At 60.1% G+C, this 43,640-nt stretch carries 32 protein-coding genes; 12 read left to right on the top strand and 20 right to left on the bottom strand.

Annotated elements, in window-relative coordinates; translation table 11 throughout:
• Window positions 1-619 precede the first annotated feature (619 nt).
• Window positions 620-1,375 carry a type I methionyl aminopeptidase gene (gene map / locus A7D21_RS27985; RefSeq protein ID WP_069553212.1) on the bottom strand — a complete coding sequence of 252 codons (756 nt, stop codon included), beginning with the start codon at window positions 1,373-1,375 and terminating at the stop codon, window positions 620-622.
• Window positions 1,375-1,575: a ParD-like family protein gene (locus tag A7D21_RS27980; RefSeq protein ID WP_053256343.1), complete on the bottom strand. Its 201-nt coding sequence runs from the start codon at window positions 1,573-1,575 to the stop codon at window positions 1,375-1,377. The genes map and A7D21_RS27980 overlap by 1 nt, the downstream gene beginning before the upstream one ends.
• A 273-nt stretch (window positions 1,576-1,848) precedes the next feature.
• Between A7D21_RS27980 and ilvA the strand changes: the two genes are divergently transcribed.
• Window positions 1,849-2,871 (top strand): threonine ammonia-lyase, biosynthetic, encoded by a 1,023-nt coding sequence (ilvA, locus tag A7D21_RS27975; protein WP_083272254.1) that lies wholly within the window; start codon window positions 1,849-1,851, stop codon window positions 2,869-2,871.
• 222 nt (window positions 2,872-3,093) lie between these two features.
• Window positions 3,094-3,363, top strand: coding sequence for a DUF1652 domain-containing protein (locus tag A7D21_RS27970; RefSeq protein WP_053256342.1), 270 nt, complete (start codon window positions 3,094-3,096; stop codon window positions 3,361-3,363).
• An 11-nt stretch (window positions 3,364-3,374) separates the two neighbouring features.
• On the opposite strand, the gene A7D21_RS27965 is transcribed toward A7D21_RS27970, so the two are convergent.
• The 12 genes from A7D21_RS27965 to A7D21_RS27910 all read right to left on the bottom strand — a co-directional run bounded on the left by A7D21_RS27965 (window position 3,375) and on the right by A7D21_RS27910 (window position 20,459).
• Entirely contained in the window at window positions 3,375-3,773 is a 399-nt protein-coding gene (locus A7D21_RS27965; RefSeq protein WP_069553211.1) for a hypothetical protein, read from the bottom strand.
• Window positions 3,774-3,851: 78 nt separating this feature from the next.
• Window positions 3,852-4,121 (bottom strand): DUF2790 domain-containing protein, encoded by a 270-nt coding sequence (locus A7D21_RS27960; protein ID WP_053256340.1) that lies wholly within the window; start codon window positions 4,119-4,121, stop codon window positions 3,852-3,854.
• A gap of 159 nt (window positions 4,122-4,280) precedes the next feature.
• Window positions 4,281-5,219, bottom strand: coding sequence for a carbohydrate kinase (locus A7D21_RS27955; protein ID WP_069553210.1), 939 nt, complete (start codon window positions 5,217-5,219; stop codon window positions 4,281-4,283).
• 12 nt (window positions 5,220-5,231) lie between these two features.
• On the bottom strand, window positions 5,232-6,713 hold the full coding sequence (gene xylB / locus A7D21_RS27950) for a xylulokinase (protein WP_069553209.1): 1,482 nt from the start codon (window positions 6,711-6,713) through the stop codon (window positions 5,232-5,234).
• A gap of 148 nt (window positions 6,714-6,861) precedes the next feature.
• Window positions 6,862-8,343: a mannitol dehydrogenase family protein gene (locus A7D21_RS27945; RefSeq protein WP_069553208.1), complete on the bottom strand. Its 1,482-nt coding sequence runs from the start codon at window positions 8,341-8,343 to the stop codon at window positions 6,862-6,864.
• 16 nt (window positions 8,344-8,359) lie between these two features.
• Complete coding sequence (locus A7D21_RS27940; protein WP_053256336.1) at window positions 8,360-9,463, bottom strand: ABC transporter ATP-binding protein; 1,104 nt, start codon at window positions 9,461-9,463, stop codon at window positions 8,360-8,362.
• A gap of 46 nt (window positions 9,464-9,509) precedes the next feature.
• The gene (locus tag A7D21_RS27935) at window positions 9,510-10,340 is read right to left on the bottom strand and encodes a carbohydrate ABC transporter permease (protein ID WP_005788583.1); all 831 of its coding nucleotides are present in this window, start codon (window positions 10,338-10,340) and stop codon (window positions 9,510-9,512) included.
• 10 nt (window positions 10,341-10,350) lie between these two features.
• Window positions 10,351-11,277 carry a carbohydrate ABC transporter permease gene (locus A7D21_RS27930; RefSeq protein WP_053256335.1) on the bottom strand — a complete coding sequence of 309 codons (927 nt, stop codon included), beginning with the start codon at window positions 11,275-11,277 and terminating at the stop codon, window positions 10,351-10,353.
• Window positions 11,278-11,484: 207 nt separating this feature from the next.
• Complete coding sequence (locus A7D21_RS27925) at window positions 11,485-12,795, bottom strand: sugar ABC transporter substrate-binding protein (protein WP_069553207.1); 1,311 nt, start codon at window positions 12,793-12,795, stop codon at window positions 11,485-11,487.
• Between the two features lie 456 nt (window positions 12,796-13,251).
• The gene (locus tag A7D21_RS27920) at window positions 13,252-17,958 is read right to left on the bottom strand and encodes a dermonecrotic toxin domain-containing protein (RefSeq protein WP_069553206.1); all 4,707 of its coding nucleotides are present in this window, start codon (window positions 17,956-17,958) and stop codon (window positions 13,252-13,254) included.
• A gap of 233 nt (window positions 17,959-18,191) precedes the next feature.
• Window positions 18,192-19,097: an AraC family transcriptional regulator gene (locus A7D21_RS27915; protein ID WP_053256332.1), complete on the bottom strand. Its 906-nt coding sequence runs from the start codon at window positions 19,095-19,097 to the stop codon at window positions 18,192-18,194.
• Between the two features lie 72 nt (window positions 19,098-19,169).
• Window positions 19,170-20,459 carry a glycosyltransferase gene (locus A7D21_RS27910; RefSeq protein WP_053256331.1) on the bottom strand — a complete coding sequence of 430 codons (1,290 nt, stop codon included), beginning with the start codon at window positions 20,457-20,459 and terminating at the stop codon, window positions 19,170-19,172.
• Window positions 20,460-20,628: 169 nt separating this feature from the next.
• Between A7D21_RS27910 and tpx the strand changes: the two genes are divergently transcribed.
• The 7 genes from tpx to A7D21_RS27875 all read left to right on the top strand — a co-directional run bounded on the left by tpx (window position 20,629) and on the right by A7D21_RS27875 (window position 33,402).
• On the top strand, window positions 20,629-21,129 hold the full coding sequence (gene tpx / locus A7D21_RS27905; protein WP_069553205.1) for a thiol peroxidase: 501 nt from the start codon (window positions 20,629-20,631) through the stop codon (window positions 21,127-21,129).
• Window positions 21,130-21,360: 231 nt separating this feature from the next.
• The gene (locus A7D21_RS27900) at window positions 21,361-22,665 is read left to right on the top strand and encodes an MdtA/MuxA family multidrug efflux RND transporter periplasmic adaptor subunit (RefSeq protein WP_053256329.1); all 1,305 of its coding nucleotides are present in this window, start codon (window positions 21,361-21,363) and stop codon (window positions 22,663-22,665) included.
• The gene (locus A7D21_RS27895; RefSeq protein ID WP_069553204.1) at window positions 22,662-25,763 is read left to right on the top strand and encodes an MdtB/MuxB family multidrug efflux RND transporter permease subunit; all 3,102 of its coding nucleotides are present in this window, start codon (window positions 22,662-22,664) and stop codon (window positions 25,761-25,763) included. Before A7D21_RS27900 ends, A7D21_RS27895 begins: the two co-directional genes overlap by 4 nt.
• A complete protein-coding gene (locus A7D21_RS27890; protein WP_069553203.1) occupies window positions 25,760-28,867 on the top strand; it encodes an efflux RND transporter permease subunit in 3,108 nt (1,035 codons plus the stop codon). The genes A7D21_RS27895 and A7D21_RS27890 overlap by 4 nt, the downstream gene beginning before the upstream one ends.
• Window positions 28,864-30,339 (top strand): efflux transporter outer membrane subunit, encoded by a 1,476-nt coding sequence (locus A7D21_RS27885; RefSeq protein ID WP_069553202.1) that lies wholly within the window; start codon window positions 28,864-28,866, stop codon window positions 30,337-30,339. The genes A7D21_RS27890 and A7D21_RS27885 overlap by 4 nt, the downstream gene beginning before the upstream one ends.
• A gap of 165 nt (window positions 30,340-30,504) precedes the next feature.
• On the top strand, window positions 30,505-32,601 hold the full coding sequence (locus A7D21_RS27880) for a bifunctional diguanylate cyclase/phosphodiesterase (protein WP_053256325.1): 2,097 nt from the start codon (window positions 30,505-30,507) through the stop codon (window positions 32,599-32,601).
• Window positions 32,602-32,655: 54 nt separating this feature from the next.
• Window positions 32,656-33,402 (top strand): SDR family oxidoreductase, encoded by a 747-nt coding sequence (locus A7D21_RS27875; RefSeq protein ID WP_053256324.1) that lies wholly within the window; start codon window positions 32,656-32,658, stop codon window positions 33,400-33,402.
• A 12-nt stretch (window positions 33,403-33,414) separates the two neighbouring features.
• Here A7D21_RS27875 and A7D21_RS27870 read toward each other — a convergent pair whose 3' ends face one another.
• The 4 genes from A7D21_RS27870 to A7D21_RS27855 form a co-directional block, all read right to left on the bottom strand.
• The gene (locus A7D21_RS27870; protein WP_256556573.1) at window positions 33,415-33,882 is read right to left on the bottom strand and encodes a hypothetical protein; all 468 of its coding nucleotides are present in this window, start codon (window positions 33,880-33,882) and stop codon (window positions 33,415-33,417) included.
• Between the two features lie 93 nt (window positions 33,883-33,975).
• The gene (gene mapR / locus A7D21_RS27865; RefSeq protein ID WP_053256323.1) at window positions 33,976-35,385 is read right to left on the bottom strand and encodes a GntR family transcriptional regulator MpaR; all 1,410 of its coding nucleotides are present in this window, start codon (window positions 35,383-35,385) and stop codon (window positions 33,976-33,978) included.
• Window positions 35,386-35,466: 81 nt separating this feature from the next.
• Window positions 35,467-36,876 carry a cytochrome c oxidase accessory protein CcoG gene (gene ccoG / locus A7D21_RS27860; RefSeq protein WP_069553200.1) on the bottom strand — a complete coding sequence of 470 codons (1,410 nt, stop codon included), beginning with the start codon at window positions 36,874-36,876 and terminating at the stop codon, window positions 35,467-35,469.
• Window positions 36,877-37,060: 184 nt separating this feature from the next.
• A complete protein-coding gene (locus tag A7D21_RS27855) occupies window positions 37,061-37,300 on the bottom strand; it encodes a DUF3203 family protein (RefSeq protein ID WP_053256321.1) in 240 nt (79 codons plus the stop codon).
• A 134-nt stretch (window positions 37,301-37,434) separates the two neighbouring features.
• Here A7D21_RS27855 and A7D21_RS27850 point away from each other — a divergent pair, with 134 nt between their 5' ends.
• Window positions 37,435-37,932 carry an MgtC/SapB family protein gene (locus A7D21_RS27850; RefSeq protein ID WP_053256320.1) on the top strand — a complete coding sequence of 166 codons (498 nt, stop codon included), beginning with the start codon at window positions 37,435-37,437 and terminating at the stop codon, window positions 37,930-37,932.
• A 7-nt stretch (window positions 37,933-37,939) separates the two neighbouring features.
• Here A7D21_RS27850 and A7D21_RS27845 read toward each other — a convergent pair whose 3' ends face one another.
• Together A7D21_RS27845 and A7D21_RS35930 are read right to left on the bottom strand one after the other, a co-directional pair.
• Window positions 37,940-39,718 (bottom strand): M10 family metallopeptidase C-terminal domain-containing protein, encoded by a 1,779-nt coding sequence (locus tag A7D21_RS27845; RefSeq protein WP_083272253.1) that lies wholly within the window; start codon window positions 39,716-39,718, stop codon window positions 37,940-37,942.
• 192 nt (window positions 39,719-39,910) lie between these two features.
• Window positions 39,911-40,069: a hypothetical protein gene (locus tag A7D21_RS35930; protein WP_167422759.1), complete on the bottom strand. Its 159-nt coding sequence runs from the start codon at window positions 40,067-40,069 to the stop codon at window positions 39,911-39,913.
• Between the two features lie 204 nt (window positions 40,070-40,273).
• On the opposite strand from A7D21_RS35930, the gene A7D21_RS27840 reads away from it, so the two are divergent.
• The gene (locus A7D21_RS27840; protein WP_069553198.1) at window positions 40,274-42,262 is read left to right on the top strand and encodes an alpha-1,4-glucan--maltose-1-phosphate maltosyltransferase; all 1,989 of its coding nucleotides are present in this window, start codon (window positions 40,274-40,276) and stop codon (window positions 42,260-42,262) included.
• Between the two features lie 172 nt (window positions 42,263-42,434).
• A partial coding sequence (gene treS / locus A7D21_RS27835; RefSeq protein WP_069553197.1) for a maltose alpha-D-glucosyltransferase occupies window positions 42,435-43,640 on the top strand: 1,206 nt, incomplete at its 3' end.

Genomic DNA, 43,640 nt, shown 5'->3' with positions numbered 1-43,640 from the left:
CGGGCTTGCTCGCGAATGCGGTGGTTCAGTTACAAATGTGCTGACTGACACACCGCTTTCGCGAGCAAGCCCGCTCCCACAGTTGATTGAGTTCAGTTTCCAAGATCAGGTCGGCTGTCAGGCCGCCTCGGTTTTGCTTTTGATCTAACCACTCAGGTCGGCTACTAGGCCGCCGTGCTTTGCTTTTGATTTTGATCTGCTGTTGATTTTGATCTTAGGCGCCCCGTTAACCACGCTGGCCGAACGCAGGCTTTGGAGCGTGGGTAACCCGGCAGGACGCCGGGTTAGCCGCGATGGGCCAAGGATGGCCCATGGAGGCGGCCCACGGTCCAAAGCCGGAGTGAGGGCACACCGAGCCTAGGCGAGGTGCCGAGTGGTGGGGCAAGAGCCCTTTGGTTACTTTGGGGCTTTTCCAAAGTGACCCGCCGTAAGGGCGGTACCCATTGCGGCCGTGACCCAAACAACGGATATGTACGCAGCGTGCCCCCCGACAACCACAGCACTCAACCCGTAAAAAAAGATGTGTAGACACCTATGCTGCGATGGCATCACCGCAGAGCGCCTGAAACACCGCGCCGCGTGTATCGCAGGCAAGCCAGCTCTCACACGTGTGTGTCATTCAGGCGGCTGGTTGCAGGGTCAGTATCTCGAATCCCGCTGCTGTCACCGCGACCGTGTGTTCCCATTGCGCCGACAGACTGTTGTCCTTGGTCACCACCGTCCAGCCGTCTTTGAGGCTGCGCACTTTGGCGCTGCCCTGGTTGAGCATGGGCTCAATGGTAAAGACCATGCCTTCGCGCAGTTCGAGCCCGGTGCCAGGGCGGCCGAAGTGCAGGATCTGCGGTTCTTCGTGCATTTCACGGCCGATACCATGGCCGCAATATTCGCGCACCACGCTGTAGCCGTTGGCCTGCGCATGGCTCTGGATCGCATGGCCGATATCACCCAGGCGCGCGCCGGGGCGAACCTGACGGATGCCGGCCCACATCGCCTCGAAGGTCTTTTCCACCAACCGCTGCGCTTTGGGCGCCACGTTGCCGATCATGTACATCTTGCTGGAGTCAGCGATAAAGCCGCCTTTTTCCAGGGTGATGTCGATGTTGATGATATCGCCGTCCTTGAGGATTTCCTTGGCGCTGGGCATGCCATGGCACACCACTTCATTGATCGAGGTGTTGATGCAAAAGGGGTAGTCGTATTGCCCAAGGCTCGCCGGGCGGGCTTGCAAGTCGTTACGGATGAAGGCTTCGACGGCGCTGTCCAGCTCCAACGTGGAGCGTCCGGCGGCGACAAAACCGTCGAGCATCGTGAACACCTGGGCCAGCAGGCGCCCGGATTCGCGCATGACGGCCAGTTGAGCGGGAGTCTTGATCATCAGCCGCGCCCCCGGATCAGGTCGGGTTTGTCCAGCAACAGCTTATTGATCAGCTCGTTGTAGGGCAGCTGCGGGTTGAGTTCGGCGAGCAGGCCAATCTTGATCCAGAACTCGGCCTGGGCGTTGATCGAGCGGTCCATGGCGGCGCTGGCCAGGCGGAGCTGTTCGTGTAGTTGGTCGGTGATCTTGACGATGCCCATGCGGTTCACTGTGCTGTGTGGATATACAAAGCGTATACGTTTCGTATATCGCTCGTAAACCCCGGCGCGCTGAAAGGCGGTAGAGCATTGACTTGCCGGGTGATCGCCGGTTAATTTCGTTGCATGACTTTTCAAGCCTTCCGCAGCCAGCCAAGCATTATTACCGCCATTCCTCATTTGGCGGGATAGCGCACGGCTGCACCCAAACCCGCCCTAGAGGCGGGTTTTGTTTTTCCGTCTCCAGCGCCCTTTACAAAACGCCAGGAGACACCCATGAGCACCTGCACAGCGACCCACACCGCCGACCCCGGACTGCTTGAGCACTACGTGAAAAAGATCCTTGCCGCCCCGGTCTACGACCTGGCGGTGCGTACCCCGTTGCAAGTCGCCCCCGCACTGTCCGCGTTGCTCGGTAACCAGGTACTGCTCAAGCGCGAAGACCTGCAACCGACTTTTTCCTTCAAGATTCGTGGCGCCTACAACAAGCTCGTGCAACTGACGCCTGAGCAAAAAGCCCGCGGTGTAGTGACGGCATCGGCCGGTAACCATGCGCAAGGCGTGGCGCTGGCGGCGCGGGAGCTGGGGATCAAGGCCCGTATCGTCATGCCGTGCAGCACGCCGGAGTTGAAGGTGCTGGGCGTGCGTTCGCGGGGGGGCGAGGCGGTACTGCACGGGGAGAGCTTTCCGTTTGCCCTGGCGCATGCGCTGCAATTGGCCGAAACCTCGGGGTGCACGTTTGTCTCACCTTTTGACGACCCGGACGTGATCGCTGGCCAAGGCACTGTGGCCATGGAACTATTGCGCCAGCAACAGGGCCCGTTGGATGCGATTTTTGTGCCGGTGGGCGGCGGTGGCCTGATCGCCGGGATTGCCGTTTACGTCAAATACCTGCGACCCGAGGTGCGCATCGTCGGCGTCGAGCCCGAAGGCTCCAGCTGCCTGTTGGCGGCCCTGCGTGCGGGTGAGCGCGTGGTGCTGCCGAGTGTCGACGGGTTTGCCGATGGCACCGCTGTGGCGCAGATCGGCGCCTTCGGCTTTGAGATCTGTCGCGACTGGGTGGATGAGGTCATCACCGTCAGTAACGACGAATTGTGCAGTGCCATCAAATTGATCTACGACGACACGCGCTCCATCACCGAGCCTTCTGGCGCGCTGGCGGTAGCGGGCATTTGCTGCTATGTGGGGCAACACGGCATGCGCGGGCAGACCCTGGTGGCGGTGAATTCCGGGGCCAATATCAACTTTGATAGTTTGCGACATGTTGCTGAAAGAGTGGCGGCACAAGGTGCAAGTTAGTGCATAAACGTTTAATCGACGCTGTTCGACGATAATTTGCCCTGAGGCAACCGACTTATATAAACCGGCCCGCCACTTATGAGGAAAAGTTACAACAAGACTCCGGTTTGCCGAGTAGGCTGGTGAATGTAAGCGCCTTCCAGGGTCGGTAAGGCGTGGCAGGCAAGCGTCTGCCGGATACACAATAATTTGTTGGCAGTCTCATAAAAGGAGAGGTTGGCCATGCTTTCGGAATTAGAACTTCGCAGCATTATTGAAGGAAGTTTCCTGCCCAAACGGTGTGAATGCACCAAAGCCGAAGATGCTTCGCTGACGATCAAGGTCTATGACGACCGCGACCGCGACCGCGTGGATTTGGAAGTCAAAGGCATCAACGCCGATAAACTCGACAGCAGTCGGGCCATTTGCAATCTCATCAGCGGGTTGCGCGAAGACCTCAAGCATACCCATACACCCGCACTGCAAAGAGTCGGCGCGCGCGGCTATTACTAGCGCGGCTATTACTAGCCTGTAGCCTGAGGTTGAATCACCGAAGACTTGTGGGCCTGGATAAACGCCAGGCCCAGTACGGCTTCTGTGGCCACCGCCAGCAGGATGCCAGGGCCTGCATTGCCACTGATCCATTCACTTAGCCCCAACCCTGCCAGTACCAGACAGCCGGTGGCAAACCCGCTCGTCAGGGCACGGCGTGTCGCGTCAGAGGGGGCATGGCGTGCGCGATAAAACATGATACTGATGGCCAGGAACAACGCAGCGTTGCGGCGTGCAACCAGGCCGGTAGCGCTGGAGTACTCAACGCTCCACAGCCACAGCAGCAGGCCCGGGCGTAACCCCCAGAGCAGGGCAAGGGTGAAGCACAACAGGGCGGTAAAGGTGGCGAGGGTGCGGAAACTCAACGGCATGGCGAATCCTTTCAGCCTGGTGACAAGCCCGCAAGATTACGCGTTTGTGCGCGGGCTTGTCGCGTGCCTTTCAACGGCTCAATTCTGAAAGTCGCAGGCTTCGGACATCTTCCGATAGCCCACATCTTCGACTTTTCCGGCTTTATCGACGAACTTGATATCGGCATTGATGACCTTGCACTCATTGGTGTCGGTTTCGTGCATGGCGATCACCTTGTCGATGTTCAAGGGCATGCCGTATTGATAGGGCACCGGCTTGCCGGCGGCTTGCTGGGTGTCAGCCTGGGCCAGGCCCGAGACCGCTGCCAGGGCCAGTGTGCTGGTAAAAACCAAGGTACGCAGTTTCATGAGGGTTCTCCGCAAGTCGTTCGCGGGCGCATCAACACGATGCACCGGCGGCCGCACGTGCCCCGCAGGGCGGTGAGTGCGGTCACGTTCACGATCAACGTGCGGGATTAACCTTGGATTAATGTCGGCCTAACTGACAAAACCTTCATGAACGTGTGTTCAGCCGAGCTGGTTGCGATACGGCAGGTCCGGCCCGGTCTTGCTGCAGGTCAGGGCGGCGGCACGGATCGCAAAACCCAGCATGCTGTCGATCTGCGCATGGGTGAGCTGGTGCAGGCCTTCCACCGAATCCAGCTGCTGCTCGGTCAACCAGGCAATCAACGCCGCCTGGAAGGTATCCCCGGCGCCGACCGTATCGGCCATCACCACGTTGACCGCCGGTGCCGACCATGTGCCGTGCTGGCGGCTGAAGACGCTGGCGCCGTCGCCGCCACGGGTGAGGAACACCAGTTGGCAGCGGTGTTGCAGCCAGCCGTGCAGCACGCTTTCCGGCGACTGATCGGGGTAAAGCAGGTGCAAGTCTTCATCGCTGACTTTGATCAGGTCGGCGTGCTTGACCAGCTCGGCCACGCGGTCACGCCAAAGCTGGATGTCCGGCTGCGGGTTCAGCCGTACGTTGGGGTCGAGGCTGATCAGGCGCTTGCCGCTTTCGCGCTTGACCAGGCTCAGCAATGTGTCGCCAATCGGCTGCACCACCAGCGAAAACGAGCCGATGTGCAGCCCACGAATCTCGTCGCCCAGTGTCGGCAGGTGCGCGACCTCCAGCAGGCGGTCAGCACAGCCTTCGCCGCGAAAGCTGTATTGCGGCGAGCCATTGGCACCCACGGCGACCATTGCCAGCGTGGTCGGCGCCGCGAACTCCACCAGGAATTGCTCGCTCACGCCTTCGTCCCTGAGCACTTGCAGCAAGCGGCGCCCAAGGAAGTCGGTGGACAACCCGCCGAACAGCCCGGCCTCAATGCCCAGGCGACGCAACCCAACCGCGACGTTGAACGGCGACCCGCCGGCAATCGCTTTGTAATTGACCTTGGAGGCCTGCCCGCTGGCATCCTCTTCGCTGAAAAAATCGAACAGCGCTTCGCCACACACCAGATACATAGTCGTTCGCTCTTAAAGGCTTGCCACGAGCTGTTGATAGCGCTCGTAGGCGTGTTGATAGGCGCTTACATCGTCGGCCGATGGCAGCGTACGGCTGGCCAGATCGACGCTCACGCATTTGTCGCACAGGCTGGCCAGGGGCTCGCCGGACTGGCTCCAGGCGGCCTGGATCGCCGCGCCGAGGGCCGCCGCTTCGCTCTGTTCGGTGCAGACCACTTCGGTGTTCATGATATCGGCAACCATCTGGCGCCACACCGGGCTTTTCGAGCCGCCGCCGATCAGGCGGATGCTCTGGCCTTGCAGGCCGGTCTGGCGCAACAGGTCCAGGCCATACCGCAGGCCGAAGGTGGTGCCCTCGACCACTGCGCGGCACAGGTTGGCGCGGGTCAGGTTGGTCATGGTCAGGCCGTGTACGCTGCCGGTGGCGTGGGGCAGGGCGGGCACCCGTTCGCCGTTGAGGAAGGGCAGCATGCTCACGCCATCGGCGCCGATCGGGGCCTGGGCGACCAATGCGTTGAACGCCGCCAGGTCGAGGTCGAACAGCTCGCGAACCACCCCGGTGGCGTTGGTCAGGTTCATGGTGCAGATCAACGGCAGCCAGCCGCCGCTGGAGGAGCAGAAGGTCGCCACCGATGCCTGCGGGCTGACATTCGGCTGGTCGGCAAACGCATACACGGTGCCGGATGAGCCCAGGCTCATGGTGATGACACCGGGGGCGATATTGCCGGTGCCGATGGCGCCCATCATATTGTCGCCGCCACCACTGGAGACGCTGGCGTTCGGGTTGATGCCCAGGCGCTCGGCGACGGCGGGCAGAATCGTGCCAACCGGCTGATGCGCTTCGATCAACGCCGGCAACGCCGCGTGCAGGCGGCCGCTCGGGTCGATGTGCTTGAGCAGTGCCACATCCCATTCACGGGTGCGCACGTTGAAGTAGCCGGTGCCTGACGCATCGCCGTATTCGGCGACGGCACGGCCGGTCAGCCAGTAGTTGAGGTAGTCGTGGGGCAGCAGGACATGGGCGATGCGGGCGAACACGTCCGGGTGGTGTTCGCGGGTCCAGAGCAGCTTCGACACCGTGTAACCCGGTGCAATCGCCACCCCGAGGCGCTCCAGCGAGCCATGCTCGCCACCCAAATACGCCAGCAGGCGATCGTTTTCCGGCGCGCTTTCGGTATCGCACCAGAGTTTGGCCGGGCGCAACACCTGGCCTTGGCTATCCAGCAAAACCAGGCCGTGTTGCTGGCCGGAGACACCGATGCCGAGGATATCCTGGCCATCCACGCCCGCCTGTTGCAGGGCGCGGTGAGTGGCCTCGGTGAAGGCGTCCAGCCATTCCTTGGGGTGTTGTTCGCGCCGGCCATTGGCGCCGCTGATCAGCGTGTGCGCGGCAGCGCCCAGGCCCAGCACCTTGCCGCTGGAAGCGTCGAGGACGATGGCTTTGGTGCCTTGAGTGCCGCAGTCGATGCCGAGGTAGAGGTTTTGCTGGGTCATGGTGGCGTGCTCAGCAGTATTGTTGGATTGAAAATGTGATCAATGTGGCAGCGGGCTTGCTCGCGAATACGGTGTTTCAGTCAATTTATTCTTCATTGACTCACCGCTTTCGCGAGCAAGCCCGCTCCCACATGTTGATCCGATTTAGTCAGTTAAGCTTGGCGAGCAGACCTTCCAAGGTCTTCGTCACGCCCTGATCTCGAAGGCGTTGATAACACCGCTCGAACGCTGCCACAAACTCCGCTGACTTGGGAATAGCCGTGCCAAAAATCTCCTCAACACCCAGTAAGCGTTGGCTGATCAGTGCCTCATCACTGACCAGGCCCTGGCAGAACTGCGCCCGCGGGTCCGGAATCGTGTAGGCCACGCCATTCTCATCGACACCTTTGAGGTACAACGCCCACGCGGCCACCACCAGTGCGGCACGCTCCGTCTCACGCCCATCCGCGATCAAACGATTGATGGTCGGCACGGTGAACTTGGGAAACTTCGACGAGCCATCGGAACACACGCGCTCCAACTGGTCGGCAATCGCCTGGTTGGAAAAGCGCTCCACCAGGGTCTGCTTGTACTGGGTCAAATCAATGCCCGGCACCGGGGCCAGGTTGGGCGTGACGTCCAGGTCCATATAGGCGCGCATATAGGCGACGAACAGCGGGTCATTCATGGTCTCGTGAACAAACCGGTAACCCTTCAGAAAACCCAGGTAGGTCAGGGCTAGGTGGCTGCCATTGAGCAGGCCGATCTTCATCTCTTCGTAGGGCGTGACGTCATCGGTGAACTGCACGCCGACCGTTTCCCAGGCCGGGCGACCGTTGACGAATTTGTCTTCGAGCACCCACTGCACAAAGGGTTCGCACACCGCCGGCCAGGCATCGTCGATGCCGTGTTCATCGTGCAACTGCAGACGGTGGGCGGTGCTGGTCATGGGCGTGATGCGGTCGACCATGGCATTCGGGAAACTGACGTTGGCCTTGATCCAGTCATGCAGCTCAGCGTTGTGCAGGGCAGCAAACGCCAGCAGCGCCTTGCGCGTGACCCCGCCATTGTGCGGCAGGTTATCGCAGGACATTACGGTGAAGGCCGCAGTGCCGGCCGCGCGGCGTTTGGTCAGCGCCGCGCAGATAAAGCCGAACACGGTTTTCGGTGACTCAGGGTGCGCCAGGTCGTGCTGGATCTGCGGCAGGTGGGCCATGAATTCGCCGTTGCTGTCGTCGATGCAGTAGCCGCCCTCGGTGATGGTCAGCGAGACGATGCGAATCTCGGGGCTGGCCAGCTTGTCGATCAGCGCTTGAGCGCCGTCTTCGGCCAGTAGCATGTCGCTGATGGCACCGATCACCCGCACTTCGGTGTCGTCGGTATCGCCCAACTCATACAAGGTGAACAGGTAATCCTGGCCGGCCAGGTCGTCGCGGGCCTTGCGGTCTTCGGCACGCAGGCCGACGCCGCAGATGCTCCAGTCGAGGCCAGCGCCGGTATTCATCAAGGCGTCGGTGTAATACGCCTGGTGCGCACGGTGAAAACCGCCGACGCCGATATGGGCGATACCCTGCGTAGTGCTGGCAATCGCGTAGGCCGGGATTTTCACGTGCGGCGCCAGTTGGGTGAGGTTCTGTTTATTCAGTTTCATCACATATCTCGCGAAATCAGGCGGCAGCGCGCAGTGGTCGGGCCACGGCCACGCCGTCGGTGTCGAACAGATGGCAGTGCGCCGGGTCCAGGTGCAGGTGCAGCGTTTCACCATATTGGCTGGCCATGTCGCCGCGAATCCGCATGGTCAACGGCTCGCCGTTGGCGGTGATGACGTGGCAGAAGGTGTCGCTGCCCAGGCGTTCGCCGACGTCGGCGGTGACAGTCAGCGTGGTTTGGCCGGGCGCGGCTATTTCCAGGTGTTCCGGGCGAATGCCCAGGGTCACCGCGCTGCCCACGCTCAAGCTGGCAGCGCTGAGCGGCAGGCTGATCCGGGTGCCGGCGTCCAGTTGTACCTCACAGCCCTGGCCCTCAACACGGGTGACCTTGCCCTTGAGGAAACCCATTTTCGGCGTGCCGAGAAACCCCGCCACAAACAGGTTGGCCGGCTGGTGGTACAGCTCCAGCGGCGAGCCGACTTGCTCGATACGGCCGCTGTTCAGCACAACGACTTTGTCCGCCAGGGTCATGGCTTCGACCTGGTCGTGGGTCACGTAAATCATGGTCGCCTGCAGTTCTTTATGCAGGCGCGCCAGTTCCAGGCGCATCTGCACGCGCAGGGCGGCGTCGAGGTTGGACAGCGGTTCGTCGAACAGAAAGATCTTTGGGTTACGCACGATCGCGCGGCCGATGGCCACCCGCTGACGCTGGCCGCCGGACAGCTGCTTGGGCTTGCGCTCCAGCAACGGGCCGAGTTCGAGAATGCGCGCCGCTTCGCTGACTTTGCTTTCCACCAGCTTCTTGTCCACGCCGGCCAGGTCGAGGGCAAACGACATGTTCTTGCGCACGCTCATATGCGGGTACAACGCATAGGTCTGAAACACCATCGCCAGGTCGCGCTTGGCCGGGGTGACTTCGGTGATGTCGCGGCCATCGAGTTCAATGGTGCCTTCGGTGACTTCTTCAAGGCCCGCGATCAAACGCAGCAGGGTCGATTTACCGCAGCCGGACGGGCCGACGAACACCACGAATTCCTTGTCGTTCACTTCCAGGTCAATGCCCTTGATGATGGAAAAGCCTTCGAAGCCTTTTTGCAGATTCTTGATTTTCAGGTTGGCCATGGGATGGGCCTCCACGTCTAAATTCGTTTTTGTTAGAGAACAGCCGTTATTTCACGGCGCCGAAGGACAAACCGCGCACCAGCTGTTTCTGGCTGATCCAGCCAAAAATCAGGATCGGCGCACAGGCCAGGGTCGAGACGGCAGACAATTTGGCCCAGAACAAACCTTCGGGGCTGGAGTAGGAGGCGATCAGTGCGGTCAAGGGCGCGGCGCTGGACGAGGTCAGGTTCAACGACCAGAACGCCTCGTTCCAGCACAGGATCAGCGACAGCAACACCGTGGAGGCCAGGCCACCCTTGGCAATCGGCAGCAGCACGCGGACCATTTCCTGCCACAGCGTGGCGCCGTCCAGGCGGGCGGCTTCGAGGATGTCTTTGGGGATGTCCTTGAAGTAGGTGTACACCATCCACACCACAATCGGCAGGTTGATCAGGGTGTAGATGATGATCAGTGCAATGCGCGTATCCAGCAGGCCAAAGCTCTTGGCCAGCAGGTAGATCGGCATCAGCACGCCCACGGGTGGCAGCATTTTGGTCGACAGCATCCACAGCAACGTGCCCTTGGTGCGCTGGGTTTCGTAGAACGCCATGGAGTACGCGGCCGGCACCGAGATCAGCAGGCACAGGGCGGTGGCGCTGAATGAAATCACCACCGAGTTCCAGGCGTAGGCGAAGTAGTTGCTGCGCTCGTTGATGTGCAGGTAGTTCTCCAGCGTCGGCGTGAAGATGAACTGCGGCGGCGTGGCGAACGCGTCGATTTCGGTTTTGAAGCTGGTCAGTACCATCCAGAAGATCGGGAAGAAAATCAGGATCGCAATGGCCCAGGCCAGGGTGCCGAGCAACAGGCTTTGCAGGCGGCGGGATTGTTGAAGCGTCATGGCGCGGCCCTCAAGGCTTGTCAGTCAGGTTTTTGCCGATCATCCGCACCAGGATGATCGCCGCGATATTGGCGATGACCACGGCAATCAAGCCGCCGGCCGAGGCCATGCCCACGTCGAACTGCACCAGCGCCTGGTTGTAGATCAGGTAGGCGAGGTTGGTCGAGGCGTAGCCCGGCCCACCGTTGGTGGTGGTGAAGATTTCGGCGAACACCGAGAGCAAAAAGATCGTCTCGATCATCACCACCACGGCAATCGGGCGGGCCAGGTGGGGCAGGGTCAGGTGCCAGAAGATCGCGATGGCGCCGGCACCGTCCAGGCGTGCGGCTTCCTTTTGTTCCTGGTCGAGGGACTGCATGGCGGTCATCAGCAGCAAGATGGCGAAGGGCAGCCATTGCCACGAGACAATGATGATGATCGACAGCAACGGGTAGTGCGCCAGCCAGTCCACGGGCTCGGCGCCGAACAACTTCCACACGGCGGCGAGCACGCCCGACACCGGGTGGAAAATCAGGTTCTTCCAGATCAGCGCACCGACGGTAGGCATGATGAAGAACGGCGAAATCAACAACACCCGCACCACGCCGCGACCGAAGAATTCACTCGCCTCAAGCAACGCACTGATCAGCACGCCGAACACCACACTGATCAGCAACACGCTGCCGACCAGCAACAGCGTGTTGGTGGCGCCGGGCAGGAAGCCCGAGTCGGTGATGAAGTAGGTGAAGTTCTCCAGCCCCACGAATTGGTTTTCGCCAGGGTAGAGCAGGTTGTAGCGGATCAGTGAAAAGTACAGGGTCATGCCCAGCGGCACGATCATCCACAGCAGCAACAAGGCCACCGAGGGGCTGACGAGGAACCAGCCGGGGTTGGCCAGGCGGCTCTTGCGCGGCGTTTCCTGCGGGGCGGTTTGCACTTGGGCAGCGTTGGTATTCATAGGGTCAGAACCAGTCAGGTACATGCAGAACGAGAGTCGAAGCGCGGTCAACGTGGGCGCGGGCTTTTGTGGGCGCTGGCTTGCCTGCGATGGCATCCACTCGGCTTAACTGACAGACCGAGGTGTCTGCATCGCAGGCAAGCCAGCTCCCACCTAAAGCAGCTCCCACATGAAACGGGTCCCCACATTGACAGGGGCTAGCCTGCTTTACTTGGGATAACCCGCCCGCTTCATTTCACGCTCGGTGGTGGTCTGCGCGGCGGTCAAGGCTTGATCCACCGTTTGCTGACCGGTCAGCGCGCCCGAGAAGAACTTGCCGACCTGGGTACCAATCGCCTGGAACTCGGGAATGGTCACCAACTGGATACCGATATACGGCACTGGCTTGAGGGTCGGTTTGGTCGGGTCGGCGACTTTCAGCGATTCGAGGGTCACTTTGGCGAACGGCGCCGCCTTCATGTACTCGTCGCTGTAGGTCGATTTGCGCGTACCTGGCGGTACGTTGGCGATGCCGTCGGTCTTGGCGACCAGTTGGCTGTATTCCTTGGATGTGGCCCAACTGGTGAACACCTTGGCAGCGTCCTTGGCTTTGGAGCTGGTCGGGATCGCCAGGGACCAGGAGTACAGCCACGAAGTGCCCTTGTCCGTCTTCTCGTGTGGGGCGAAGGTGAAGCCGACATGGTCGGCGACCTTGCTCTGGGTTTTGTCGGTCACGAACGAGCCGGCGACGCTGGCGTCGACCCAGATCGCGCACTTGCCGCTGTTGAACAGCGCCAGGTTTTCATTGAAACCGTTGCTGGAAGCACCCGGTGGGCCGGATTTCTTCATGTTGTCGACGTAGAAATTCAACGCGTCCTTCCACTCTGGGCCGTTGAATTCCGGCTGCCACTTCTCATCGAACCAGCGCGCACCGTAACCGTTGGCCAGGGTGGTGATCAGCGCCATGTTCTCGCCCCAACCGGCTTTGCCGCGCAGGCACAGGCCGTATTGTTCTTTGCTCTTGTCGGTGAGTTTGGCGGCGAATTCGCCGATCTGGGTCCAGGTCGGGTGCTCGGGCATGCTCAGCCCGGCGTCTTTGAACAGGTCGGTGCGGTAGTAGGTGATCGAGCTTTCGGCATAGAACGGCAGGGCGTACAGCGCGCCTTTTACCGACAAGCCGTCACGCACAGAAGGGAATACATCGTCGAGGTCGTAGGACGCTGGCAGGTCCTTCATCGGCTCCAGCCAGCCCTTGGCGCCCCAGAGTGCAGCTTCGTACATGCCGATGGTCAGCACATCGAACTGTCCGCCCTGGGTGGCAATGTCAGTGGTGAGGCGTTGGCGCAACACGTTTTCTTCGAGCACCACCCAGTTCAGCTTGATGTCCGGATGCTCGGTCTCGAAGGTTTTCGAGAGCTTTTGCATGCGGATCATGTCGCTGTTGTTGACGGTGGCAATGGTCAGGGTTTGCGCGCCAAGGCTGACGGCGCTGAGGGTCATGCAGGTGCAGGCAAGCAGAGCTTTTGCTGTGAACTTCATCGCGCACTCCATTTCCGCGCCCGAGGGCTACAGAAGGACAGTTATTGTTGTTGTGTCTTCCTACAGACGGTCAGGAAGAGTGTGCGTTGATTACAGCGTTGAAATGGGCGTGTGACAAATCCTTGGGCGCACTGGGACTGATACTTTTTTGCACTCATTGCGTGGGCGGCTGAAACGGTTTACCGACGTTTGGCGAAAAGCACCGCCGCACAGTCGACGTACGGCATGCCGTGTGGATCGCGGACTGTCCGACTGAGGGTGTCCCGGTAATCTTTGATCGTCGGTGTTTGAGCAGACGTGCACTTTTTGAAAACGACCTCGTTTGGTTGCGGCGTTTCCCGCTGTGTGTAATAAAACTCGGCGGTGTCAGCCTCAATAGAGGGGCCGGGCAAACGTCTTCAAAGTCCGCCAAAGGCTTAAAGCGGGCGCGTCCCGAGTCACCGGGACGCTGACTGTTTACGCAGCCGGTGAAGTCGGTGTAAAGGTCTTCCACTCGTGGTCGTGGGGGCGACGTGGGTTGGGGAACTTCTCTAAAATCCAGTACCTGTCTTTCATGACTTCAAACTGTGTGACTGTACCAACGGGCGCCTTCACAGGAACGTTCAAGAGTTTTGATAACGCTTCAGAGAAGCCTGTACTGGCGGACCTACAACTGACCATCCTGATTTGGGTAGCACCGGTATTTTTCAGCGTGGGTGCAATTAATTTGGCGAATGCTTCGGGCGAATAGGATTGTGCGCCTTTTAAGTCACTTTTGAAGGTGGCGCCACCTTTGTCGCCATGCCCAACAATATTTAATCTGACTGCTTTACTGCCCTCCGGTCGGTCCAGAAAATATTCATACTGGCCGTCATCCGACGTTGTAAAAGCAATGCTGTTTGCCAGTTTTTCAGGCGTGGGCAGTTCCTTGAAATCTTTATATTCACCTATATTGCGCAGCTCTTTAGACGTGCTCTGAACGTCGACAGGGCCAGTCGCTAGCCGCCTCTTCGGGGGGCCGAAACGCTTGGGGCGGTAATCGACTTCCACCTCCTCCCAGATCGGAGCTGCTAGCGTTCCCCAGTTCACTCTGACTTTTTTACCGGTCTTCTTTTCCACGTTAATAAAAAGATCAATGTCTTTTAATTTGTTGTTTAGTTCTATTTCTGCGAGTTCTTTTTTGTCAGCTTCAGAGAACCTGGGGTACTTGGCACGAAATTTATTGAGCGCTGTTTTGTATATGTCTTCCGGATCTATCCCGCCGTCGCGGGTAGCGTATCCCAGCTCTACCGTACGTTCATAGCCTTTGACGGGAACTCCAGTCAGAGCGTGCAGCTGTGCCGCCAGGGAGTTTTCACCGCCTTTGGATGAGTAACAGACGAGGAGGCGCACTTCCGCGTAGTTTCGAATATCAATGCCTCGTGCGATGAGTTCATTATTAATATCTTCCGCCGTGTAAAGTTTATCGCCTTCGCCTACAATCCTCGCGGCTTGCTCGCCCTCAGGGTCAGCCGCATGGCCAATAATGTTCAGGCGCTTTACTTCTTGGCCTTTACGGTTGTAAGTATCTACGTTGGTTTGGATCTCCCCGTCCAACGGGGTGATTTGTTCCAGTGGGCCGCCCATTCGAAAGCGCTGTGGAGGTGGGGTGGGTGGCACAGCACCATCGATCAACCGTGTGCCCTCGGTTATCGGTATTGCTGAGTGCGTGTTGGAGGGCTCGGACAATGATCGCGCCTTGAAATGGATCAACAACGTCGCCAGGTTGACCAACAGATCGGTCAGCGCCGCCTGTTTATTCTTCGAGTCGTCATCGCGCAGCGTCTCCAGGTCGTTGATGATGCCCTCAGCCTGCAACGCCAGGCCGAGGATTGCACCCGGGCCGCGTAGTGCTGGCAACAGCGCATTGAGTAGCAGGAACCCCCCGGTCTTGAGCGACTGCCAGCGGCTTTTTGCGTCGGATGTCGAGTGTTGTCCGGCGAGGGTGATCAAGTTCTGGGCGTTGGCTTCGTACAGGTATTCCATCAACTTCCCGTCTTGCAGCGTTTGCTGCAGGCGCGTGTCCACGGCCAACGGGATCGTCTCGTTGGCGGAAACGGAGCCCAGGTTGAACCCGAATATCACCAGGTTGGGGTGTTTAAAACCGTTGCCGCGGTAGAGCTGTCGAGTCGTTTCGTCAGGCAACCACGCAAGGGTGTCGTTTTGCAATTTGCCCGGCTGCTGCAGGGCTTCCAGCAGTGCCTGGCGAGTAGGAAATTGCAGCAGAGGGGCATCTGCCATCAGCGGGCGGTACAAAATATGCGGACCGCTCGTGCTGTCCTTGGGCTCGATCAGGTAGGCACCTTCGACCACATCGGTGGTGCCTTGCGCCTTGTTATCAAAGGCCAACGGTCGAATGACGATCTCCTTGGCGTCGACGATCCTGGGGCCAGGTCCCGGCTTGAGTATTTCCTGGATGTATCGGAACCCTGTGGCGTTGAAACCGGCTTGCTTTTTGATGCTCAGTTCCAGCGCCTTGAGCTGCAGTTCGATGGGTACTTGCTGGGCAAACAATGATCGACGCTCGGCCATTTCAGTGGGGTTGTCGAGGAGTTTTTCCTTGAGTAATGCAGGGTAGGTTTTGCCGATATCGAGGTCTGTAATCAGCTGCTTGAGCACACCTTCTTTCTCAAGTGCGGGCACTCTGACTTTTATTTCATCGCCGTTTTCATCCTTGAGTCCTGTCTTGAAAAACACCTCTATTTGGCCGTTCGGCAGTCCCGACAGGTTGTTGAGCAGCATGTCAGTCAGGCTCATGGTTTGGCGATCAATAAAACCCGAGCGCTGCGTCCCGTAAGGCACTTTAAAGACCACCTCAAGATCTTCGGCGGCGTGCGGCGTTAGATGCTTGTTTGGCGGTAGCAGGTCAAATCGTTGCTGCGCAAACGTGCGGATGTCCTTGATGTCGCTGTTGTACGCCTGGCCTTTGTGACGCTGCAGGAAGCTCGCCAGCCCCTGGCTGAGCTCATGCATCACAAATCGCTGCGCTTCGTCGGCGCTATCCAGCCAGTCAGGCAGTGGGTTCGTTGTGTGCGTCGGGTTATTTGTGCCGGGTGGCGGGGTTAGCAGGCTATCGCCTTGAGCGTGTTTGATAAGGGCGTCAGCCTGGGCATCGAACAGATTGCCATCGAGTGCCTGGCGAACCGCTTGCGTCTTTTCGATAGCGTCCCAGGTGTTATAAGGCGTGATTTTCCCGCTGGGTTCCACCAATAAGAGAATGGCGCGATTTGAGTCCGCCAAGTAGCGATGAATCACCATGTTCGCTGTTGAGCCCGCCAGGGTATAGACGGTGGCTCCGGATGAATTGGGGTCAAGCGGGGCGGGGCGTGTCGAGCCTTCGGGATGCCTGACGACCATGTCGATGGTTTCCCGTTGCGCCTCATCCAGTCCGGGTTGTTTCAGGCTGGCCAGTTGCAGGTTGCTGCGCAAAATACGTTTGACCATATCACGGTGGCTGCCGGTGAAAACGCTGTCGGCATTGGTTGGCGCGCTGAAGGCCTGCTTGTCCCAGTATTCACGCGAATCCGCCTCGAAGGCCTGATTCAGTTGGGCCGGCAGGCTGCCGATGACGTCGCTCAGGGCGGACGGGTCGAGGGCCAGTGGGACGTCGCCAGCGTTGCCAGTCCTTGCCAGCAAATCCGGGCGAGTATCAAACGCTCTATGACTGGCGGTGAGACTTGGGGCATCGCCGCCCGCCAGATAGTCCAGGGCAAGTGTCATCAAGGGTATTCGCTTGAGTGCTCCTGGGTTGTCCACGTCGGGCATTTCGATGGCGATCTGGTTTACGTCGACGTCCAACGCGGGGGCGGCCTGCTTGATCCTCTCACTGAGCAGGCGTGCGACTACCGAGAACAGGTTGGGCTCACCCGCAAACTGTCGGCGTGCGATAGCGGCCAGCGGGTTGACGGGTGGGTTGGGTGTGTCAGGCGGTGGCGCAGACTCGGTAGGTGGAGTGGCGTTGGGGGCTTTGAGCTTCTGGATAGCGGCGCGTTGGCGTTGCTGGACCGCGCGTGAACGCATGTCGGTGGGCGGGGTGGACGCGTTCAGCGCCTGAAAGCCGTTGCGAGCGAGCGTTGAGGCTTGTGCGAGCACGCCCACCAACGTGTCGTCATTACCTGGCTCGGCGTAAAAGCTGGTGATCCAGGCAAGGCTGATCTGCGCATCTTTGCCAGGCGGCACGCTGGTGTTGCGCAGGGTTTGCCCCAGGGTGGAGTGTTCAGGTATCTCAGACATTAAAAAGCCGGTGCGTGGGCCGTTGCCGAAACGCGCCATTTCGGGTCTGAGACTTAACAAGGCGCTGCCGTACATTCTCGCCATTTGCCGATCAGCCTCCGCAACCGACGGCGTGGGCGCGTGTTGCGACGCGGAAAGAAGCTCGGGTTTCAATGCGATTTCCCCTGCAACCTCTTCTATCGCTTCACGTTGTTGCTGTCGGATGTGCGAATACGCGGGGCGGTTGAACGCGGGTGCTTTGGCGTCGGGTTCACGCAGTGCATCGAAGGCGTCGTTTTGTTGCAGCAGCGCGATAGAGTGGAGGACGTCCGCTGGGGTGGCGTCTTGGCGCGCGCCGTAGAAGTTGCCTACTACCTCGGCAGGCGCAAGGTTCGCGCCGGTATATTTCAGCGTTGTTCTTGGTGGCGAGTGGAACGCCCGAGCGGCGGCGGTGACCGCTGCGGTGGCCTGCTCATAGCCCGCAGAGTATTTGCTGAAACTGCGAGGTTGACCGTCAGCAATGCAATCAAGCGTCCATCCTGACTGCGTGTTCAAGATAAGGGTTGATGGATCAATTTTGTGTTGCCTGGCGAAACCTGCAAACGGCTCGCTTTGAATGGCGTGGGCAAGCTGCGCCCAGGCTCTACCGAATGTCGAGAAGGGCGGAATATCGGAAATGACGCGGGTCTCCCGTGAGCGTTTCTTTCCGGTGGGATCGGCAATGACCTGGTCCATCAATGCGGCGCTATACAGGGCGCAGAGGGCGGTATCGCCTGCTCTGATCAATCGGGTTGCGATCTGTTGAGTGGTCAGATCCACCACCAGGCTGTCACGTTTAGTCCGCGCATGATCAATAGGGGTAACGTCGGACTGGGGTTGTGTAGGGCTGACGAAAGCGTGAGACAGGCTGGAGCGTAATGGCTCGATTCTCATAAGAAAGTTTTCCTAAGCGGTGCGAGATATGACCTGATACGCAGTCGTTATCTAATGCGTACAGGGCGGATAAGTTCGTGGAAACCTATCTCGAACAAACCGTAGGATTATTGGTATTGGGCGTGTAGAAGTTCACCGGCCAGTGTTGCCGGATGTAATGCAATGTTTTCCATAGAGCACAGTGAGGGGCAGCACGTGGGTGCATTGCATGAACGGTAAGACCTGACGTCCAACTATCCCAGGTTCTGCTCGGTCAGGCGCTGCACAGCCAGGCGCCGGTAGTGGGACGGCGTCATACCCTTGAGCTGCTGAAAGCGCCGGTTAAAGTTGGAGATATTGTTGAAGCCCGACTCGAAGCACACGTCCGTCACCGCTTTATCGCCATCGGCCAGCAGCTCACAGGATTTGCTGATACGCAGTCGGTTAACAAACTCGATAAACGTGCGCCCCGTCGCTTGTTTGAACACACGCGAGAAATAGGTTGGCTTCATGCCCAGGTGTTCCGCGACTTCCTCCAGCGACAATTCCCGCGCGTAGTGCGCAAAGATGTAGTCCACCGCGCGGTTAGTGCGGTCGATGCTGTGTTCGTCGGCCCATTGCAGGGTGGTCGCGCCGGACAGCAATTGGTAGTCCTCACACGCGCTCAGCACTTCCAGCAAAATAAAGAAGTGCCCCAGGCGCGCCATGCCTTGGGCCTCCTCGATGCGCTGCATCAAGGTCATGGCCTGGGCGATGGTCTTTTTGCAGCGAAACTCGATGCCGTACTGAGCCCGCTCCAATAACGGCGTCAGCGTCTTGAGTTCGGCGAAAATGTGGCTGCCATGCTCGAACAACTCGTCGGTGAAATTGACCAGCATGTCGCGCTTGGGCACCCGCTCACCGTCCTCCACTTGGCTGATCCAGTTGTGAGGCAAGTTGGGGCCGGTGAGGAACAGGCTTTCGGGATAGAAGTTGCCGATGTAGTCGCCGATGAACACTTTGCCAGCACTTGCGACGATCAAGTGCAGTTCGTATTCCTTATGGAAATGCCAGCGCACCAGCGGGCAGGGGAAGCCGTGTTGGCGATAGATGATGGACAGACCGTTGTGATCGTCCATCAGCTCGTAGGAAGGGTCGGTGATTCGCGTTGCTCGGGTCATGCTGCCGTCGCTTTATTGTGGTTGCTGCGTAGGATAATGCCCCCTTGCGCGCGACCTCGCCAGCGTCGGTGTTTATACCGTGCGGTTTTTTGCCTCGATCCATTGCGACATGTACTGGGTACTTTTATGCGCGTGGTGGCGCAGCATGCTACCGGTGAAGTTGTCCCGCCGATGGGCCGCCAGATGGCGGCGACAGTGCTCCAGGCATTCCACCAGTGCCGGGCCATGGACCGTTTGATCGTAGCGCCGGGCAAGCAGCTGGCGCCCTTGTTCCTGGGCCTGGCGCCAGCGCTCACGGTCCTGATACAGAGCGATGGCGGCCGCCGCCAGGGCTGGCGCGCTCGGTTCGATCACGCCCGGCCAGGCGTGGCCGTCGCCCATCGCTTCGGCACCGATGGGGGTGGTCACACTCGGCGTGCCACACAGCATCGCGTCGGCCAGTTTGCCCTTGATCCCGGCGCCGAAACGCAAGGGTGCCAGGCAGATACGTGCAGCCGACATCACTTGCAGGGCATCTTCAGCCCAGTTCATCACATGAAAACCCTGCGCCGGGTTATGCAACGCAGTCGCCTTTGGCGGTGTGTACGATCCGTAGATATGCAGCTGGGCGCCCGGCAGTTGTTGGCGGATCAAGGGCCAGACGCCGTTCTTCATCCATAGCACCGCATCCCAGTTGGGCGCGTGGCGAAAGTTACCGATGCTAAGAAAATGCGCACGGTCTTCAAACGGCGCAAAGGCCTCGGTGGGGGGCTGCAGCATCAATGGGCACCAGTGGAGCAGGGCGGCTGGCACATTGAATTGCTCGGTGAGCAGGCGGATTTCCACGTCGGAGATCATCAGGCTGATGTCACAGCGGTAAATGGCGGCGATCTCGCGCTTGGCCACGTCGGTGTTGGCCATCAGTTGGAATTCCTGCGCCAGCGCCGGCTGGAACAGCGCGGTAAAGTCATCGCTGTCGGGATGGGCTTTCAGGTGATCCTTGAAACGTTGATGACGGGCGTCGCGCAGGCTTTGCAAGTCAGACGTCTCCAGTACGCGCACAGCATCGGGGCAGCATTTCTCCACGCGCCAGCCGAACTGTTCTTCCATCATGAAACGGTCGAACAGCACGATATCCGGGGCCAGTTCGCGGATAAAGTCGTCGAAGCTGCTGTTATTGAGTTCAATGGCGCATTCGCGTATGCCCAGCGCGGGCAAGTCGGCCTTGTGCTCGCCTACGGTCGCCGGACTGCTGAAGGTAATGTCCCAGCCGTGGTCCAGAAAGCTCTGCAGAATCTGCATCATGTGCCCGCCGGCCGCCGAGGAACGCGGCTCCGGCCAGACATAACCAATGACCAGGACTTTGGTGGCGGGCTGATTCATCGACAACGGATTCCTTGAGGGGCGTGCGAAAAGCGCGCAATTAAACCATAGGCCCGCGTCCTTGGCGCGCTATGAGAATTTATGTCTGGCGGTAGGTAGCCTCCTCAGTTTGTGGTTAACTTCGGGCTCTCGAATTCGTTCAATCAAACCCAGTATAAGGATTCCGTTCATGGCTCAAGTCACCCTTCGTGGTAACCCTGTCCAGGTTGAAGGTACATTACCGGAGACCGGCTCCCCTGCTCCAGCGTTCAGCCTGACCGCCGTTGACCTGTCCCAGGCCACCCTGGAAACGTTCGCCGGCAAGCGCAAAGTGCTGAACATCTTCCCAAGCGTCGACACCCCGACCTGCGCCACCTCGGTGCGCAAGTTCAATGCCGAAGCCAACACCCTGAACAACACCGTTGTGCTGTGCATCTCCTCCGACCTGCCGTTTGCCCAGAAGCGTTTCTGCGGCACCGAAGGCCTGGACAACGTGCTGAGCCTGTCGGATTTCCGCGACGCCCACTTTGCCGTTGACTACGGTGTATCTCTGGCCGACGGCCCGCTGCAAGGCCTGACCGCACGCGCAGTTGTCGTGCTGGATGAAAACAACAACGTGCTGCACAGCGAGCTGGTCAGCGAAATCGGTGAAGAGCCGAACTACGAAGCCGCCCTGGCTGTTTTGAAGTAACTGTTTCAGCGCATTACTGTCGTTTTGCAGTAACACGCTTGATACATGATTGCGGCCTGGCCTAGTCCAGGCCGTTTTTATTTACCCGTCAGCGGTTTAATGAAATAGCGAACGGACTAAGGTCAGAAGTTAAAAGTTGTAAGCCCAAGGTAAATAGCCGGTAAAGGCGCTTTTCTTAATGCGCTCCAGTGCTTATCTTTCAGCCTCCCAAAGAAGAAGCTCTCGCGCCCAATGGTTGATCAATCCATGCAATCCTCCCCCCGCAACTCCCGCCGCTGGCTGTTTGGCCTGCTCGTGCTGCTGGTTATCGCCGGCCTGTGCTGGAAATTCTGGCCCGGCAGCACCAAGGATACTGCCGAGAAAAAGCCGGCCGGGCATGCCGGCAAGTCGGGGATGATGCGCCCGGGCTTCGGCGGTTCCACCGGGCCGATTCCGGTGCGCGTGGCGCCGGCGGTGCTGGGTGAGTTTCCGGTGTACTACAAGGCTTTGGGCACGGTGACCGCGCTCAACACCATTAATGTACGCAGCCGGGTGGGCGGTGAGCTGGTGAAGATCGCCTTTGAAGAGGGGCAGATGGTCAAGGCCGGTGACTTGCTGGCGGAAATCGACCCGCGCAGTTACCAGAACGCTTTGCTGCAGGCCCAAGGCACGCTGTTGCAGAACCAGGCTCAGCTGAAAAATGCACAAGTTGATGTACAGCGCTACCGCGACCTGTATGCCCAGGACAGTATCGCCAAACAGACCCTGGACACCGCCGAAGCGTTGGTCATGCAGTACCAGGGCACGGTCAAGACCAACCAGGGCGCGGTGGATGACGCCAAGCTCAACCTCGAATTCACCAAGATTCGCGCGCCGATCAGCGGCCGCGTCGGCCTGCGTCAGGTCGATGTGGGCAACCTGGTCGCCGCCAACGACACCACGTTCCTCGCGGTGATCACCCAGACCCAGCCGATCAGCGTGGCGTTCACCTTGCCGGAAAACACGCTGGACACCGTGCTCAGCCGTTATCACGCCGGCAACAAGCTGCCCGTGGAAGCCTGGGACCGTGGCGACGTGAAAAAGCAGGCTGTCGGCGTGTTGCAGAGCCTCGACAACCAGATCGACGTCACCACCGGCACCCTGAAATTCAAGGGCCGTTTCGATAACAAGGACCAGGCACTCTTCCCCAACCAGTTCGTCAACGTGCACCTGCTGGCCGATACCCTGCATAACGTCGTGCTCGCACCTTCCGCGGCGATTCAGTTCGGCAATAACGGCACCTTCGTCTACAAGCTCGATGGCGACAAGAAGGTCAAGGTTCAGCCCCTCGTGATCGGTGACACCGATGGCGACAACACGGTGATCAAGGAAGGCCTGGTGGCCGGCGACCGTTTGGTGCTGGAAGGCACCGACCGCTTGAAAGACGGCAGTGAAATCGAAGTGGTCAACGACAGCAGCGACGTACAGACCACGCCGACCGAACACTTGCAAGGCAAACCCGCAGCAAAAGGGGAGACCGGGGCTAACACCGGCAAGGCGCAAAAGGTCGGTTCATGAACCTGTCGCGGCTGTTTATCCTACGCCCGGTTGCCACCACGCTGAGCATGCTGGCGATTGTCCTCGCCGGTATCATCTCGTATCGCTTGCTGCCGGTATCGGCCTTGCCGCAAGTGGATTACCCGACCATCCGGGTGATGACCCTGTACCCCGGCGCCAGCCCGGATGTGATGACCAGCGCGGTCACGGCACCGCTGGAGCGTCAGTTCGGGCAAATGCCCGGCCTGACCCAGATGGCGTCCACCAGCTCCGGCGGGGCGTCGGTGCTGACCCTGCGCTTCAACCTCGATATCAATATGGATGTCGCCGAGCAGCAGGTGCAGGCTGCAATCAACGCCGCCACCAACCTGCTGCCCAAGGATTTGCCGGCGCCGCCGGTGTACAACAAGGTCAACCCGGCGGATACCCCGGTGCTGACCTTGGCGATTACCTCCAAGACCATGTTGCTGCCCAAGCTCAATGACCTGGTCGACACGCGTATGGCGCAAAAGATTGCGCAGATCAGCGGCGTCGGCATGGTCAGCATCGCCGGTGGCCAGCGCCAGGCCGTGCGTATCAAAGTCAACCCCGAGGCCCTGGCCGCCAATGGCTTGAACCTGTCGGACGTGCGCACCCTGATCGCCGCCTCCAACGTCAACCAGCCCAAGGGCAACTTCGATGGCCCGACTCGGGTGTCGATGCTCGACGCCAACGACCAGTTGGTGTCGCCCCAGCAATACGCCGAATTGATCCTGGCCTACAACAATGGCGCACCGCTGCGCCTTAAAGACGTAGCACAAATCGTCGACGGCGCAGAAAACGAACGCCTCGCCGCCTGGGCCAACGAAAACCAGGCCGTGCTGCTCAATATCCAGCGTCAGCCGGGCGCCAACGTGATTGAGGTGGTCGACCGTATCAAGGCGTTGCTGCCCAGCATCACCGACAACCTGCCGGCCGGCCTGGACGTGACGGTACTCACCGACCGCACTCAAACCATTCGTGCGTCGGTGAAGGACGTACAGCATGAACTGCTGATCGCCATTGCACTGGTAGTGATGGTGACCTTCCTGTTCCTGCGCCGTGTCAGCGCGACCATTATTCCGTCGATCGCCGTGCCGTTGTCGCTGGTGGGCACCTTCGGCGTGATGTACCTGGCGGGGTTCTCCATCAATAACCTGACGCTGATGGCCCTGACCATCGCCACCGGTTTTGTGGTGGACGATGCCATCGTGATGCTGGAGAACATCTCGCGCTATATCGAGGAAGGCGATACGCCACTGACGGCGGCCCTCAAGGGTGCCAAGCAGATCGGCTTCACGCTGATTTCCCTGACCTTGTCGTTGATCGCGGTATTGATCCCGCTGCTGTTCATGGCCGATGTGGTCGGGCGGCTGTTCCGCGAGTTCGCCATCACCCTGGCGGTGGCGATCCTGATTTCCCTGGTGGTCTCGCTGACCCTGACGCCGATGATGTGCGCGCGGCTGCTCAAGCGCGAGCCGAAGGAAGATGAACAAAGCCGTTTCTACAAGGCCAGCGGCGCCTGGATCGATTGGTTGATCGAAGCCTACGGTCGCAAGTTGCAGTGGGTGCTCAAGCACCAGCCGCTGACCCTGCTGGTGGCCATCGCTACCCTGGGCCTGACCGTGGTGCTGTACCTGGTGGTGCCCAAGGGGTTTTTTCCGGTGCAGGACACCGGGGTGATTCAGGGGATTTCTGAAGCGCCACAGTCAATTTCGTTTGCCGCCATGAGCCAGCGTCAACAGGAGCTGGCGAAGGTGATCCTGGCCGATCCGGCCGTTGAAAGCCTGTCCTCCTACATCGGTGTGGATGGCGATAACGCCACCCTCAACAGCGGGCGCCTGTTGATCAACCTCAAGGCCCACGGCCAGCGCGATTTGAGCGCAGCCCAGGTGATTACGCGCTTGCAGCCGGAAATCGACAAGCTGGTGGGTATCCGCCTGTTCATGCAGCCGGTGCAGGACCTGACCATTGAAGACCGCGTGAGCCGCACCCAGTACCAGTTCAGCATGTCGTCGCCCGACGCCGAGCTGTTGGCGTTGTGGAGTGACAAACTGGTGCACGCCCTCAGCCAGTTGCCGGAACTGACCGACGTCGCCAGTGACCTGCAAGACAAGGGGTTGCAGGTGTTCCTGGTCATCGACCGCGATGCGGCCTCACGCCTGGGGGTGAGTGTGTCGACCATCACCGATGCGCTGTATGACGCTTTCGGCCAGCGACAGATTTCCACCATCTACACCCAGGCCAGCCAATACCGCGTGGTGCTGCAGGCTCAATCCGGTGAAACCCTCGGGCCTGCCGCGCTGAACCAGATCCACGTGAAAACCACCGACGGCGGCCAGGTGCGGCTGTCGAGCCTGGCCCACGTAGAACAGCGTCAGGCGCAGTTGGCGATCGCGCATATCGGCCAGTTCCCGGCGGTGATGATGTCATTCAACCTGGCCCCCGGCGTCGCGCTGGGCAAAGGTGTGGAGCTGATCAACCAGACCCAGAAAGACATCGGCATGCCGATAGGCGTGCAGACCCAGTTCCAAGGGGCGGCGCAGGCGTTCGAGGCGTCACTGTCGAGCACCTTGCTGCTGATCCTGGCGGCGGTGGTCACCATGTACATCGTGCTGGGTGTGCTGTACGAGAGCTACATCCACCCGATCACCATCCTCTCCACCTTGCCGTCGGCGGCGGTGGGGGCCTTGCTGGCGTTGCTGCTGAGTGGCAATGACCTGGGCATGATCGCGATCATCGGCATTATTTTGCTGATTGGTATCGTGAAAAAGAACGCGATCATGATGATCGACTTCGCCCTCGACGCCGAACGTAACCAGGGCCTCGACCCGCAGACGGCAATCTATCAAGCGGCGCTGTTGCGTTTCCGGCCGATCCTGATGACCACGCTGGCAGCGTTGTTTGGTGCCGTGCCCTTGATGCTGGCCACCGGTTCCGGTGCTGAACTGCGCCAGCCTCTGGGCCTGGTGATGGTGGGAGGTTTGTTGGTAAGCCAGGTATTGACGCTGTTCACGACGCCGGTGATCTACCTGTACTTCGACCGTCTTGGCCGGCGCTGGCGCAAAGAGCCGCAAAGCCTGGAGCCGGTTGAGTCATGAACCTGTCCGGACCGTTTATTCGCCGCCCGGTAGCAACCATGCTGCTGAGCCTGGCGATCCTGTTGCTCGGCGGCGTCAGCTTCAACTTGCTGCCGGTATCGCCGCTGCCGCAGATCGACTTTCCGGTGATCGTGGTTTCGGCCAGCTTGCCCGGCGCCAGCCCCGAGGTCATGGCGTCCACCGTGGCCACGCCGTTGGAACGCTCATTCGGCGCGATTGCCGGCATTACCACTATGAGCAGCTCGTCGAGCCAGGGCTCCACGCGGGTGATCCTCGCGTTTGATTCCGACCGTGATATCAACGGCGCCGCACGGGAAGTGCAGGCGGCGATCAACGCGTCGCGCAACCTGTTGCCCAGTGGCATGCGCAGCATGCCGACCTACAAGAAGATCAACCCGTCCCAGGCACCGATCATGGTGCTCTCGCTGACCTCCGACGTGCTCAAAAAGGGCGAGCTGTACGACCTGGCGTCGACCATCCTCTCGCAAAGCCTGTCCCAGGTGCCGGGTGTGGGTGAAGTGCAGATCGGCGGCAGTTCCTTGCCAGCGGTGCGCATCGAGCTTGAACCCAAGGCCCTCGACCAGTACGGCGTGGCCCTGGACGATGTGCGCAACACCATCGCCAATGCCAACCAGCGGCGGCCCAAGGGTTCCCTGGAAGACAGCGAGCGCAACTGGCAGATCCAGGCCAACGACCAGTTGGAAAAGGCCAAGGACTACGAACCGCTGCTGATTCGCTACCAGAACGGCGCGGCCCTGCGCCTGGGCGACGTGGCCACGATCAGTGACGGCGTGGAAGACCGCTACAACAGTGGCTTTTTCAACAATGATTCGGCGGTGTTGCTGGTGATCAACCGCCAGTCCGGCGCCAACATCATCGAGACGGTCCGACAAATCAAGGCACAGTTGCCGGCCCTGCAGGCGGTGCTGCCGTCCAGCGTCAAACTCAACCTGGCCATGGACCGCTCGCCGGTGATCACCGCGACCTTGCATGAAGCCGAGATGACCTTGCTGATTGCCGTGGCCCTGGTGGTGCTGGTGGTTTACCTGTTCTTGGGTAACTTCCGCGCGTCATTGATTCCGACCCTGGCGGTGCCGGTGTCATTGGTGGGCACCTTTGCGGTGATGTACCTGTTCGGCTTCTCGTTGAACAACTTCTCGCTGATGGCGCTGATCCTGGCCACCGGCCTGGTGGTGGACGATGCCATCGTGGTGCTGGAGAACATTTCCCGGCACATCGACGAGGGGGTGCCGCCGATGAAGGCGGCCTACCTGGGCGCCGAGGAAGTCGGCTTTACCTTGCTGTCGATGAACGTATCGCTGGTGGCGGTGTTCCTGTCCATCCTGTTTATGGGCGGCATTGTCACCAACCTGTTCCGTGAGTTTTCCATCACCTTGTCGGCCGCGATCATTGTCTCGTTGATCGTCTCGCTGACCTTGACGCCGATGCTCTGTGCCCGTTGGCTCAAGCCCCATATCAAGGGGCATATGACTGGCTTGCAGCGCTGGAGCCAGCAGGTCAATGACCGCATGGTCGCAGCCTATGCGACCAGCCTGGACTGGGTACTGCGCCACCGGCGCCTGACCCTGCTCAGCTTGTTCATTACCGTGGGCGTGAACGTCGCGCTCTATGTGGTGGTGCCAAAAACCTTTATGCCGCAGCAGGACACTGGCCAGTTGATCGGCTTTGTGCGTGGCGACGATGGGCTGTCATTCAATGTGATGCAGCCGAAAATGGAGACGTTCCGCAAGGCGGTCCTCAAGGACCCGGCGGTGCTCAGCGTGGCCGGTTTTATCGGTGGCAACAACGGCACCAACAACGCGGTGATGCTGGTGCGCCTCAAGCCGATCGCCGAACGCAAGATCTCGGCCCAGGCGGTGATCGAGCGTTTGCGCAAGGACGTGCCACTGGTGCCGGGCGGGCGCTTGTTCCTCATGGCCGACCAGGACCTGCAATTTGGCGGCAGTCGCGATCAGACCAGTGCGCAATACTCCTACATCCTGCAAAGCGGTGACTTGGCCGCGCTGCGCCTGTGGTACCCGAAAGTGGTCGCCGCGCTGCGCGAATTGCCGGAGCTGACCGCCATCGACGCCCGTGAAGGGCGGGGTGCGGCGCAGGTGACGCTGGTGGTCGACCGCGACCAGGCCAAGCGCCTGGGTATCGACATGAACATGGTCACGGCGGTGCTGAACAACGCCTACAGCCAGCGGCAGATCTCGACCATTTACGACAGCCTCAACCAGTATCAGGTGGTGATGGAGGTCAACCCGAAATACGCCCAGGACCCGATTACCCTGAACCAGATGCAGGTGATTACGTCCACCGGCGCGCGGGTCCCGTTGTCGACCATTGCCCATTACGAAAACAGCCTGGCGGACGACCGCGTCAGTCATGAGGGCCAGTTCGCTTCGGAAAACATTGCCTTCGACATGGCCCCTGGGGTGACGGTGGAGCAGGGCACCGCCGCCATTGAGCGCGCGATTGCCAAAGTGGGCTTGCCCGAAGACGTGATCGCCAAGATGGCCGGTACCGCCGATGCGTTTGCGGCGACCCAGAAAGGCCAGCCGTTCATGATCCTTGGGGCATTGGTGGCGGTTTACCTGGTGCTGGGCATTTTGTATGAAAGCTACATTCACCCGCTGACCATCCTCTCGACCTTGCCATCGGCCGGTGTGGGCGCGTTGCTGTCGATCTACCTGTTGGGCGGCGAATTCAGCCTGATTTCCCTGCTGGGGCTGTTCCTGCTGATCGGGGTGGTGAAGAAAAACGCGATCCTGATGATCGACCTGGCCTTGCAACTGGAACGTCATGACGGCATGAGCCCGCTGGAATCCATTCGCAGCGCCTGCCTGTTGCGCTTGCGACCGATCCTGATGACCACGCTTGCCGCCATCCTCGGCGCCTTGCCGTTGCTGCTCGGCGCCGGCGACGGCGCGGAAATGCGCAAGCCGCTGGGCCTGACCATTATCGGCGGCCTGGTGTTCAGCCAGATCCTGACCCTTTACACCACTCCGGTGGTTTACCTCTATCTTGACCGCGCGCGCCACCGCTTCAATGCCTGGCGCGGTGTGCGTACTGATGCTGCCTTGGACACTGCGCTATGACCGATTCAACGTTTGCCAAATTGGCCATGAGTATGCCGCGTGGTTCCCGCGTCGCCAGCCTGGTGCTGTGCGGCGCGCTGCTCAGCGCGTGCGCCATCGGCCCGGATTACCAGCGCCCGGCGGTCATCGAGCCGGTGCAATTTAAGGAAGCCCAGGGCTGGCGTCAGGCCACGCCCAGTGACTCGCTGGCTCGCGGCGCCTGGTGGGAGTTGTATGGCGACCGCCAGCTCAATGAGCTGGTGACACGCCTCAATAATGCCAACCAGACCGTCGCCCAGGCCGAAGCGCGCTTCCGTCAGGCCCAGGCCCAGGTGCGCAGCGCCCGCGGGGCGTTTTTCCCGAGCGTGGACCTGAGCGTCGGCAAGACCCGCGCCAGCCAGGGGACCGGCAGCAGCAGTGCCAGCCTGAGCAGTTCCAGCAGTGGTATTCGCGACACCCTCAACGCGCAATTGGGCGTGAGTTGGGAAGCGGATGTGTGGGGCAAGTTGCGCCGCGGCCTGGAAGCCAATGAAGCCACGGCCGAGGCCAGCTCGGCGGACCTCGCGGCGATGCGCCTGAGCCAGCAGTCCGAGCTGGTGCAAAGCTATTTGAAACTGCGCGTCATGGATGAACAGACCCGCTTGTTGCAAGCCACGCTGGACGCCTACCAGCGTTCGCTGCAAATGACCGAAAACCAGTACCGCGCCGGTGTGTCCGGCAAGGATGCGATTGCTCAGGCACAAACCCAGCTCAAGACCACCCAGGCCAGCCTGATCGACCTGATCTGGCAACGTGCCCAGTTGGAAAACGCCATCGCCGTATTGATTGGCGAGGCGCCGGCCAACTTCAATCTGGCGGTCAGTAAAGACATCCCCGCACTGCCGCAAATTCCAGTCAGCGTGCCGTCGCAATTACTGGAACGTCGCCCGGATATCGCCTCGGCCGAACGTTCGGTGATCGCCGCCAACGCCAATATTGGCGTGGCCAAGGCGGCTTATTATCCAGACTTGACCTTGAGCCTGGCGGGGGGGTATTCCAGCAGCACCTACGCCAACTGGATCAGCTTGCCGAACCGTTTCTGGTCAGTGGGGCCGAAGTTGGCGATGACCCTGTTTGACGGTGGTCAGCGTTCGGCGGAAGTCGACCGAACGGAGGCCTCGTATGACGAGACGGTGGCGAAGTACCGCCAGACGGTGCTGGATGGTTTTCGCGAAGTGGAAAACTACATGGTGCAGTTGAAGGTGCTGGAGGACGAGGCCGTTGTCAGCAATGAAGCCCTGGACGCGGCGCGGGAGTCGTTGCGGTTGACGCAAAACCAGTACAAGGCCGGGCTGATTGCCTACCTGGATGTGGTGACCGTGCAGGCGACGGCGTTGAGTAACGAACGCACGGTGCTGACGCTGTTGCAAACGCGGTTGGTGGCGAGTGTGCAACTGATTGCTGCGTTGGGCGGTGGATGGGACGGGGTGACCGCGATAGCCAATAAGGAGTGACGCCAACCCCACTGAAACCGGCGCTTTACAGCCATTGGATTGACGTCAAAACGCCGATGCTGGCCTTCTGATAATTAATCAACTCGCCAAGATTTATTCTCGCTACAATCGCCCGCTTTGCCACCTGGCACGGGCGTCCCACGCCCGTCAGTCTTGAGAAAGCCCATGCTGATCGGTAGCTATTCCCCCTCTCTGGTCGTGATCTCCCTGTTCGTCGCGATCCTGGCGTCCTACACGGCGCTGGACCTGGCCGGCCGCCTCGCGACCGCCCAGGGGCGCGCGGTTTATGTGTGGATGACGGGTGGCGCATTGGCAATGGGCACAGGCGTGTGGTCCATGCACTTTATCGGCATGTTGGCGTTGCGCCTGCCGTTCGCCCTCGGGTTTGACCTGGGGATTACCGCGCTGTCGCTGCTGATCGCCGTGTTATCCAGCGGCTTCGCACTATGGCTGGTCAGTCAGGCCCGCTTGCCTGCGTGGCAGCTGGCGTTTGGTGCGCTGATCATGGGGGCGGGCATCAGCAGCATGCACTACACCGGCATGGCGGCGATGCGCATGACCCCGGGTATCGACTACGACCCCACGTTGTTTGGCGCTTCGTTGCTGATTGCGGTAGTCGCCTCTGGCGCTGCCCTGTGGATCGCCTTCAACCTGCGGCGCAACACCCCTTACGTGCGCTTGGCACGCGGGGGCGCTGCGGTGATCATGGGCATTGCAATCGTAGGCATGCATTACACCGGCATGGCTGCAGCACGCTTTGCCGACGACAGTTTTTGTGGCGCCGCGCTGACCGGCCTGAGCGGCAAGGGCCTGGATAACCTGGTGCTGATCACGTCATTGGCGGTGTTGATCATCGCGCTGCTGACCTCGCTGCTGGATGCCCGCCTCGAAGCGCGCACCGCCGTTCTGGCCGACTCCCTGACCCTGGCCAACCAGGAACTGACCCACCTGGCCCTGCATGACATGCTCACCGGCCTGCCGAACCGCACCTTGCTCGCCGACCGTATTCAACAAGCCATCCAGACAGTGAAGGAGCAGGGCGGGTGCTTTGCCCTGATGTTTATCGACCTGGATGGCTTCAAGCCCGTCAACGATGCGTTTGGCCACCACATGGGCGACCAGTTGCTGCGGGAGGTGGGCCTGCGTCTGCGCGAGGACCTGCGCAGTCAGGACACCCTGGCCCGTATCGGCGGCGATGAGTTTGTGCTGCTGGTGCAACTGACGCAGCCGGATGATGCGATGGGCCTGGCCGAACGTCAGGTCGGGCTGATCAATCGTGCGTTCAAGGTCGCCGAACATGAGCTGAATATTTCCGCGAGCATCGGCATTGCCTTGTTTCCGGGCAACGGCAACACCCCTCAAGAACTGTTGATGAATGCCGACGCCGCGATGTACCACGCCAAGGGTATGGGCAAGAATGGCTACAGCTTCTTCGATGTGTCGATGAACACCAACGCGCGCAAGCAATTGCAGTTGTTGCAAGACCTGCGCAACGCCGTTGAGCACGAGCAGTTTCGATTGTATTACCAGCCCAAGTTTGATGCGCTCAGCGGTATTGCGATTGGCGCTGAAGCCTTGCTGCGCTGGGAGCATCCGCAGCAGGGGTTGATGCTGCCGGCCACCTTTATCGAACTGGCGGAAAAGACCGGCTTGATTATTCCCATCGGTGAGTGGGTGCTGAACGAAGCCTGCCGCCAGATGCGCCTGTGGTACCTGCAGGGCTATGAAGACTGGCGCATTGCGGTCAACCTGTCGGCGTTGCAGTTCTGCCATGCCGGGTTGGTAAAAAGTGTCGCTTCAGCCCTGGACCGTCACCAGTTGCCGGCCAACAGCCTGACCCTGGAAATCACCGAAACCACCGCCATGAGCGATGCCGATGCGAGCATGATGGTGTTGCAGCAACTGGCGGACATGGGCGTCGACCTGTCCATTGATGACTTTGGCACCGGGTACTCGAGCCTGATGTACCTCAAGCGCCTGCCGGCCAACGAGTTGAAGATCGACCGCGGTTTCGTGCGCGACCTGGAACACGACAGCGATGATGCCGCTATCGTCTCGGCCATTGTGGCGCTCGGCCAGGCGCTGGGGCTGCGAATCGTCGCCGAAGGTGTGGAGACCGATGTGCAGCAGAGTTTCCTGACCCGCCTGGGGTGTAATTCCCTGCAAGGCTATTTGTTGGGCCACCCGTTGCCGGCGGAGGGTTTCATGGCCGACATCCAGCGCGCCGAAGAGGCGTTAACGCCTGACAAAAGCACTGGGTGACGGGTATTCTTGGGGCCAACCCTAACGATCAGGTTGACTCAGGAGACCGCACGCATGGACAAAGTCCTCATCATCACCGGGGGCAGCCGTGGTATCGGCGCCGAGACCGCGTTGCTGGCCGCTCGCCAGGGCTATCGCATTTGCCTCAACTACCAGTCCGATGAAGCCGCTGCCCAGCGCATGCTGGATCAGGTCCGCGCCCTGGGTGCGCAGGCGATTGCCGTGCGTGCCGATGTGAGCATCGAAGATGAAGTGATCGCGTTGTTCAGCCGTGTGGATGCTGAATTGGGGCGTGTCACCGCCCTGGTCAACAACGCCGGCACTGTCGGGCATAAGTCGCGGGTCGACGAGATGTCTGAGTTTCGCATCCTGAAAACCATCAAGACCAACGTGCTGGGGCCGATCCTGTGTGCCAAGCACGCGGTGCTGCGCATGTCGCCCAAGCATGGCGGGCAGGGCGGCAGTATCGTCAATGTGTCGTCGGCGGCGTCACGCCTGGGTGCGCCGGGTGAATATGTCGACTATGCCGCCTCCAAAGGTGCCTTGGACAGTTTCACCATTGGCCTGTCCAAAGAGGTGGCGGGTGAGGGGATTCGTGTCAACGCGGTGCGCCCTGGCTATATCTTTACCGACTTTCACGCCTTGAGCGGGGACCCGGACCGGGTCAGCAAGCTGGAGTCCGGTATCCCCATGGCCCGTGGCGGGCGCCCGGATGAGGTGGCGGAAGCGATTATCTGGTTGTTGTCGGATAAGGCTTCCTACGCCACTGGGACATTCGTGGATTTGGCCGGCGGCCGTTAACGTACCGCGTCATCAGGTGGGCTGGTGGCGCAGTTCTTCATACCCGTACCAGGAAAACCGTCTGAGCAGGCTGGCCTCGGAGTTGTCCACGTAGCTGTAGCCACTCTCGGAAAACCCGTCGATCTGCCCATTGCGACTGACGCTTGCGTTCAGGCTTCGATCATCCACGTTGTCGATAAAGCGTAATACTTTGTCCAGGTTGTAGGCCGCATCGGCCCTTGATTGCGGGGCAGGATTGGCATTGGTCCAATCGCCCACCTGCAACTTGAGGTCATCGCCCACCAGGTAATGTTCGCGGCCATCCAGGAAGCGTCGGGTTACCGCACTTTGTTCGATGATCCGGTCTGCCGAACGGTGATCTACTGCTGAGCGGCTAACAGGCCCCGTCATCTCGCGCAGGTGTTTTTGTTCCTCTGCACGCATGTAGTGGGGTGGGATGGACGGTAACCTTAGGACCGCGGAAGTGACAGACATATACATGGAAATAAACCTGTTGGTTGAGATCAAGGACACACACTTTTGCTGGAACGTGCGCGCCGTTGTAGGTGGTTTTTCCTTTATCTGAGTTCCAGTTTAAAACGAGCGTACAATCCGCCCCAATGTCTCCATGGCCTTCTCCGACGCCTCGGTCCAGGGGCTGCCGTAGTTCAGGCGAATGCAATTTCTGAAGCGCTGGGTTGCCGAGAAGATCGGCCCCGGCGCAATGCTGATGCCCTGGGCCAGGGCCATCTGGAACAGCTTCAACGAGTCGGTTTGCTCCGGCAATTCCAGCCACAGGAAATAACCGCCGGCCGGCTGGCTGACCCGCGTTTGTGCCGGGAAGTAACGCGCGATCGCGGCCAGCATGGCGCTTTGTTGTTCCTCCAGCGCGTAACGCAATTTGCGCAAGTGCCGGTCGTAGCCACCGTGTTGCAAGTAGTCGGCAATGGCTGCCTGGGCCGGCATTGACGGGCATAACGAGGTCATCAGCTTCAGCCGCTCGACCTTTTGCGCAAAGCGCCCGGCCGCCACCCAGCCGACGCGGTAGCCCGGCGCCAGGCTTTTGGCAAACGAGCCGCAGTGCATCACCAGCCCTTCGGTGTCGAACGCTTTGGCCGGCTTTGGCGCGTGTTGCCCGTAGTACAACTCGGCGTACACATCGTCTTCGATCAGCGGCACTTGATGGGTGCGCAGCAGTTCCACCAATGCCTGTTTTTTCGCCTCCGGCAAGGTCGCGCCCATCGGGTTCTGAAAGCTGGTCATGGTCCAGCAAGCCTTGATCGGGTAGCGTTCCAGGCTTTTCGCCAGGGCGTTCAGGTCGATGCCGTCGCGCGGGTGCACGGGAATTTCCACCGCCTTGAGCTTCAGCCGCTCCAGCACTTGCAGGCAGGCATAAAACGCCGGTGCTTCAATGGCCACCAGGTCGCCCGGTTCCGTCACGGCCTGCAGGCACAAATTCAGCGCCTCCAGGGCGCCATTGGTGATCAGCAGCTCTTCCATGGGCAGCATCAGGCCGCCGACCATATAGCGCAGGGCAATCTGTCGGCGCAGTTGGGGGTTGCCCGGCGACATGTCGGTGACCACCAGGCGCGGGTCCATCTCGCGGCTGGCGCTGGCCAGGGAGCGGGCCAGGCGGGGCAGCGGGAACAGCATCGGGCTGGGGAAGGCCGAGCCGAAAGGCACGGTAGTGGGGTCCTTGATGGAGTCGAGCACCGAAAATACCAGCTCACTCACATCCACTTCGGTGGACTCATGCACGTGCTCACTCACCACAGGTTCGGAAAACGGGCTCGGTGCATGGGTGTTGACGAAGTAGCCGGAACGCGGCCGTGCACGGATCAGGCCACGGCGTTCCAGCAGGTAGTAGGCCTGGAACACTGTGGACGGGCTGACGCCGTAGGTCTGGCTCGCGTAGCGCACCGACGGCACCCGCTGGCCGGGCCCGAGGACGCCGGAGCGGATCAGTTCTGCGATGTCATCGGCGAATTTTTCGTAGCGTTTCATCGGAGCCTTAAACAATTTTCAGTGGGTACACGCCGAGCAAGCCCGCCTGCGCCGTTGAGTCTGGGCATATTCCGCTCTACCTCAGCGGTTAATCGGTGCCACAAAGCGACTGTCGGCGGCACTGTAGATCCAGGGCTCGTCCACATCCGTCACCTTGAATCGCAGGGTTTGCGAACTGCTCGCCGGCTTGTCGGCCAGTAAAGCGACCGACACCGGTATATCGCTGATTTCGCCCGGCGCGAGGCTGATCTCGGTCTTGCCCTGCAACTGGAAGCCTTCAGCGTCGACCAGTTCCAGGCGATAGGCCTGGCGCTGCTGGGTCTTGTTGATGACCTTGAGGCTGTAGATGTTCTCAATCAAGCCCTGGCTGTTTTCGCGGAACATGCCGCGGTCCTTGGTGACGTCCAGCGACACCATCGGACGTTCCACCAGGGCCACCACCAATGCCGCGATCATTACCAGCAACACGGCACTGTAGCCGATCAGCCGCGGCCTGAGCAGGCGGGTTTTGCCACCTTGCAGTTGGTGTTCGGAGGTATAGCTCACCAGGCCACGGGCATAGCCCATCTTATCCATGATCGAGTCGCAGGCGTCGATGCACGCCGCGCAGCCGATGCACTCCATTTGCAGACCGTCACGGATATCGATACCGGTGGGACACACTTGCACACACAACTGGCAGTCGATGCAATCACCCAGGCCGACGTCGGCCGGCCTGGCGTCGCGCTTGCGCGGCCCGCGCTGTTCGCCACGCGCCGTGTCGTAGGAGATGGTCAAGGTGTCTTTGTCGAACATCACGCTTTGGAAGCGTGCATACGGGCACATGTGCATGCACACCGCTTCGCGCAGCCAGCCGGCGTTGAGGTAAGTGGCTCCGGTGAAAAACAGCACCCAAAACAGACTCACGCCGCCCATTTGCCAGGTCAACAGCTCGGTAGCCAACGGCCGGATGGGGGTGAAATAGCCGACAAAGGTCAGCCCGGTCAGTACGCTGATGCCCAGCCACAGGGTGTGCTTGGCCGAACGCCGCGCGAGCTTGGCCAGGCTCCACGGCGCCGCTTGCAGCTTGATGCGTTGGTTACGCTCACCTTCGGTGACCTTTTCGCACCACATGAACAGCCAGGTAAACGAGCTTTGCGGGCAGGTGTAGCCGCACCATACGCGGCCGGCAAATACGGTTATCGCGAACAGACCGAAGGCGCAGATGATCAGCAGCGCCGACAGCAGGATGAAATCCTGGGGCCAGAAAGTCGCGCCGAAGATGTGGAATTTGCTTTCCGCCAAGTCCCAAAGCACGGCTTGGCGCCCACCCCAGTTCAGCCACACGGTGCCAAAAAACGCCAGGAACAGCACAGCGGCGCCACTCACGCGCAAGGTGCGGTACAGGCCACTGAAGCTACGGGTATGGATCAGGTTGTCACTGGATTTGGCCTTGACCTGCTTTGGGTGCAGTGGCTCAAAGGTTTCCACGGTTGGGATTCTTTCGCTCATGGTCGTTCGCTCATCAGCCTCCATCAGGCCGATGAACTATGAGCGCCGAGCTGTTTGCATAACAGACTCAGGTATGGCGATAAAAAGCGGATCAGATGGGCTGTTTGCGCGCGCCTGCGACAATCTGCTGCACGCCGTGGCGCCTAGGGTGCAGCAGTATTGAGCGTGCGCTGATACAGATCAATTAAATCGCCGAACCAGGCTCGGTGACCTTCTTGTGCTGGCGCCCATCGGTTGCACCGGCCACTGTGAGCGCGTCGGCCTCCGCTTCGGTGATGTAAATCTGCTCGCCGCTCAGCGCCACGTAGGACATGGACTTGCCAACATCCGTGCTGACCGTGACTTCACCCGCCGGCAAACTCTGTTCCTGGCCGTCGTCGTTGACCTTGAAATAACACGTCTGATGTTCGATACGGACTGGCATGTTGATCTCCTTTGCAAAGGCTGGTGATCGTTAGGGTGCACGGCGTTGCCAGGCGTTCCAGGCAACTGACTGGCGGTCGCTGCTGTCCATGCTTTGACGGCAATCTTTACCCACCCTGACAAAGGAGCGCATTCATGGACGCCTGGTGGCAAGAAGTCTTGCAAACCCTGCACGCCGAGTTCGCCGATATCGGTGATGCACGGCAGCTCACTCAGATTACCGTGCGCCTGCTGATCGCCGCGGTCCTGGGCGGCATTCTGGGTTTTGAGCGTGAACATAAGGGCAAGGCAGCCGGTGTGCGCACTCATATGCTGGTGGCAATGGGGGCCGCATTGTTTGTGTTGGTGCCGCAGATGTCGGGTAGCCAGGCCGATGCCATGAGCCGGGTGCTGCAGGGCGTCATTGCGGGGATTGGTTTCCTCGGGGCGGGGACGATTCTCAAGGGCAAGGAAGATGAAGAAGGCCAGCACGTCAAAGGCCTGACCACCGCCGCCGGGTTGTGGATGACCGCTGCCATTGGTGTGGCAGCGGGGCTGGGGCGTGAATCGACGGCGGTGCTCAGTACGTTGCTCGCGTTGGCGGTGTTCAGCGTGATGCCGATGATCGTCAAGCGGTTGGAAAAGGACGAGTGAGTGGCTATCAGGCCTGGATGTCCCGGTAGCGCACTTCGCCCAATACCTTCAGTTCGAACGGTGGTTCACCCGGCTTGCGCGAAATCGTCACGAAACTGGTGTTGCTGCCCGCGTAGTAATTAATCGTCATCTCGCCACTGATGCCGGAGAAACGCTCGACCAATGGCAACGGCTTTTCACCCAGTTGCGTGCGAATGCCGCTCAGATCGATCTTGTCTGTGCCTGAGGTAAAGCTCATCACCGCCCCAGGGTTCGCGCTGAGGTCGTTGTAGCTGAAAATCTGCGGCGTGCCTGCAGGGCGGGGCACCGCGGTATTGCCCGGATCTGCGGGGGCAAGCTCGGCGGATGAGTCGGTCTCGGGCTGCGGCGCGTCCTTGTGCACCTGTGCAGTCGGCGGCGCTGACCCAGGAAGGGTCGCAGCCTCGCGTTTCAGGGCTTCCAGGCTGGCCTCGCTCAAGGTTTCGCTGATCGTGTTCTTCAGCTTGGCCAGTTCTGCGGGATCCGTCGCCAGGGTTTTAAGCGAGTCTTCGCTCAACAGTTCCTGCAGTTCGGCTCCGCGCTGTGCGGTCTCTTCGGAACCCGGTTCGCGCAGCATCTGGATGAGGCTGTCGCGGCTTAGCAGGTGGTTGATTCTGTTCATTTTGGTGATGGCGTCGGCCGAGGCTTTGGTGTTGGCGTCCGCCGGGCTTTCGTCGATGCTGGAGGGCTGGCTGTCCTCCTTGGGTTGCAGGACTTTCGATTTTGCCGAAGGGTTGCTGTCGGTCTCGGCCTTCGGCGGCGCTGACGTTGGCATGGCATCGGCCTCGCGTTGCAGGGCTTGCAGATGGGTCTCGCTGAAGATTTGGCTGATGGTGTTTTTCAGCTTGGCCAGTTCTACGGGATCCGTCGCCAGGGTTTTAAGCGAGTCCTCGCTCAACAGTTCCTGCAACTCGGTTTTGCGCTGCGTGGTTTGCTCGGAATCCGGTTCGCGCAGCATCTGGATGAGGCTGTCGCGGCTTAGCAGGTGGTTGATTCTGTTCATTTTGGTGACGGCGTCGGCTGAGGCTCCGGTGTTGGCATCCGCGGGGTTTTTGTCGATGCCGGAGGGCGTGCTGTCCTCCTTGGGTTGCAGGGGTTTCGATTTTGCCGCTGGGTTGCGGTCGGTCTCGGCGTTCTGAAATGGCTTGCCAATAGCCATCAGGTTTTTGCTGAGCGGGGTGCTCAGCCGGATGCGCTGTTGAGCATTGGCATGCTCCTGTTGCCTTTCGGTTTCGATTTGCTTGTAAGCCACGTAGCTTTCTGTGGGGTCGACCTTGCGCGTGCGTTCCCGGATCCTTTCTTGCGTCAGGTTGGGGTTTGGGATCACTGCGGCTTCAGCCTGTCTGGCCTGGATGTGTTTTTCGCTTAATAACTGGCCGATGTTATCCCGCAAACGTGACATCTCGGCAGGGTCACTGGTCAGGGTGTTAAGTGATTCCTCGCTCAACAACTCCCGCATGTCCTTGAGGCTCTGCGCAGTGTTCCTGGCGTATGGATCGCGCATCATCTGGATGAGACTGTCCGGGCTTAACAGTTCGGTGATTCTGTTCATCTTGGCGATGACGTCTGGCGACGGTTCCGACGTTGTCGGCGTCTCGGCGGTCAGGGGGCTTTCAGGCGTTTCATTGTGCAGCGGTTTGCGGGGATTGAGGCTGTCGCGTTGAGGCCCCTCGGGTGGCTGTTTGGGTGCGGGATCATTTGAGCCCGTCGGGTTGGGGTTCGACAGCATTGGCAGGGGAGCCTGGGGGAGCAACGATGTTATCGACATGGTCAGCACTCGCGTTGTGATTGAAGGGGACCGCGCCAAACAGAAGCAAGGCCGAGGTCCACGCGAGCAGATTTTCTGATGATGAGGAGGGGCGTAGAGTTAAGAGCTGTCTTTACCGTTCGTAGGAAGTGTCTGTAGTGCTTGCCCGCAAAGTGCTTGATTGCGGGCAAGTGCGTGTTCGCCAGGTTTATTTCAGACGATGACCGGCGGCACAGTGGTGGGCGGCTCTTGCACGGGCGGCGGTTCGTTTTCCGGCGGCTCTTTCTCCGGAATCGGTTGCGGTTCGCTGGGCGGCAGGGTCGGGTTGTCGATATTCGGGTCAGGCGTTTCAGCCGGGATCGGGATATTCATCGGTGTGGCCTCCTTTGTGCTTTGCTCTATCGGTGGACAACCGCGGGGGAGAATTGATTCCCCGCCCAATGGCGGCATATCCACCTGAACTTTTCACCTGGCCACAGGCTCGGACCTATTACGGCCCTGCTCAGGGAGAGCGTCGCCGTATCAGAATTCGGATCAAGCAAAGAGCGTCCACAGGGCGTAAGGGGAAGATGCTCGATGACTGCTGAAACACTGGCTCCAGACCATTCACCATTGCCGCTGTCCCAGGCGTTGCTGTTGCCAAGGATCGCTATCGAAAGCACCACCCCGGTAATCGACGGCGGCGAATTCGCCGTAAAAGCTGTGGTTGGGCAGCGGGTAACCGTTACCAGCAAGGTGTTCGCCGACGGCCATGACAAGCTCGCCGTACTGATCCGCTGGCGCCCGCTGCAGGATGAAAGCTGGCACAGCGTGGTCATGACCGATGTCGGCAACAATGGCTGGGAAGGCGCGTTTACCGTTGCACAGCAAGGCCTTCACGAATATTGCATCGAAGCCTGGATCGATACCTTCGCCAGCTTCTGTTACGAACTGCGCAAGAAACATGAGGCCGGGGTGCCCGTCAGCCTGGAGTTGCAGGAGGGCCGCAGCCTGGTCTTGCAAGCGGCTGAACGCAGTGACAACGAATTGCGCGATCGTTTGATGTTGTTGCACCACGAGCTTGCAGGCCGGCTGGAAACCGAGCAGGTTGCGCAGTTCCTGCACGAAGAAAGTGCACACCTGATGACCCAGGCCGACCACCGCGCCTACCTGAGCATCAGCCCCGCCTACCCGATTGACGTTGAGCGCAGCGCCGCACAGTTTGCCAGTTGGTACGAGCTGTTCCCCCGCTCGATCACCGACGATCCGGCACGCCACGGCACCTTCAACGATGTGCACTCACGCTTGTCGATGATCCACGACATGGGGTTCGACGTCCTCTATTTTCCGCCGATCCATCCTATCGGCCGCAGCCATCGCAAGGGCAAGAACAATGCCCTGACGGCGGGCCCGGAGGATCCTGGCAGCCCCTACGCAATTGGCAGCGAGGCGGGCGGTCATGACGCCATCCACCCGCAATTGGGCAGCCGTGACGACTTCCGTCGCCTGGTCAAGGCCGCCGCCGACCATGGCCTGGAAATCGCGCTGGATTTTGCCATCCAGTGTTCCCAGGACCACCCGTGGCTCAAAGAGCATCCGGGCTGGTTCAACTGGCGTCCGGACGGCACGATCAAATACGCGGAAAACCCGCCGAAAAAGTATCAGGACATCGTCAACGTCGACTTCTATGCGGCTGACGCGATTCCGAGCCTGTGGACCGAGTTGCGCGACGTGGTGGTGGGCTGGGTGGAAGAGGGCGTGAAGACCTTCCGTGTCGACAACCCACACACCAAGCCGCTGCCGTTCTGGCAATGGTTGATCAGCGATGTGCGCGCCAAGCACCCCGACGTAATCTTCCTGGCCGAGGCATTCACCACGCCGGCGATGATGGCGCGCCTGGGCAAGGTCGGTTATTCCCAGAGCTACACCTATTTCACCTGGCGCAACACCAAGGCCGAGTTGAGTGAATACTTCGCGCAGTTGAACGAGTCGCCGTGGCGCGAATGCTACCGGCCGAACTTCTTCGTCAACACACCGGACATCAACCCAGGCTTCCTGCATGAGTCCGGCCGCCCGGGCTTTTTGATCCGCGCGGCGCTGGCCACCATGGGCTCGGGCCTGTGGGGCATGTATTCGGGGTTTGAGCTGTGCGAGGCGGCACCGGTCCCGGGCAAGGAAGAGTATCTGGATTCAGAGAAATACGAGATCCGCCCACGGGACTACACCGCCCCCGGAAATATCATTGCCGAAATCGCCCAGCTCAACCGTATTCGCCGGCAGAACCCCGCGCTGCACACGCACTTGGGGCTGAAGCTGTACAACGCCTGGAACGACAACATCCTGTACTTCGGCAAACGCAGTGAAGACGGCAGCAATTTCATTCTGGTCGCCGTCAACCTCGACCCATTCAACGCCCAAGAGGCGCATTTTGAGTTGCCGTTGTGGGAAATGGGCTTGCCCGATGACGCCCAGACCCAAGGCGAAGACTTGATGAGCGGCCACCGCTGGACCTGGTACGGCAAGACCCAGTGGACGCGGCTTGACCCGCAGATGCCGTTTGGTATCTGGAGAATCACTTCATCCTGAACTGAGCCTGATCTTCAGATCGATGAGGATCAAATGTGCGACCTGGCTTGCCGGTGATAGCCGTTTATCAGTGACACGTTGATTGCCTGACACGCGACTATCGCAGGCCCGCCAGCGCCCGCCTCGAACCCGCCCCCTTCAGGTCAATGTTCAAGCATTTCAGGAGTTTCCAATGGCGAAGAAACCCAAGGCTGCCACCTTTATCAAAGACCCGCTCTGGTACAAGGACGCGGTGATCTACCAGGTACACGTTAAATCCTATTTCGACTCCAATAACGACGGCATCGGCGATTTCCCCGGCCTGATTGCCAAGCTCGATTACATCGCCGACCTGGGCGTGAACACCATCTGGCTGTTGCCGTTTTACCCCTCGCCACGCCGCGACGACGGCTACGACATCGCCGAGTACCGTGGTGTGCACAGCGACTACGGGACCATGGCCGACGCCAAGCGCTTTATCAGCGAGGCACACAAACGCGGGCTGCGGGTGATCACCGAACTGGTGATCAACCACACTTCCGACCAGCATCCCTGGTTCCAGCGGGCGCGCAAGGCCAAGCCGGGTTCGGCCGCGCGGGACTTCTATGTGTGGTCGGACGACGATCAGAAATACGACGGCACGCGCATCATTTTCCTCGACACCGAAAAGTCCAACTGGACCTGGGACCCGGTGGCCGGCCAGTACTTCTGGCACCGGTTCTATTCCCACCAGCCGGACCTCAACTTCGACAACCCGCAAGTGATGAAAGCGGTGTTGTCGGTGATGCGTTACTGGCTGGACATGGGCATTGACGGCCTGCGCCTGGACGCGATTCCGTACTTGATCGAGCGCGATGGCACCCACAACGAAAACCTGCCGGAAACCCACGACGTCCTCAAGCAGATCCGCGCCGAGATCGACGCCCATTACCCCGACCGCATGCTGCTCGCCGAAGCCAACCAATGGCCGGAAGACACCCAGTTGTATTTTGGTGACAAAAAAGGCGACGACGGCGACGAATGCCATATGGCTTTCCACTTCCCGTTGATGCCGCGCATGTACATGGCGCTGGCCCAGGAAGATCGCTTCCCCATCACTGATATTCTGCGTCAGACCCCGGAGATCCCCGCCAATTGCCAGTGGGCGATTTTCCTGCGCAACCACGATGAGCTGACCCTGGAAATGGTCACCGACAAAGAGCGCGACTACCTGTGGAACTACTACGCCGCTGATCGTCGCGCCCGCATCAACCTCGGCATCCGCCGGCGCCTGGCGCCGCTGATGGAGCGCGACCGCCGCCGCATTGAACTGCTCAACAGCCTGTTGTTGTCGATGCCCGGCACGCCGACGTTGTATTACGGCGACGAAATCGGCATGGGTGACAACATCTATCTGGGC

Source organism: Pseudomonas sp. AP19, assembly GCF_001728855.1.
Classification (GTDB): domain Bacteria; phylum Pseudomonadota; class Gammaproteobacteria; order Pseudomonadales; family Pseudomonadaceae; genus Aquipseudomonas; species Aquipseudomonas fluorescens.
The sequence above is the reverse complement of the archived record's forward strand: the minus strand, read 5'-3'. Positions and strand labels throughout refer to the sequence as shown.

Coding starts and splice junctions, on each gene's coding strand:
- A7D21_RS27970 (WP_053256342.1), top strand. CDS start 3,094: ATGCTTTCGGAATTAGAACTTCGCAGCATTATTGAAGGAAGTTTCCTG.
- A7D21_RS27900 (WP_053256329.1), top strand. CDS start 21,361: ATGGTTGATCAATCCATGCAATCCTCCCCCCGCAACTCCCGCCGCTGG.
- A7D21_RS27850 (WP_053256320.1), top strand. CDS start 37,435: ATGGACGCCTGGTGGCAAGAAGTCTTGCAAACCCTGCACGCCGAGTTC.
- A7D21_RS27920 (WP_069553206.1), bottom strand. CDS start 17,958: ATGAGAATCGAGCCATTACGCTCCAGCCTGTCTCACGCTTTCGTCAGC.
- A7D21_RS27955 (WP_069553210.1), bottom strand. CDS start 5,219: ATGTATCTGGTGTGTGGCGAAGCGCTGTTCGATTTTTTCAGCGAAGAG.
- A7D21_RS27980 (WP_053256343.1), bottom strand. CDS start 1,575: ATGGGCATCGTCAAGATCACCGACCAACTACACGAACAGCTCCGCCTG.
- A7D21_RS27870 (WP_256556573.1), bottom strand. CDS start 33,882: ATGTATATGTCTGTCACTTCCGCGGTCCTAAGGTTACCGTCCATCCCA.
- A7D21_RS27910 (WP_053256331.1), bottom strand. CDS start 20,459: ATGAATCAGCCCGCCACCAAAGTCCTGGTCATTGGTTATGTCTGGCCG.
- A7D21_RS27930 (WP_053256335.1), bottom strand. CDS start 11,277: ATGAATACCAACGCTGCCCAAGTGCAAACCGCCCCGCAGGAAACGCCG.
- tpx (WP_069553205.1), top strand. CDS start 20,629: ATGGCTCAAGTCACCCTTCGTGGTAACCCTGTCCAGGTTGAAGGTACA.
- A7D21_RS27845 (WP_083272253.1), bottom strand. CDS start 39,718: ATGTCGATAACATCGTTGCTCCCCCAGGCTCCCCTGCCAATGCTGTCG.
- A7D21_RS27960 (WP_053256340.1), bottom strand. CDS start 4,121: ATGAAACTGCGTACCTTGGTTTTTACCAGCACACTGGCCCTGGCAGCG.
- ilvA (WP_083272254.1), top strand. CDS start 1,849: ATGAGCACCTGCACAGCGACCCACACCGCCGACCCCGGACTGCTTGAG.
- A7D21_RS27945 (WP_069553208.1), bottom strand. CDS start 8,343: ATGAAACTGAATAAACAGAACCTCACCCAACTGGCGCCGCACGTGAAA.
- A7D21_RS27885 (WP_069553202.1), top strand. CDS start 28,864: ATGACCGATTCAACGTTTGCCAAATTGGCCATGAGTATGCCGCGTGGT.
- map (WP_069553212.1), bottom strand. CDS start 1,375: ATGATCAAGACTCCCGCTCAACTGGCCGTCATGCGCGAATCCGGGCGC.
- A7D21_RS27965 (WP_069553211.1), bottom strand. CDS start 3,773: ATGCCGTTGAGTTTCCGCACCCTCGCCACCTTTACCGCCCTGTTGTGC.
- A7D21_RS27895 (WP_069553204.1), top strand. CDS start 22,662: ATGAACCTGTCGCGGCTGTTTATCCTACGCCCGGTTGCCACCACGCTG.
- A7D21_RS27940 (WP_053256336.1), bottom strand. CDS start 9,463: ATGGCCAACCTGAAAATCAAGAATCTGCAAAAAGGCTTCGAAGGCTTT.
- A7D21_RS27935 (WP_005788583.1), bottom strand. CDS start 10,340: ATGACGCTTCAACAATCCCGCCGCCTGCAAAGCCTGTTGCTCGGCACC.
- ccoG (WP_069553200.1), bottom strand. CDS start 36,876: ATGAGCGAAAGAATCCCAACCGTGGAAACCTTTGAGCCACTGCACCCA.
- mapR (WP_053256323.1), bottom strand. CDS start 35,385: ATGAAACGCTACGAAAAATTCGCCGATGACATCGCAGAACTGATCCGC.
- A7D21_RS27925 (WP_069553207.1), bottom strand. CDS start 12,795: ATGAAGTTCACAGCAAAAGCTCTGCTTGCCTGCACCTGCATGACCCTC.
- A7D21_RS27880 (WP_053256325.1), top strand. CDS start 30,505: ATGCTGATCGGTAGCTATTCCCCCTCTCTGGTCGTGATCTCCCTGTTC.
- A7D21_RS27875 (WP_053256324.1), top strand. CDS start 32,656: ATGGACAAAGTCCTCATCATCACCGGGGGCAGCCGTGGTATCGGCGCC.
- A7D21_RS27890 (WP_069553203.1), top strand. CDS start 25,760: ATGAACCTGTCCGGACCGTTTATTCGCCGCCCGGTAGCAACCATGCTG.
- A7D21_RS27855 (WP_053256321.1), bottom strand. CDS start 37,300: ATGCCAGTCCGTATCGAACATCAGACGTGTTATTTCAAGGTCAACGAC.
- xylB (WP_069553209.1), bottom strand. CDS start 6,713: ATGACCCAGCAAAACCTCTACCTCGGCATCGACTGCGGCACTCAAGGC.
- A7D21_RS27840 (WP_069553198.1), top strand. CDS start 40,274: ATGACTGCTGAAACACTGGCTCCAGACCATTCACCATTGCCGCTGTCC.
- A7D21_RS27915 (WP_053256332.1), bottom strand. CDS start 19,097: ATGACCCGAGCAACGCGAATCACCGACCCTTCCTACGAGCTGATGGAC.
- A7D21_RS35930 (WP_167422759.1), bottom strand. CDS start 40,069: ATGAATATCCCGATCCCGGCTGAAACGCCTGACCCGAATATCGACAAC.